This window comes from Lactiplantibacillus daowaiensis, from assembly GCF_005405085.1.
Lineage (GTDB): Bacteria > Bacillota > Bacilli > Lactobacillales > Lactobacillaceae > Lactiplantibacillus > Lactiplantibacillus daowaiensis.
Genome location: NZ_BJDJ01000008.1, coordinates 57,672 through 115,342, shown reverse-complemented (window position 1 = coordinate 115,342; position 57,671 = coordinate 57,672). Strand labels below are relative to the sequence as shown.

Sequence of the window (57,671 nt, the reverse complement as noted above, 5' to 3'; positions counted from 1 at the left end):
GACTTGGAAGAGTCCTACTTTCCAAAAGCGGTTGTCCCATTTTTATCGGCTGAAAGTGTCCAACATTCAATCTTCGCCTTTTTACGGGAAGCCTATGATATTTACGGTAGTACAACGGAAAACTACGTGCATCAAGTCCGATTGGATGCGGAACGCGCAAAGCTAGTGGGTGAACCAGAAGGCGATAAAACCATGTGTTTGGATGGGATCAACTACTTGGCCAATGGGTCGGTATTCAACTTTTCACGGACATTCTTTGTTTATCCAGATTTAGAGTTGTATTACCATACCGAAAACATTGACTTGCAACATTAGTACGGGGATCGTATCGGGGGAACGATACGACGAACAGCAGTAAAAAACATTAGGAGTGAGGGTATCATGAATTCATTTATTGAATGGCTCAATAAGCATTTAGTACCAGTTGCGGCTAAAATCGGGGCAGTACGTTGGTTAGTCGCTTTACGTGACGCGTTTATTGCAATTATGCCAGCCATGATGGCTGGGTCAATCGCCACCGTTTTAAATGCCTTGGTGCGCGATATTCCAACGAAATTTGGTTGGATGGGTTTTGTTAATTCAATGCAATGGTTAATTGGCATCAATGCCATGGTTTGGACTGGGACATTAGCAATTTTAGGCTTAATTTTCTCATTCACCTTTGGTTACCAATTAGCCGTTCAATATAAAGTTGAACCAGTTACTGGTGGGATCGTCACTTTAGGGACGTTCATCATGAGCTTGCCACAAACCTTTACTGGGACTTTAACCAAGAGTTTGAGTGCTGGGGCTACCAAGATCTTAACGGATTCTGGGATGGCGGTTGCTGGCAAGAAAGTTACCGCTTGGGGCTATTTCAACTTTAATACCTACTTTGGTTCATACGGTTTCTTTACGGTTATGATCTTAGGGGCTATCGCAAGTACTTGCTATATTTATTTAATGAAGAAACATATTACGATTAAGATGCCCGATTCAGTGCCACCGGCTGTTGCCAACGCCTTTACTGGGGTTATTCCAGCCGCCGCTGCGTTCTATGTCGTTGGGATCATCAACTGGCTCTTCAGTAACTTTGGTCAAACCACCGTTATCGAATGGATCGCTAAGATTATCCAAGAACCACTTTTGAACATGAGTCAAGGTTACGGGGCCGTCTTGTTAATGACCTTATTAGTCCAAGTTTTCTGGTTCTTTGGGATTCACGGTTCCAACGTGTTAGCCCCAATCTTGGATGGGATTTGGTTGACTGCTCAATTAGCTAACGTTAATGCTTATCAAGCACATAAAGCCTTACCATACCTTTGGACTCGGAACTGTTTCGACTTATACGCTTGGATCGGTGGGGCCGGCTCAACCTTGCTCTTATTGATCGCGATCTTGATGTTCAGTAAGCGTGACGACCAACGTTCCGTCGCTAAATTAGCGATTGGACCAGGCTTCTTTAACATTAACGAACCCGTTATGTTCGGGTTACCAATTGTCTTAGACCCAATCTACTTTATTCCATTTGTTTTAGCACCAGTTGTAACCGTATCCATCGCCTATGGCGCTATCACAGCCGGTTTAGTTTCACCAATTACTAACAACATCGTTTGGTCAATGCCACCGATTATGAATGCCTTAGTTGCAACGATGGACTGGCGTTCAGTTGTCTTACAAGTTCTCAATGGTCTGATTGCCTTTGCCATTTATATTCCATTTGTCAAAGCTGCCAACAAGATCAAACCAGATTCGATTGGAGCATAGTTAACTCATGAAAACCTTAAAGCAGTGTTTACTCATCGGGATGAATCTCGCCTTATTAGCTGTCGTGTTAAGTCCCCTGGCTGGTACAACTGGCCAGTGGGTAACCCTCGGCTGCGGGTTAGTCATTTGCGCCGCCCTCTTCGGCCTGTATCGTCGGGTCGTTCACCTTGAAAGGAGCCAAGAACATGCGGATTAAACTCACCTTAAATGCACCTGTCGAGTATATTTACCAACAGTTGATTGGCTCTGCCGCCGCGGACATTCAACAACAGACCGGTAAACCGGCACCTAAGCAAAGTTTGCAAGGTTACCAGTATACCAAGAAGTGGGCCAATGGGATGCAGGGACACTTAAAGATTACTCACGCCGAACCCGGGATTCGGTATGCATATGAACTTGAAACCCCGCGTGACCATTACGGTGTTGACTATCAGTTCACCCGTAACGATACCAATCAAACCATCCCAGAATACGGCGAAACGTTTTTAGGTAAGGACAGTCGCACCCGTGCGAATAATCGGATTGGTGCCGCCTTACTTGGTTGGTTCCGCAAACGCCGCTTTAAGAAAATGATGAGTCAAATGGCCGCAACTTATTACGAGTAGGCCATTAAATTGAAGTCGCTTGGAATGGTTAATCATTCCAAGCGACTTTTTTTGCACAGTTGTGCGTAATAAAAAAATTTTTTTCGACCCTTTTTTAAGCTTTTTTTCATAATCTGGTCTATACCATAATTTGTTGGTACAAATACTGTTTGAGGGTACTGGTTGGTTATAAAACACGATAAGTATATTCATATCGCACTATTGAAAGGGTTTACAAACGTTGATATGAAGCCTATTATCAGCTTATCAAAACCAAGGAGGAGTTTGTGATGCATAAATTTATGGATTGGCTACAAAATACGTTAATGCCCCCGATGGCCAAAGTCGGCAACAATAAATATCTCGTTTCAGTTCGGAACGGATTGGTCTTGACTTTACCAGCCATCATTAGTGGGAGTGTCTTCTTAATCATCGGTAATATTCCGATCAAAGCTTGGACGAACTTCATTGCACCGTATATGAATATGATTGGGGTCGCGGTCAATGGGTCGTTTGGGATCATTTCACTGTTAGCTGTTATCGGGATTGGCTACGAGTTATCTAAAGCCTTAGAGATCGATCCCTTATCTGGGGCCGGGTTAGCCACCATGGCATTTGTGATTAGTTCTTTCAATAATAAATTCAAATTAGATACGGACAATTTTGCGTCATCTGGATTGTTTACTGCTATTATTACCGCGTTTATTGCCGTATCGATTTTCAACTTCTTCGTCAAAAAGAACATCGTCATCAAGTTACCGGCTGGGGTACCTGACGCGGTCTCAAACTCATTCGTCGCCTTATTCCCTGGCTTTGTCATCTTACTTTTATTCTGGTTTGTCCGGATGCCATTGCATATCGATATCAACCAAGTTGTGCAAACGATCTTCCATCCACTCTTGTTTGCGATGAACACCTTACCTGGGATCCTAGTTTACACGTTACTCGTTAGCCTCTTATGGGTCTGCGGGATTCACGGCGATATGACCTTGGAAGGAATTGCTGATCCAATCTTCTTACAATTCTTAGCCGATAACGGGACGGCCTTAGCACATCACCAACCATTGCCATACGTTACCGCAGCCGGCTTCTCAAGCCTTTACGTTAACGTTGGTGGGACTGGGGCAACCATTACGTTGGTCGCATTGATGTTGTTCTCTAAGAGTAAGACGTATCGTGATTTAGGGAAGGTCGCCTTTCCAAGTGCCCTCTTTGAAATCAACGAACCGGTCATCTTTGGTTTTCCAATCGTCATGAACGCCATTACGATGATTCCATTCATCGTGGTTCCATTGGTCTTAGCCACCTTGTCATACTTGTTCATCACCATTGGTTGGATCTCAGCACCAGTCGCGATGGTACCATGGACCATGCCACCAATTATCGGCCCATTGATGGCCACTGGTTGGGATTGGCGGGCAGCCGTTTGGTCAGCAATTGAATTAGTTTTAGCTGGCGCGGCTTACTACCCATTCTTCAAAGTTGCTGAAAAACAAATGTTGGCTTCTGAACAAGCTGAACCAACTGAAAATTAGCGTTAAAAAAACTATCCTGATTTTATTTTCAGGATGGTTTTTAGTCTTATTCGGCATCTAATTCATCGGGGACTAAAACGACCCGCGCTTTAGTGCCATTAGTTTCAACTAATTGATGGGCCCGACTGGCCTGGCTAAATGGCAAGACTTGAATCTCATCATCTAGCAAGCGGCCTTGGGCAAACCATTGATTCAACAACTTCCCAGCCGCTTGTAGTTGGCTGAGACTGGCATGACTAATGACAAAGCCTTCTAGGTGTTGTTGTTGCGTATAAAATTCCCGGACATTAAACGTAAATTGATTGTTAGCGGGTGCCGTAATCAACGCGATCGTCCCGCCTTGCGCTAACAGCGCCAGATTAGTCGTTAGTGCCACTTTGCCTGAGGTATCAACAATCGTTTGGACTTTCGTGTTAATTGCAGCAGCAAAGTCACGATGATAATCCAAGACTTGATCCGCGCCAAGCTTGGTTAGCCGCTCAAAGTCACGTGGATTTGCCGTGGCGATGACTGTCGCACCTTGGGCTTTAGCGACTTGAACTAATTTCGTACCGACATGCCCCGCGGCCCCTTCAATCAGTACTGTCATCCCAGCTTTCACGACACTAATGGCGGTTAACAAGATCGTCGCCGTTGCCGCTGAATGTACGGCCGCAATCAAAGGTAAATCGTCAACACCAGCCGGGGCCAAAAAGACCCGCTCAACTGGCAGTGCCGCATAGTCACTCGTCACACCCGGACGACCATCATAACCCATACTGTTGGTCCAGACGCGGTCGCCAACTTGAATGGTCGTGACCGCCGAACCAGTTTCAACGACAGTCCCAACCGCATCACGTCCAATCACAAATGGAAACGTCATCGCCGTCTTAAAGCCCCCACTGCGCACAAAAGTGTCGACGTGGTTCACCGCTACAGCGGCAACTTTGATCAACACTTCCGTAGCGTCAATTTTAGGCACGGGTTGTTGGCCCACTTGAATCATTTCAGGCCCACCCGTATGGGTAATAAAAGCTGCTTGCATATATGGTGATGATGGTTTATTCATAGATACTTTCATGACGATTAATAATCACTCCTGACAAAGTTAATAAAGCCGAAAGTCCAACTGCTAACCAAATGACAAGATTCCAGCCAAGCTGACTGCCTAACCAGCCAAATAAGACCGGTCCCACGGCAGCCAACAAGTAGCCCGCCGATTGTGCCATCCCGGAAAGATCCGCCGTTTCAAAGCCGTTAGTGGTCTTACGGGTGAAGAAAACCACGGCTAAGTTAAAGGCGGCGCCAGATCCTAGCCCTAAGATCACACATAAGCCGGTCGCAACCCCAAAAGATAACCCGGGTAATAAAATACCGGCAATCCCACCGATAAAGCCGATACCAACTGTGGCAACCATTAAAGGTACCCCATAGCGCTTATCCGCTGTCGTCGGCACTAAGTAGGCCATTGGTAACCCACCTAATTGCATGATCGTCACTAAGTTACCAGCCGCCACTACGGAAAAGCCGTGGGCGATAAAAATCGTTGGTAACCAAGTCAGCATTGAATAATAAACAAGGGCTTGTAAGCCGAAAAAGGCCGTGACGAGCCACGCAACTGGTGTCCGCCAGACACTCGGATGGGCCGTTGGCTGCCGATGTGTCACTGGTTGACTAGGTTCACGATGATTATACTTCAAATTGGGCAGCCAAACGATTAAATTTACCAAACCGATAGCTGATAATACGGCCATGACGATTGGTAGCGACCAATGCGCCGCTAAGACCCCCGAGATACCTGTCCCAAGCGAACCGATCAACAACATTGAAACAGTATATTCACTAGTGGCTAAGCCAATCTTGGTTGGAAAATTATCTTTAATGATTGCTGGAATCAAGACATTACCGCCGTCCGCACCAATCCCGACCAATAAAGTCCCCAGTAACAGTAGCAAAATCGATGGCACGACCCGTAAATAACTACCTAGTGCTAAAATCACCAACATGACATAAATCGTGACTTCATTGCCAAAGCGCCGCCCCCAATGTGCAATCAGTGGTGACATGGCCGCAAACGTCAGTAACGGGATCGTCGTCAATAAGCCCGCCATCGAACTAGGTAATCCTAAACTCCGTTTTAAACTACTGATCAAACCAGGCATCATCGTGATTGGGAGTCGCATGTTCGTGGCGACCAACATCATCCCAAGGGTCAAATACCGGCTATGTTTATGTGCATTCGTCATGTGTGTGCTAGCTTCTTTCTTTTAGTTTGTTAATTCGATATCCATCGAACTAGCAATGCAAAAATTACAGGGTTGCTAAGAACCCTGGTAAGTAACGGTCAAAAGTATCTTGTTGTAACGATAAATATTTGGTTTGCGCGACTTGGCGTGTGTTGGTCAAACCAACCAGGCGTAATGCTTTAAAATGATACGAGACCGTGGACTTGCTAATTTGCAATTGCGCCCCCACTTCACTGCAAGTCATCTCACGTTGTTCATGATAAAGCACCCGGATGATCCGGAGCCGGTTTGGCTCAGCTAATGCCTTAAAGATGGCGACCCGTTGTTGGTCAGCCGCGGCTTGGGTTAATTCGATGTTCATGAAACTAAGGTTAAGCGTTCATTGCTCAAAATGCAACCATGCGACCACAAAAAAATCGTGCGGGTCAAATCGACCCGCACGATCAAGCCGGTTATTCCGCGATAGAACCGGATTTCTTCCAGATACCGGGAACCAACCATAAAATCAAAACTAAGTTAATTAACAACATCACGGCGGTAAAAATAAAGACCGAATTATAGTCAAAGGCCCCCGCAATCACACCACCAAGTAACGCTCCCAACATATTCCCAATCGCTTGAAACGACTGATTATAACTGAAAACGGTCGACGTTAAGTGGACGGGTGTGTTTTTCGTAATTAGTGTCTGAATCTCTGGGAACAACGCCCCATCGGAGATCCCGATTGCAAAGCGTAACAACCCTAACGTAATCACGCTTGACACGATGCCTTGTGGGAAGTACATAATCACCGCAAAGATATAGCCAAACAATAGCACTTTACCAGAACCATGCTCATCACCATAACGACCCAAACGCGGTGCCGCTAGAATGTTTGACACCCCGGGCAAAGCCGCGATGATCCCCGCAACGACCGTAATGGGACCCGTATGGTGCATGAGCTCCTGAACATATAAACTAATAATGGGGGAAATGGATGCATTCCCTAATTGTACAATCATGGTAGAACATAGCATCATAATAATCAGAGTTGGGTTCTTAAACGCTGCCAATGGATTGCGACTCGCACCAGGCTCGCGATGATGCTCGACTGGTTTGAAATGTTCTTGCACGAAGAACAAGCTTAATAAAAAGGCCCCGACTAACAAGCCTGCCGTAATAAAGAACGTATTACGAATCGAGAATAATTGGGCCAAAACACCGCCAATCACTGGTCCAAACAAGTTCCCACTAACCGCACCCGTGATCAAGGTACTTAGTGCTCGACCACTATACTTGCGCGGCGTTTGTGAGGCGACCAGTGCTTGGGCATTTGAAATAAAGCCCGCAAATACGCCTTGTAACGCGCGTAAGGCCACTAGTTGCCAGACACTCGTCACAAAACCCATTAATCCCATGGCCACAGCCATCCCTAATGAAGCCCGCAACAACATGATCTTACGGCCCTTTTTATCGGCAATGATCCCCCACAGTGGCGCCGAAATCGCAGAAACGGCATAATCAGCCGCATACGCTAACCCACTATAGAAGGTCACTTGTTGTTTATTAAAATCGCCTAATTGACTAACGAATAATGAGAGGAACGGCATGATCTCACTGAACGCCATCCCAGCAACAAACGTACAAAACCACAAAACGATTAAATTCCGATGCCATGGTCCACGCTCGCGTTCTGCGTCATCCATGAAAGTCATCTCCAAATCTAAAATCAACTAACCTTATGTAAGCAGTTGTCATGTCAACTAGCTTAACACACTTTTTCGGTTAATTTGCAGTAATTTCCCGGGAAATAACCCGGATTTAATTATTTATCAGCACTTGTAAGCGGGCTTGGGTTGTTATGGAAATCGCTTACATTCCCATCATACCGAGAGTCTTCTCAATTAGCAACGACCTAGCGGCAAAAAAATAACCGCGTCACCAAGGACGCGGTTATTTCAAATACAAGGTTATTGAATTTCGATTTTATTGTCGGTTGCTTGCTTGGACTTAGGTAACGTAATCGTCAACACACCATCTGTTTGGACGGCCTTAATTTGGTCAGTGGCAACATTTGGTAACGTATATTGACGTTGCAAGCTGCCATAACGCCGTTCATTCATGACGATATTTTGATCTTGATCACCATGGTCAACAAAGCTGTCTTTTTGCACCTTAATTGATAAAACGTTATCGCGATAAGCTAACTTAACGTCCTTTTTATCAACGCCAGGCACATCGACTTTAACTTGATATTGGTCATCAGTTTCGCTAATATCCGTCTTCAATACATTTTCAGTCTCAGCCAACGGCGCCCAGAAGTTTTCTGCCAACCGTGCAAATGGATCAAACATCCCAAAGTCGTTGCGGTTCATCATTTCATTAGCCATAATCACAATCCCCTTTCAAAATTAACATGGCACCAGGTCAGTTAGTTAACCATTCGTTTGACCTTTCCTGACCTTCAATGAATACTCTAACACCATTTTGACAGGATGCAAATATTTAGCACTCAGTGCATTAGAGTGCTAAATCACGGCTTGATCTGGTTAATCCGTTGCATGAGCGTCGTGAAGCGGGCTAATTCGGTCGGGGTATAATCTGCTGCAATCGCCGCGACCTGATCCGCAATCGCCGCATCCAACTGGGTATGTAAGTCGGCAATCATTTGCCCTTTTGACGTCAGGCGCACTAAAACTTCCTTATTATTTTGTAAACTACGAAACTTTTCCGCTAAACCTAACTTCGCTAGCTTTGTCAGGCCCCTAGAAACGGTCGCTTGTGACAAACCAGTTGGTGCCGGCAACGCTTTGGCATGCGTGGCTGCGGCTTTAGCAAGCTGGGTGATGAGTTTAATATCGGCTGTTGATAGGACCCGTAGTGCCGCTTGTAGTTCCGGATCCGTCGTTTGTTGTTGGGCCCATTGCTTCTCAGCATCATTGACCCCATCTTGTGCGATAAACGCGTTTAGGACCGCCATTAATTGCGTCGTGTTTGATTCTGTCATGGTTATCATCCTTTTTAATTCACGTGAATAAATACTTGTGTTATAAAACATTTAAGCCTATAATACCATTTTGTATTCACGTGAATCAATATTTTAAATTTAATCGAGGTAATCCAATGACAACCATTGCAATTATTTTAGGCAGTACGCGCCAAACCGCGCACGGACGAGCACTATTCAACTATTTAAAACGGCTCACCGCCGACCAATCAACCACGGCGGTCGACTTCACCTTTCTTGACCTTTCAAGCTATCACTTACCCCTTTTTGATGAGGCCTTACCACCCATGGCTAATCCTGATCGACAATTACCTGCAACGCAACAACGTTGGTTGACAGACTTAGCATCAGCTGATGGCTATATTTTATTAACCCCAGAATATAACCACGCCATGCCCGGCAGCTTAAAAAATGCGCTCGACTACGTGGCTGGTGAGATGCAACGTAAACCCATCAAATTAATCTCCTATGCCGATAACGGTCGCGGTGGTCAATTCGGGGCCGCCGCCTTAGTCCCAATCCTGCAGCGGCTTGGTCTAATCGTCTTGCCAAAACCAACCCCCGTCGGCTTTATTGATCAAAACTTACAACCAAACGGTGACTTCCTACCAACGGCCCCCTTGCAAGCGCGCTATACCAAAGGCTTGACACAGACGCTAACTGAAATCACTTACTACACTAACGTTTTGACCAACCACCCCTTTAAAGCTTAAAAAAGTCTTATCGGCTAGTTAATTAGTAGACGAATCCAGTGAAACCCGCTAAACTAGGGGCATGAGGAGGGGCTTTTATGAAAATCAATATTCATCGCTCGAATCGCAATCGCGTTTTTGCTGGGGTCATCGGCGGGATTGCTGACCATTACGGCTGGAACGCGGATTTAGCGCGGGTCATCTACGTGCTGATCTCGCTAACCCCATTTCCAGGCCTGATTGGTTACTTGGTTTTATGGCTATTAATGAAAGATCCAATTGACGCATAAACATTCATCGTCCAAGCTAGTGGCCCTAGTTTGGGCTTTTTTAGACAAGATAGGCCAACTGATAGTCATCAACAAAGTGGCCATTGAGCCAAAAAGCATCCCGTAAAACGCCTTCGACTTGAAAGCCCTGTTGCGCATAAAATTGCCGGGCCGCCTGATTAGTCCCTAAAACACGCAAGCTGATGCGATGGATTCCCGCACGTTTGGCCGTCTGCTTTAATGCTGACATCAAACTTTGGCCAACACCTTGATGTTGCGCCGTCAACGCGACGCCAATGCCAATCTCCCAAGTGTAACGCCAGGCCGGCAATGCCGGTTGGGGATTCCATGAGATCATGCCCACCACTTGCCCTGCGATTTCGGCAACTAATTGGCTCCCAGCTGGGTAACGAGTCGCATATTCAGTTAAGGTCAAATCTGTTGCTGGGACTGGGGTATTTTCACTAGTCCAAATCGTTTGGTCGATCCGATATAAGATTGGTAAATCAGCTGGCTGTGACCAACGACAAGCTACTGCTGCCATTTTAAATTCCTCCGCAATCATTTTAGCGACTTTAAGGCTTAAATCTGATATCATAATGCAACTAATGTAATTTTTCGTTACAATAATGTCAAATAATTTAATAGCTATACATAATAGTATTCATTTATAATATTTATTAACTAATACATATAAACTGGAAAGGATGTGGCGAAATTGGCCTGCTTAACTCGCAATAAACGTCGAGATTTTACGGAACCGCACAGATAAATAAATTAATTTTTAGGAGTGGATTTAATGATAGATAATGACGCCCAGCGATTGGCCTCCCTCGAGGACGCTAATCAAGATAAGGACAGTATGCCCCCCGATGACACCCACTTGTGGCAGCTTGATGAACCGACTTTAGCCCACCAGTATCACACCGACCCGGAAAACGGGTTAACGGCAGCTGAAGCCGAGCAACGTCTACAACATGACGGGCGCAATGAACTGGAAACCAAACGGCAATCCCGCTTTTTGCAGTTCATCAAGCAGTTTAACAACAGTATCATTTATATTTTAGCCGCCGCCGCAGTGCTGACCTTCTTCATGCACCGGTATTCAGATTCAATCGTTATCGGCCTCGTGATCATTGCCAATGCCATTATTGGTTACGTGCAAGAACGCCAAGCTGGTAACGCTTTGGAACGTATCCGCGAAATGCTGATTTCAAAAAACTTCGTCATCCGTGATGGGCAAAAGCTTGAAGTTGATGCCCGGGATTTAGTTGTCGGCGATTTGGTCAACTTAGAGGCTGGTGATGCAGTCCCAGCCGACATGCGCTTAATTGATGCCGATAACTTGAGTGTCCAAGAATCCACACTGACTGGTGAAACGAACGCGGTTGAAAAAATCGAGGTGCCAATCGATGCCCAAGACTTGCCATTGGCTGACCGGCAAAACATGGTTTACGCCTCAACAGCGGTGACTAGTGGTTCTGGTTATGGGATCGTAACGGCTACGGCTGAAGATACCGAAATCGGCCATATCCAACAATCCGTTGGTGAAGTCAAAGAAAAGCCAACCCCACTAATGCGTAACTTAAACTCATTAGGGTTTGGCTTATCGATTGCGATCGTCGTCGCAGCTGTCTTACTGTTTATCTTAGGGATGTTCATGAACACCTACAGCTTGCCAACCTTATTGATTGCCGTCATTACGATGGTAGTCGGTTCAATGCCCGAAGGTTTGCCAGCCAGTACTTCAGTCGTCTTAGCTATGGGGACCCGGCAAATGACTAAGAAAAACGTCATTGTCAAGTCGCTACCAGCCGTTGAAACGTTAGGGGCCGTTGATATCGTTAACACCGATAAGACCGGGACCTTAACCAAAAACGAAATGACAGTCACCAAAATCATGACTCACGATCACGCCTTTGACGTGACCGGGGTCGGTTATGATGATAATGGCGGTATCAACTTTGATGGCCAATTAAAGTTGAATGGGCAAGCTTTTGATTGGCAACACGATGACCACTTGGCTTGGTTGATCAAAATCGCCGGTCAAACAACGGATGCCGAATTGCATCTTGAAAACGGCAAGTGGGAGTTGACTGGGGAACCGACCGATGGGGCCTTAACGACCTTATATCGGAAAATGACTGGTCATGATCCCGAAGTCAATGAAATCGACTCCTTACCATTCGACTCGGCCTTTCGTTTTTCAGCTCGTTTAGCCGACTTAGATGGCCAACGGTTATTGATGGTCAAAGGGTCGCCCGCAACGATTCTGCGGTTAACGGATCAAGCAGCCGACGAAAAGCAATGGGATGCCAAGATGGATACGTTAACGGCTGATGGGTTACGGGTCGTCGCCCTCGCCTATCAAGTTGTGGCTGATGACGTCACAACTATTGATGCCAAAACCATTGGTGGTTTAACGTTAGCTGGGATGGTCGGTATCATTGACCCACCACGAGAAGAAGCCGCGGCCGCCATTCAAGAATTGCGTCAAGCTGGGGTCCAAGTCAAAATGATTACTGGGGACCATCCTGATACAGCGATGGCAATCGCCAATAAGCTCCAGCTCGCCCCAACGGTCAAAGCGATTACCGGACCTGAGATCGATGCGTTAGATGACGACCAATTAAAGGCGCAAATCGACGACTATAACGTCTTTGCGCGCGCAACACCCGCTAACAAATTGCGAATTGTCCGCGCCCAACAAGCCAATGACCACGTTGTGTCAATGACTGGGGATGGGGTCAATGATGCCCCTGCCTTAAAGCAAGCCGATATTGGGGTTGCCATGGGGATTAAAGGGACCGAAGTAGCCAAAGAATCCGCTAATATGGTGTTAGCCGACGATGACTTTACTGACTTAGTCGCAGCCGTTCGTGAAGGCCGCCACGTCTTTGACAATATTCGTAAGACGATTCGGTTCTTGTTACCAACGAGTTTTGCGGAAGGGTTAGTTGTTATCATTAGTATTTTAATGGGCCACGACTTACCACTTTACCCAACGCAGTTGCTCTGGATCAACATGGTTTCAGCCTTAACGATCCAGTTCGCCTTTATCTTTGAGCCGCCCGAAGCTGGCATCATGTCACGCGGGCCGCGAAACGTTAAAGCCGGGCTGTTGTCCAAACTCGATTCGTTTGAAATCGTCTACGTCTCACTCCTGATTTCAGGACTTGGGATCTTTGCCTACGATTACTTGACGGCGATTGGGTTGCCAAACGTTGTCGGTAGTACGATGTCCTTGAATATCATTATCTTTGGGAAGATTTTCTACTTGTTTAATTTACGAAATGACCATCCGGTGATTTCAAAGTACTTCTTCCAAAACAAGATGGCGTTTTATATCATTGGGTTACTGATCATCTTGCAATTGGGGATTATTTATCTCCCATTCATGCAATCAGTCTTCCATACGACTAACGTTAACTTCTGGTATGGTTGGGGGATTCCAATCATTGCCGGGGTCGTCGTCTTATTCGTCACCGAAATTGGTAAATTCATTCGTTTCCGCTTCTTAGCGGGTCGCGAAGTTACCGAATAATCTAGTTAAAAAAACGAACGCGATGCTAGCCTTCAGTGGTTAGCACCGCGTTTTTTAGTGTCGCTGGGTCAAAAATTCACCGAGATGTTTAAAGTAATCTAGCGGATTATCTATCATCTGACCATGGCCAGCGCCAGGCGTGACATGATACTGCGCATTGGGAATCGTCGCCGCCATTCGTTTCACCGCCGCTAATGGCATCGTATCATTTTCACCGACCGTTAAATAGGTGGGCACATTGATATATTGGATCTTATCCCGTAAATCCCAGTCCTTTAATGCGCCGACCATCACGAACTCATTATCACCTTGAAAATAATTATAAATATCGGTCGCTAAAGTCGATACCAAGTGATGCGGCTGCGGGGCCGTTGCGCGATGTAAGTGATGGTTCCCCAGTTCTGCGATCAACTTTTGATACCGCGGTTCACCAAATGCGTGCCGCCGTTCAACGTCTTGCATGTAAATCACTGCGCGTTTAGAGAATTGTTGCTCGCGTAGGGCGTTGATATTAGCGGTGTATTCAGCGATGTTATCAATCATGCTGGATAAGATCAGCCCTTTTAAATGTTGACCATACTTTAAGGCATATTCTTGCGCTAACACGCCACCCCACGACTGCCCAAGCAAGTAAAATTGGTCCAGCCCGAGTGCTTGCCGGACAGCTTCGACTTCATCAACATAGTAGGCCACGTTAAAATATTGATCTCGATTAGCTGGCTGCGACCAATCTGGTGATTCCGAAAAGTAAGACCCTAATTGGTCATAAAAACTCACTTGTACGTGGTAATGTTCGAGTCGCTGACTAAAGTTTTCAAACACCTCATGCGTGCCACCCGGGCCGCCATGTAAGCAAAGTAGCGGGATTGGACCGGCCCCATCAGTTCGGGTCCAAAGATGATACCCGTTTTTTAGCGTCACGATTTTGGTACCAGTTGTTGTCATAATATGTATGCCCCCTGCGCTTTGATTGGGGCTAGTATAGCGCTTGGGGAGTGGTGGGACAACTAGAATTGTTAGTCCTAGTTTTAAAAGCATCGTCACTTATCAAATCATTGGTTCAAAATATATTACTTTTTCACCCATCTAAATCCAGCCATTGTACGACCACCAAAACTCCCCTATAATAAGAATTATTATACGTTCAGGAGGTGGCAACATGCCTAAAACTGCTGCCAAACATTTACCTAAAACCATTAGAATCGTCTGGATTTGGACCAGCTTATTAGTCGCCTTAGGTGGCGTTATTCTAGCTGGTGGGAGCTGGCTACTAGGCGCCTGGTTTGCGCCAACTTTTTGGCACGTGATTGCGGTTATTTTACTTGTACTGACGCTGATCATTACCATTATTGACTTGGCCTTTGTGAACTATCGCTGGCAATTCAACACGTACCTCGTTAACCCACGCCAATTCGAACTACATGACGGCTACTTTTTCCGCAAACAAACCGTGATCCCAATCGCCCAGATTCAAAATATCAAGCTCGAACAAGGGCCGCTGTTACGGACCAAAAACTTACAAGCCATTACGTTAGTGACTGCGGCTTCTAGTCATAAGATTGCCGGGATTCCGACCGCAGAATCAGAACAATTCAAAACGCTCGTGATGACGTTAGCACAGGAGGCACGCGATGACGCCTAACGCAACGCCGCAACGGTTAAATCCATTTGCGTTAATCAGTGAATTTTATCATTTGATTCGCGAGTGGGTGATTCCGCTTATCGTATTATTAATTTCATTAATTCCAGTCTTTATGAAGCATCATCTAACCGCTTTAATCCCGGTGTTAATCATTGCCGTCATTGTTATTTTTTTGGTGCCCGCAAGCTTACGGTATTGGTACTTTAAGTTTGCACTGGAACCGGCTAGTTTGGTTATTTATTCCGGAATTTTCAATCATCAAATTAATCATATTCCGTACCAACGTATTCAATCGGTCAACCAAACCCAATGGGCCTTTTTAAAGCCATTTCACTTGGTGACGATTAGCGTTGAAACAGCCGGACATAGTGATACTGACCGACCGGAAGCCGTCTTATCAGCCGTTAAAGCGTCGATTTATGACCAATTAGTCGCGGCACAACAACAGGCTATGAGTCAGCCGACTGACACCACCCCGACGCCGCCGAATTACACGATCAATCGCCGCGATTTACGTGAATTTGCCATGACGTCACCGGCCTTTTTATCAGTCTTAGTGGTCTTGTTAGCTGGCTTTGGCAAACTCAGTGAACGCACCAAGCAACAACTGATCAATTGGGCCTTTAGTAGCGCTAAACAACTAAACGTTTTCGTTATCTTAGGTAGTGCGATCGCCATACTAGCCGTCTTTTATCTTGGGTCGATCATCACGTTGATTCTGACCTATTACGGCTTTAACTTGACCCGCCAAGGTGACCATCTGATTATTCGCCGGGGTTGGTTTAAAGAACGCCAAACTGAAATCGCCATCGACCGCATTCAAGCCATTCGCTTAAAGCAACCACTCGTTCGCCACTGGTTACACCTAGTGACCGTGCAACTCATCGTAATCAGTAATGATCACCAGGATGATGATGCCGCTAACGTCATTATTATGCCCGTTATTAAGCAAGCGGCCGTCAACGATTTTCTGGCCACATTCTTCCCACAATTACCATCACTACAGTTTACCCGCAATCATGATCGTCGTAATTTTTGGTTGAACTGGCGTAACTATCTCCTGGGTAGTGCCCTTGTGATCTTGCCGCTAACGCTCTTTTGGCGCCCATGGGGAAGTTTGAGTTTAGCGATACTCTTCATCACACTTCCCATGGCTAGCTTTCACAGTCACGCAACCACGGCGCAAGTGCTAACACCCCGTTACTTGCTTGTCAGCAACTCTGATTGGTTCACTCGTAGTGATTATCTGTTCCAAAGACATCACGTTCAAACACTACAGTTACGCACTTCGCTGTGGCTACAAAAGCGCCACTATGGCCACTTAACGTTACAATTCCGGGCGGGCCAACACGGCAAGAAAAAAGCATTCAACTATTTGCCAGCTGCCCAACTACAAGCCATACGCACGTGGTACGACCGTTAAATGTTTCACGTGAAACATCAAAAGACGCCGTTGTCAGTTTTGACAACGGCGTCTTTTGTGGCTCTTAATGCAAAATTGAGACAAAGATTTGTAATAGCACCATAAAAGCAGCTAACGCATCTAACACCCAACTGCCCCAAATGTAGTAGTTTTCCAGGGGCTTATAAGCTTGATGATTGACCGTTAAATTCTTTTCATAGAGCCGATTGAAGAAGATAAATGCCCATGCCATCAGCCATAAGGCTAAACAAAACAAGGGATAGACAAAAATATTACTGCGAATACCCCACTGTGACAGCCCTGATACCGAAGTCGGTACGAAGATTTTAGCAGGTAAGACTGGATACGCAATCACTGCTAAGAATAATGGGATTAAAGCTAACCCAGTTTGTTTCCATAAATTATAATGGCGTAATTTCAATTTAAAGTTAGACAACTTTCCATTCTCCTTTGATTAACCAGTGCAATGCGGCTGGTAATTGTTGATTCCATAGTGACCATTCATGGTGGCCTGGTTGCATCTGCCACGTGAAGTCCGAACCGAATTTAGCCGCGAGTTGCGGTCGAAAGCTTTCATCCATTCCCCGTAAAATATCGGCATCGCCCGTGGTCATTAAGACCCGTAAGTCCGGCTGGGGGGCTTGATAGTGTTGCAATAAGTAAGCTAAACTCGTTGGCCCATCCGTTAAATGCTGGGGGTCAAATGCCAAATCAAAATCGGGCATAATTGAGTCCTGTTCAGTACGAAATCGCGCTAAGTCAGTCACGGGTGATAATGCCGCGACGGCCGCAAAAGTCGTCGGCATCGTCAGTGCCCAACGCAACGCGCCGTAACCGCCCATCGAATTTCCCATGACAAAGTTCTGCGCACGATCCGTTACCAACGGAAAAGTGAACCGCATGCGCGTCATTAATTCCGTGGTCAAAAAGGTCCAATAGTTAGGTCCAGCCACCATATCGGTATAAAAGCCCCGTTCCGTTTGTGGCATGACGACCGCTACCCGATACTGCGTCGCCAATAATTCAATCGCAGTCCGCCGCAACCAAGTCGTCGCATCGCCACCTAACCCATGTAATAGCCACACCGTCGGCAACAAGTGTGACCCACTGACATAAGGCGCCGCGACTTGCCCCGCCGCGTTCATTGGCTCTGGTAAGACGACCGCCACGTTGACCTGGCGTTGTAACACATTTGAATAAAAATTATTTTGATGAATTGACATCTTCAGCCCCCCACTGCTTAACGAATATCACTAGCAATTACTGGTTGGGATTCACTCGTTAAGTGTAACCCAAAGTAATTTGGTAACAAGTAACTCAACGTATATTCTAACGGTTGCCCCGCCTGAAAGACCCAGCGTTCAATTTGGACCACCATGGCATCACGACCGACATGTAAGTAATCAGCGACCCGTTGATCCGGCACCGTCGTCACCGTATATTCTTGCTCAAACGGTTGGCGGGCTAAGTCTAATTTAGCCTGCTTGCGAATCAGGGCATAAATCGAATGTAGTTCCCGCGGGTGTTTGACACTCGCCGCAGGCACTAACGACTTTAAGTACCATGATCGTGAAAATTCAAACGGCACCGCTTGAATCTCACGCAACCGCTCGAAATACCAGGTGGCTGCAGTTGGCGCAAACTTACTGGCGGCCACGATTGGCGTCTGGTCATTCACGACCAAAATCGCGACCGCTTCATCGTCGAGATCATAAGCATGGGTATCAGTGATCTTGACCGCCGTGCCACGATTGAACTTGGATACGAAACTCCCCTTACCTTGAATGCGGTGGATATACCCTTGATCGGCCAACGTGTTCAACACCCGTACCACCGTCGTGGAACTGACTTGATACTTTTGGCGCAGTTCCTTTTCACTATAAAACGGATCATTCTTTTTAAAATGATTCGAGTTTAATTCCATAATCAGTGCATTTAAAATCGTTTTGTAGATGGGCTCCTTGCGACTCATCTGCGCCACCCCCTTTGAATAGCTGCTTACTTTCAGTTAACACATTAAATGTATATACTTAACCCTGAATTATGTTACGTCGTGGTTTTTCAGCACTTGTAAGCGTTAACTTTATTAATATCATATGCTATACTCGGTGGTGAATTCAAGTTAATGCATTAACTTAATGAGTCAGGAGGGTTGCTAATGGGGGATTTAGCGTCACTTTAAATTTTTTAAGGAGATGAGTTTTAATGGATCAATCAAGTTCATGGAAAGACAGAACTGTCGAAGTCATGGGTAAAATTGCCGCTAACCGTTACTTGCGGGCAATTCGTGATGGGATGGCCGTCATTATTCCCGTTGCGATCGTGGGATCATTCTTTACAATCGTAACGCAATTACCAATTACTGCTTGGACTAATTTTATTAAGCCTTATGCTGCTGGTTTAGCTATTCCGATTAATTTTTCAATGGGGTTCATGGCGATTTACGCGGCTTTCGCGATCGCCGGACGTTTAGCAGAAGGTTACAATTTTGACCGAATCTCAACTGGGGTCGTCTCGGTCATGGTGTTCTTGCTTTTAGCCGTTAAACCAATCGCTGCCACCACCCCGGCGGCCATGAAAGCGTTAGGTTTAAAAGCGGCGGCTACTGTGGTCCCACTAACTAACTTTGGGGCCGCTGGGCTCTTTACAGCGATGTTAGCTGGGATTGCGACTGCTGAAGTCACCCGCTTCTGTCGGACCCACAACATGGTCATTAAGATGCCTGATGGGGTACCACCAGCTGTTGCGGCATCATTTTCAGCATTAATCCCTGCAACTTTCTTAATCGTGGTTGCTTGGGTCATTCACGTTGGCTTTGGCTTTGACGTTAACGCCTTCTTACAATGGATCTTTAGCCCATTAGCTTACTTTGGGAAAGATAATTTAGCGTCAGTTATCGTGCCAATCTTATTAACGGATATTGCTTGGCTATTTGGGATTCATGGGGCCGCTTTAGCAACCCCAATCTTCTGGCCTCTCTGGTATCCAAACCTGAACGCTAATATTGCTGCCCTTTCTAAGAGTGGCGTGACTGCTGCTAACGCACCTCACTTCATGACTGAACAATTCTTCCAATGGTTCGTTTATGTCGGTGGTGCTGGGGCAACCTTGTCACTATGTATCTTGTTAGCATTCTTCTCGAAATCAAGTTATGGGAAGACCATCGGGAAAGTGACCATTATTCCTGGGATCTTTAACATCAATGAACCCGTTATCTTCGGTGTGCCAATTGTGATGAACCCATACTTTGCGATTCCATTCGTTGTCGCACCATTAGTCATGGGGATCATTACTTGGTTTGCGATGGTCACCCATATGGTCAGTCGGACCGTTGCCTTAGTCCCTTGGACCTTACCTGGACCAATTGGGGCCTTAATGACCACGGCTTGGGACTGGCGTGCGGCCGTCTTATGTACCATTAACATTGTCGTTGCCGTCTTTATTTACTACCCATTCTTCAAGATTTGGGACCGTAATCAATTAAAGAACGAACAAAAAGCTGCTGCCGAAGATGCTGCAAAAGCAGCCGCTGCTGAAGCTGCACCAGCTGAATAAGCGATTAGAGGGTTAGAAGAATATGTTAGGAATTTCAGTTTATCCAACCAAAGCACCAACGGCCGAGAGTATTGCTTATCTCAAAAAAGCCGCTAACTATGGTTTCAAACGGGTCTTTGCCAGTTTGTTAGATGTTACGCCTGAAAACAAGGACGAGATTTTAGCGCAATTCAAAAAAGTCTTCACGGTCGCTAACGACCTGGGGATGTATGTGACGATTGATGCCAATCCTCGTTTGTTTGACACTTTAGGTGTTGATTACCATCATTTAGCGCTATTTAAAGACTTAGGCGCCAGTGCCATTCGACTAGATGCCAATTTCGACGGCTTGACCGAATCCATGATGAGTTATGAGGATTCTGGTTTAGATATCGAGTTGAACCTCTCCGTCGACACTGGTAATATCGGTAATATCATGTCGTACCTACCGAATAAGCAACGTTTAAGCGGGTGTCATAATTTCTACCCACAACGCTTTACCGGTTTGGATTTAGACTTCTTCACAAAATGTACTGAAAAGTATCGCCAAATGGGGTTAAAAACGGCGGCTTTTGTCACGTCACAAGTGGCCACAACGGGACCACATCCGTTTAACGATGGCTTACCAACTTTGGAAATCCACCGCGACTTGCCGATTGCCGTTCAAGCCAAGCACTTATTTGCGACTGGTTTGATCGATGACGTTTTGATCAGTAATCAATTCGCCAGTGATGCTGAGTTGCAACAACTTAGTCAACTCAACCAAGCGCAATTAAGCTTAGCGGTCGACTTTGATGCTGCTGCGACCCCATTGGAACGTGAGATCTTACTTGACCATCAACACTTCAACCGTGGTGATGTCAACAGTTACAGTGTGCGGTCAACTTTTGTGAAACTTCAATATAAAGATCAAAGTATTCCGGTCAATCATGCCGTCGCGACCTTGCAACCCGGCGACGTGGTTATCGGTAACGATTCCTTTGGTCAATATAAAGGTGAAGTCAATATCGTCAAACAAACGATGCCTAATATCGATCAACATAAAAATGTTGTCGGCCATTTAGTTGCTGATGAACAATTCCTAATCCCGTATATTCGTCCTTGGATGAAATTCCGGTTTGAGGATGCGCACCCAACCAAGTGACAGTCAGCTGGGGGAGCTGCGGCAATTCATTGCCGTAGCTCCTCTTTTAGGTTCAGTCTAAGGAGGAAGCAATTTGAAATCAGATATCAATCAATTAACGACTGAAAGCCGCAACCCCGCCAGTGCCCATTTAGATGAAATGTCGACGGCCGCGATTGTCACTTTAATGAATCAAGAAGATGCCAAAGTCAGTCAAAGCATTCAATCTCAAATTCCAGCGATTACCAATGCCATTGATCTCATCGTCCCAGCACTCAAAGCTGGCGGTCGGTTAATCTACATGGGGGCCGGCACCAGCGGCCGACTAGGCGTTTTAGACGCTGCTGAATGTGTGCCCACGTTTGGGACCGACCCAGCCATGGTCCGTGGGATTATCGCGGGTGGTGATCAAGCGATGACCGTTGCCGTAGAAGGTGCGGAAGATTCCTTGACCCTTGGTGAACAGGACTTGACCGCTTTACATTTAACCAAAAATGATGCGGTCGTGGGACTCGCAGCTAGTGGCCGTACCCCATATGTCATTGGGGCCTTAAAATATGCCAACCAAGTCGGCGCGGCAACGATTAGCTTAGCTTGCAACCAACATGCCGCGATTAGTGACATTGCAAAAGTCGCCATTGAAGTCACCCCCGGTCCTGAAGTCTTATCCGGGTCAACTAGACTCAAAGCCGGGACCGCTGAAAAGATGGTCTTAAACATGTTATCAACGATTTCGATGGTTAAAATCGGTAAGGTTTATCATAATTTAATGGTCGACGTCAAACCAACCAACGAAAAGCTGGTCATTCGGGCTAAACACATTGTCGAACTCGCCACCGGTGTTGATGCTGATACGGCTGCGCAATTATTTGAAGCGGCCCATCAAGACGTCAAGACGGCCATTGTAATGGCCTTAGCTGATGTCGATGCAGCGACGGCACAAACCCGGCTGGTCAAGGCGTCAGGTGTCGTGCGCGATGCCTTATAACACAAAGGGGATGTCACAGATGGATTATGTCATTGGGGTTGATTGTGGCGGAACAAATACGACGGCGATTGCTTATCGGCTCACCGGCGAGCCACTCAAAACAACCGTCACCGGTCCGGCCAATTTAATGGTTGATGACTTACGCGCCTTAAACAATATTCGCAATGCACTTCAAAAACTATTAGCAAGTATCGATGGCACTTGCCAAGCCATCACGATCGGCATTGCCGGTTTGCGCGCCTATCAATTCGTTGACCGTTTTCGCCAACAACTGAATTTACCCGTTGAAAACATTCAACTGATGAACGATGCCCAGCTCGCTTTAATCGCCAAGTTACATGGTCAAGCTGGGTTAGTTACGATTGCGGGTACTGGGTCAATCGTGATTGGTACCGACGGGCAGCAACAATTCAGTGCGGGTGGCTGGGGCCATTTATTAGGTGATGAAGGTAGTGGCTATCACTTGAGTCGGATGGCGGTGCAACAAGTAACGGAAGAAGCCGATGATCGTCAACCGACGGCCTTTGGGCAAGCATTATTGGCCCATTTAGGGTTAAAGTCCGTCTTTGAACTGATCGACCACTTCTACCAATGGGATAAAGGTCACGTGGCTAAGTTAGCCCCCTTCGTCTTAGCCCAAGCTGCCGCTGGTGACCCAACCGCAACCAAGATCGTCCAAGTAGCGACCACTGGCTTAGCAACTAAAATCGTTCAAGCGCGGCACAAAGGCAAATGGGCTGACGATGATCCAGTTAAGGTGGCAGTTGCCGGTTCAGTCTTGGAAAAGAACACTTATTACCGTGAGCAATTGCAACAAGCTCTCACAGCGACTGGCTTACCATTCACCTATCTACCAATCACACCAACGATTAGTAACGCCATGGCCGCTGTCTATGCCTATCAAAATTAAGGTTTTATCTCAGCATCAAAAAAGGACCAGCTAAATTTTAGCTAGCCCTTTTTATGTTGACTAATCAGTCCACTTCGTTAAAATCTAGTGGTGTCAATTTTAGTAATCGGCGTAATAACCCTTGCATGCCCTGATCAAAATCAGCCGTTTCAAGCTTAATGGGGTCACACAAGGCGGCAACTTTAGTCCAATCAAGCCGTTGTTCTTGACTTAAACTGGCCTGTAATTGCGTGATTTGGGCCGTTTTAATTTGCTGTAACAACGTCACATCGCCACCCAAAGTCCCTAATAACCCGTTTACAGCTAATTGTTGACTCAACATATTCTGCCAAGATGCTGGCGTTAAAAGCGTCGTGAGTGTCACCCGTTCAGCCAACGGAACGGCTGGGGCTTCTTTAGTTAGAAAAGCTTGCCAAGTCGCAAACTGTTGATTGACCACGGCATAATATTGCCATGGCAATTGACAGTTCGATAATTGCAAAGTTTGCTTGGTCAAAGCCGTTACATCCCATGTTTTAGCATTATCAGTCGTTGCCAGTTGTAACCAATTACCGAAAAATTGCTGCATCGTTTTTTGAACCACGACCCGCTGGCTTTTCGCCTGGGTCAGATGGTATCGAACTAATAAGAAGTCTTTAAGCTTAGCATCATCAATGGCACGATCTTCGTGGACCGCGTGATGCTGCTTGAATCGCCGCACGACTTTCTTACGACTCGATTTGGCATAATGTCCTTGTTTTACCATGCGAATTCCTCCGTTAATGTTTGTTTTATTTTAACGCATTTATGCTCAAATCAAAAAGCCGTATCACTAGGATACGACTTTTATTTAATCATCGCTGACCGTGCGATGATGATATTTACGGAAATAGATCAAGGTCATAATTGCTAAGAAAACCACCCCGACTAAAATCGAGTAGCGGGTTTCTGGATTAATGAACATGAAGACTAACGTTAACGCTAAGAAAGCTAACGTTAAATAATTTGAAAATGGCGATAATGGCATTTTAAATGGATGATTCAACATCTTATCCGCATTTTGACGGCGGAATTCGATTTGACTCACTAAAATCACAAACCATGGCACCATCCCTGGCAACACACTCGAACTATAGACCATCACGAAGATCTCACTGGCATCTTTAAAGAAGATCGGTAAGACCACATTCAAGATGATCCCAATTAAAATCCCAACTGAGATGGAGATTACCGCGTAAAACGGTACCCCATGGCGATTGAGTAGCGTCATCTTCTTGGGCAATTGATGATTTTCAGCCAACGTGTAAGTCATCCGACTCGCACTATAGATCCCCGAATTAGTCCCTGACAAGGACGCTGTAATGACGACAAAGTTAATAATGGAAGCCGCCGCAGTGATCCCAATCTTTGCGAACGTTTGAACGAATGGTGAGCCGATTTGACTCAACTTGTCCCAAGGATAAATGCTGACGATCACAAAAATGGCACCGACATAAAAGATCAGAATCCGAGCTACCGTTGAGCGGATGGCCTTGACCAACGTGCTTTGTGGGTTTTCAGCTTCACCGGCCGTCACCCCGATCAATTCGATTCCTTGATAGGAGGCTAGCACGATGGATAAGGCAAAGACAAACCCTTTGACCCCGCCAGTAAAGAAGCCGTGGCGCCACAAGTTGCTAATCCCAATCGCATGACCACCATTCCCAAACCCAAATAAAATCAGGCCCAAGCCAGCAATGATCATTAAGATGATCGTCACCACTTTGATAAGGGAGAACCAAGTTTCCAGCGTCCCGAACATCTTGACTGAAATCAAGTTAGCGGCACATAAAAAGGCAATCGCAATTAACCCGGGGACCCAATCGGGTAAATTCGGCCACCAATACCGACAATAACCGCCTAACGCGATCATTTCACTCATGCCGACCACGACAAATTGGAACACATTGCTCCAAGCCGTTAAGTACCCAAAGACCGGGTGGATATATTCGGAAGCAAACTTCGCAAACGAACCCGTATTAGGATCAACGTACAACATTTCGCCTAATGCCCGCATAATTAGATACAAGAAAGCGCCCGATATCAGATAGGCAATCAACACCGACGGCCCGGTCCATTTGATCGTCGAACTCGATCCCATAAAGAGACCGACCCCGATCGTGCCGCCCAGTGCAATCATCTGCATCTGGCCCGTACTTAGTTTTCTTTGCATATACTTCTCTCTTTTCGTTAATAAAGAACCTACTGTTTTAAACAGCATATAGCTTCCATGGTAACTAAAAAAATGCTGATACGCAACTGGGGTTTAACTAGTCAAAGTCAGTTTAACCCTTGTCGCACTTAGCTTTACGTTTCTTAGTAAAATTTAATTTACCGCTACAATCAAGATATTCGCTATAATAGGGGTATCTTAATCAGAAGGCGGTGCTTGTATGGCAAATTATATCCAAGAAATCCGGGCATTAGTCGGCCACAAACCACTGATTCTAAACACAGCGGCCGGGATTTTAGTCAATGACCAGCAACAAGTTTTATTGAACTTACGGACTGATACGCACAATTGGAGCTTGCCAGGCGGTTATCTCGAATACGGTGAAACCTATGCCGAAGCTTGTGTGCGCGAGTATCTAGAAGATAGTGGCGTTCAAGTTAAGATCATCGCTCCCATCGGCATGTTCGATCGTGGTGAGACGACGTATCCTAATGGCGACGTGACGCAGACGATTTCACAGCTCTTTTTGGTCCAAGCCATTGGCGGCCACGTGCTCACCAAAGCCACCGATGAAACCGTCAAACTCGATTACTTTGATTTTGACAACTTGCCGCCATTAATGAATCAACAAACGGCCGATATGTTAACAGCTGCCCAAAAATTCTTACAAAAATAACCGCAACCAACCTGATTGCGGTTAACTCGCGTAGTGCTTGTTGGCTACGCTTTTTTTATGGTTTGCGTAGCCCCTTAGTCCCAAGTTTAACTTGACCATCTAGCCCATAAAACTGGCCTTTTTTCGACTGCCATAACGCCGGTTTGACGAACCGATAAAGTTTACTGTTCCAACTCGTCCAGTTGCTGTTTAATAAGCCACCAGTATCGCCGGAGTTATTATTCAAACACCAATACGTAAAGTTGAGTTTGTGCGTCATAATGAGCTTGCGTTCCGCTTTCATCCACGTCAAGTTACGACCCGTTAAATAGCCACCCCATTCGCCGATATAAAGCGGTGCTTTTTTATTAGCATGCAAATAGTACCAGTTAGGACGCCAATAATTTTTCATTAATGACTTGTATGTCAAGCTGCCTTGCAACCACGAGCTGCTTGGCGCCACACTCGGCCCGTAATCGTGCACTGAATAGACTAGTTGCGACTGCTTGACCTTCACCGGATATTTCGTGGCCCCGCGTAAATTCGCACCCCATAACGTGTAATGATACTGGGCCGTCTTTTTATAGCCAGTCGACCATTGCTTCGGCGTGCTTTGCACCCCTTCGACAAAGACCAACGCATGTGGGTTGGCTTTTAACACCTTTTTACCAGCCTGGGTGGCCACATACCGCCAATTATTGCTGGCTTTGGATCCATCCCATTTGGCATAAGCTGTATCCGTCACTAAGCCATGCGGTTCATTTTTTAAATCATAGCCAATGATCGTATCGTTGGTCTTATAGCGCTTGGCTAACCACGTTAGCGCCGCATAGTAGTCTTTCGTCGTATATTGGCCCGCTTTCCACAACGGTGCATTTTGCCCTTGTGGATCACTCTTAGCACTATGGATATCAATGATGACTTTTAAGCCATCTTTTTGACAATCTGCTAAAAAACGCTGCCAAATCTGCAAACTAGTTTTCCCTTTCAAAGCCGCATTCGTACTGAGGTTAATATTTGCGGTCGGATACTTTTTTTGCGACCACGCCTTAACCAGCTGGACTGAAAATGGCACCCGAATCGTATTAAACCCATGATTAGCAACGGCTTTGACCGTCTTATCTAGGTTAGCCGTCCATAAGCCATCAAAGGTATTGGTCCCCGTGTTATAACCAAACCAATTTAACCCCGTAATCTGGACGGTTTTCCCCCGGGCATCCACAATGCGATTCCCCTTGGTATGTAACCAGTCCGCCTTGGGCCGACTGGCGGCTTGGGCCCCGAGACCGCCCACCATTAAACTGGCAATCAAGGCTACCCAACCTACTCGCCACTTCATGTTGTCACTCCTTTTTTAATCTTGCCATTTTTGCATAAAAATTTGTAACCAATCTAACTCATCCGCTGCCCGTACCCGTTGCGGATGTTCTGGCTGATCGATCACCGCTACACTAGCGATCGATTTCAGTGGCGTTTCTTGCACGTCCATCGTCTCAAAGTTATAAAAAGCTAGCATCCCCGTTGACTGTGGATCTTTTTCTTGTAAGAAATCACTGAATAGCTGAAAGGGATAGATCGGATGATTGACCATCCCCAACTTCGGTAAGGCATAGTGTAAGGTCACGATTTCATGATAGATCGTGGCGTGAATCAACGTTTGTAACAGTGCCGCCGACACTTCGGCTTGACCGGTCGCTAAATGGACACACCGTTGATAACCGGCCAAGGCATGATAGACCTCATCGCCCAGTGTCCGCCGCAACTTCTCAACCGTAAACGGCGCAATACTTGGTTCTAGCGTCAAACCCAGTTGTTGATTCGGTAAGCCAGAGACTAAGAGCGCTGCCAATTCAGCCTGATTAAACGTCGCTTCTGTATGCGTCGCCGTGCGGGCCACGTATGGTAATTGTGCCGCTTGTTCTGGATAGGCCAACGCCAATTGTAAAGCGACTTGAGCTTGTGGATCGCCGTACGAGATCCAACTCACGACAAAACTTAGCGGTCGATGAGCGGCAACTTTGCCAACGCGATACATCGCCGCCGTCTGGGTGGTATCCGCCATCAAGTTATCATTAACGCCCGTCATCGTCTTGGCACTAATCCCGACGACATAAAAGCTGTCGATATTTGATAAGATCACCGCTTGTTCTTGCGGATTGGTCCACTGATCAACGACTTGTGCTGGCCCCGTTGGCACACAAGTCACCAACTGATCATCAGTGACCGCGTCCCAATTAGGGGTGATCAAATACCGTTTGGTGACGTACCGACGATCATCATCTGCCAACCAAGGATTCAATGCCGTCACTTGATAAGCGATTGGCCGGCCATTACTTTTCACGACCAAATCGCCCAAGGGGGTCATTAATGACGTAGTCGGCACTGCCGCCAGCGTCTGCATCGGGGTTGCCGCTAACCGCTGACGCACTTGTAGGGCAGGTAACCCGGCTTGGGTCGCTTGATTTTCAAATAACGTGATCGTCACGCGCTGACCGGCAGCATCAATTTTACGCACGACCCCGTATAATAAATGACCTTGGTCTAACAACGCCGCATACGCTTGGTTATCCGTTCGTGCCAAATAACCTAGTTTCGCATGTGCTGGCGTCCAAATCGAGACGGCCTTAGCATCATGAGCATTATTGGGTTCGCGTTGACATAACAACCAGGTGCCCACAGTCAAGCGCGCTAAAACAGCATCCCGTTGGGGAATATAGTGCGTCCCGGCTAACATTACCGTCGCTAAACGGACATCGGCTGGTTGTGCGCCCACGACCCCGTCTGCACTCACAATAGTTTGCAGCGCTGTAATCGGCAATAACTTGACCGTCGCATCAGCGGTCGCAACAACTTGCGCCAACACTTGTTGGTCATGATCAACTAGTGCTAAGATTCGGTATTCTTGCTGGTCAGTGGTACTTACGACCATCCCAACTTGAACGTTTTCCATCACCATCGCCCCCTATTCACCCTCATTATAACTTACTTGGCGCGCGAGATGAAAGCCTTATCAAGCTAGGCGACCGGTGTGTTCGTATGATTTAAGCGGCGTTCATAATACCGTAAGACCCGCGTCAACAACCAACAGATCACAAAGTAAATGACCATCGCCACACCGATGGGAGCGACACCACGATACGTGTCAGCTTGGACAATACCCAATTGATAAATTAATTCCGTGACCCCGATGATCGAGACCATCGACGTATCTTTAATTAAGTTAATAAACTGATTACCTAGTGATGGCCAGATAATTTTCACTGTTTGGGGTAAAACAACGTATTGTAAGGTTGCCTTTTTTGACATCCCCAAGCTTTCAGCGGCTTCGGTTTGCCCAGGGTCAACAGCTTGAATCCCACCACGAATAATTTCACTCAAGTAAGCAGCGCTATTTAAGACGATGGCGATCATCCCCGCAACTAGCGCGGACACATCCACGATCATCCCGATGCCAAAGTAAACAAACATGATTTGGACCATCAACGGGGTGCCCCGTACAAACTCAACATACGCAGTTGCTAACCACCGAACGGGCTTAATCACACTAAACCGTAGTAACGCTAACAACATCCCTAAAATACTCCCACCAATAATACCGACAATTGCAATCAATAAGGTGTATTGCACCCCTTTGACGAAATAATCGCGGTAATGCCACATCGACGTATCAGCGGTATTGACCTTTAAATATTTACCAGCCGTCTTTAAATATTTTTTCTGAATCCAACCATGTTTTTTCACTTTAGCTAAGGAACGATTGATCGCCAGTTTTAGACTCGTCGAACCTTTTTTTAAGGCAATGGCATTCCCGGCTTGCGCCGTACTCGTCTTAAAATGCCCATTGATGGCAATCAAGCTCGGATCATTTTTGGCATAAGCCGTCGCTGAAGCCGTCCCTTTGACCACTGCTGCCACTTTGTGGGTCTTTAATGCTAAGATCAAATTCGCCGCACTGCTCATCCCAGTTAACTTTGAGGCTGGCATTTGTTGTTTGATCAAGTTGTATTGCAGGGTCCCAGTTTCAGCCGCGACTTTTTGACCAGCTAACGACTTTTTCGTCTTATACTTGGCTTGATCGGTTCGATTGATCAAGATGGCTTCGCCTTCGGTATAGTAAATATTAGTGAAGTCCACACTCTTCCGGCGGGCTGGTGTCGGGCTCATCCCCGATAAAATCATATCGACTTTGCCCGTCGTTAAGGCCGGAAGTAAAGAATCAAAGGACAGTTTCTTAACGACCAATTTAACCCCTAGATCTTTGGCGATTTGCTTACCGAGTTCAATATCCATCCCAACAATTTTCGACTTGCCATGTTGATTGATTTGAAACTCATACGGGGGATAGTTTGGGGAAGTCCCCATCACTAACGTCCCTTTGGCTTTAACCCGTGCCAATGACTGATCACTGGTCGCGGCTTGTGCCGATGTCACTGCCCCAAAGAGCACGACAAACATTAACCCTAATAACCAACTAAACTTTCCCAACCTATTTTTCTTCATACCCGGTTGCCTCCGTCACAAAATTAACCCAAGTATAAGCGTAAATGATTATTAATACAATATTTTTCGATAAAAAGCATTTTTATGCATAAATTGCATATCATTTTGCATAATTGTCGGCGAGTTGACCAAAAAAGCCGCCTGGAATTTATCCAGACGACTATGGGTTCCTTAATAACTGTTATTTCCAATAAGCATAACGATAGAGCGCATCACGTAAGAGCGTAAAGTGCACACCACCGACTTTACTGCTGATCAAGTGCGCCGCAGCTGTTTGATACAACGGCGTGACCCCTTGTTTTTCAGCGACTAATTTTGCCGCTTGTTGCATCGTTTGATAACGAGCCGTGGTCGTTTGCGTGCCAGCGGTAATCTGGGCGATGAGTTTTTCATACTGGGCATTTTTAAACTTCCCAAAATCAACTGAGTTCGTCACTGATGCTTTATTCAAGAAATCGATTGGATCTTGGAAATCACTCGACCATGATAAGGTCGCAAAATCAAAGTCACCTTTACTCAATGTCGAGATTTCATTGGTCAATGGCACTGACTTGACCGTCACCGTGACCCCTTTTAAGTTTTTCTCAATGGCAGCTTGAATAAACTCAGCGACTGACTTATTAACATCGTTATCATTCGTCAATAATTGCAACGTCAGTTTCTTTTTACCTAAACTTGCTTGGGCTTTTTTCCAATAGGCTTTGGCTTTAGCTGGACTATACGTGTATAGATTACCCGTATCAGTGTTAAAGTCCTTACCAGTCGTTGGATTTTTCGTGTTCCCCGTTGGCACTAACGATGTCGCGGCAGTCGAGCCATCTTTTAAGACGTTCTTCACTAATGATTGCCGATTCAACGCATAACTGACTGCCCGGCGTAGATCTGCATTCTTCGTGACCGTCCGTTTTTGATTCCATGGCATGAAGTACAACTGATTCAACTTCGTGATCGTTAGGTTCTGCTTCAGCGCACCTTGTTGGGCACTGGCCACTTGCGTCCCGGTAATTTGAGTGACTTGAACGGCATTACTTTCAAATAAGTTTTGCGCCGTCGTATTCGTCTTAACGGTTTGGACTTTCACGTTTTTGATGTGGACTGATTTGGCTGCATAGTAATACTTGTTCTTAGTGTACGTCCAAGTATCACTAGTCCCATCCCAGTCTTTTAAGACATACGGCCCATTAGACAACGTTTTAGCGGCTGACGTCCCGTATTTATTGCCATACTTTTCGGTGAAGCTTTGATTCAATGGGTAAATTTCGGTAGCTAACCGGTAGTTAAAATAGGGCACTTTTTGCGTCAATGTCAGTTGTAGTTTATATTTACCTAGCGCTTTAGCACCTAAAGTCGTGACGGCTTTTTTGCCACTCGTGATGGCTGACGCATTTTTAAGTTCGGCAACGTGACCAATTTCTTGTGACTTGGTCTTGGGATTAACTTGCCGACGTAACGAATAGACAAAGTCAGCGGCCGTAACGGCTTTGCCGTTCGACCACTTGGCATTATGCCGTAATGTAAATGTGTACGTTTTGCCGCCATTCGTTGGCTTGACAATCTTAGTCGCAATCGCCGGGACGATTTTCCCCTTTTGGTTAGTCGTATAAAGGCCTTCCATAAATTGTGCAATGGCTGCCTGACTCGCAATATCGTCGGCTTTATTAGGGTCAGCCGTGGCAATCGCTTGGGTCGCGGTGACTTTTAAAGTTTTGTTGCTCGTTGTTTTCGTCTGATTTGAACTTGAATTACTGCAGCTGGCTAGTACTAGTCCTAAAGCGACTAGCCCCAGTCCAGTGACCCACTTTTTAGTTGTTTGCATGTGTTTACCCCTAACTTTTAACGTGTCGCTTGAATAAAATGACTAAATAATTGCGCCATAACTGGATTAACAGCTTGCATTTCTTCTGGATGCCATTGTACCCCTAGTTGTAGTCCACCAGCCGTCGCTTCAATGGCTTCAACAACGTGATCTGGGGCACTAGCAACGACTTGAAACCCCGGTGCAATCTGCTTGAGTGTTTGATGATGAAATGAATTAACGGCTAACTTGGTCTGCCCTAAGAACTGTGCTAACGTTGATTCCGCCTTAACTGTCACATGGTGCATCCCGTAAGTTGGCAATTGTAGCTGCATGTGCTTTAAGGTCCCCTGACCAGCTGGCATATAGCTCGTATCTTGATAAAGCGTCCCGCCATAACACGCATTCAAAAGTTGCACGCCCCGACAAATCCCTAAAATCGGTTTATGTTTGGCATGCGTGGCTTTAACGAGCGCAATTTCATACGCATCTCGTTCAGGATCGATTTGACTAAGCTTGGCCAACGGTTCTTCACCATAAGTCAGCGGATCAATATCCTCACCACCACAAAGCAATAGCCCATCGATCAAACTCACATATTGCGCAATTGTTGCGGTATCTGCGGTTACGGGCAACATCAATGGGATACCGCCATTAGCTGTAATTGACCGTAAATAGCTGCGGTTCACATAATCCCGTTGTCGCCCAGGAAAGATCTGACTATTAACTGTAATCACGCCTGGTGCAATACCAATAATGGGTTTACTCATCCTCATCAACCTCTTTCGCCTTTTTTTGCCATTAAAAATCCCTGCAAGTCAATTGACTTGCAGGGACGATTTAATTCGTGGTACCACCCTGATTTGTGACGACCGTCACCTCAGCGCCACGTGTTCACACGTGGCCAAGTGCCGTATCGGGCACCACTCGCACTAATCGAAACTAGTGATGCTCCAAGCCCATCTGTAAACCCGACCTAGCTGTCCTTGCACTATCGACAGTCGCTGTTCTAAGTCATTAGCTCTACGCTGCTCTTCATCGCATATTAAAAATAAATGGCTGTTTAATTAATTACACATTAAGTTTCTTGATTACAATTGTCAACTGAAAAGTTGCAATTCATCAAAAAGACTGGCAGCCGACGCAAAAGGACCTCCTGATAAACGATCGTCGTTCATCAGGAAGTCCTTTGCTAGCCGGTATTTATTTACCGGCAGTCCGATAATTATTAGCCGCAAAATACTGTAAGCCTGGTAAAGCTTGATTATTCAGTAGCTGACTAACGGTGACAAACCGATATCCTTTGGCCTTTAAGCGTTTGATAATCGTTGGCACCGCCGCCACCGATTGTGCATGGATATCATGCATCAAAATGATGCTGCCCGGATGGGTCGTTCGTAAAACTTCGCTAATATCTTTTTGGGTATTGAGATAAGCCCAATCACGTGAATCGACTGACCAGCGAATAATCGGATGCTGAATCTGACGCCCTTCTGCCGCGGTAATGTTGCCATATGGCGGCCGCACATATTGCGGTAACTTGCCGGTCGCCGCATAAATCGCGCGATCAGTGCGAATGACTTGTTGCACACTAGCCACCGTGCCAATGCGATTAAAATCCGGATGATTCCAAGAATGATTACCGACTTCATTGCCCGCCTTAACAACGGCACGGGTCACTTTTGGATAGCGACTAACACTTTGACCCACTTCAAAGAACGTCGCGTGCACATGATTGCGCGCAAGGGTCTTCAATAATCGTGGGGTCAACGTTGGGTCCGGGCCGTCATCAAACGTTAAGGCCACCACTTTCTTGGCCTTTAAAATCACTGGTCGATTCTTCTTCGGTAAATAACGATTTAAGATCTTGCCACTTAACTGATTGTAAGGGATTACAATTTGGCGTACGTTAAAGGCATTCGGTAATAAATTCATGCGTAGCCCCTTGGCCGTTAGTGTCGCTTTTTTCGTCATATGTGTGGGTAATTTCACTGCAAACACGGCAGGTACCCGACTGGCCTTGGCATGGGTCTTCGTTAACAAGGTTTGCCGGGCAGCAGCCCGAATCGCCGCTAACCGATGTGGATTTTGATTGGTCAACTGACCAAACGTCACTGTCTGATTGTGACTCGCCGCTTGTCCTGATAATCCCGTGCCCCCAACGCCAACCAGCAGTCCGACCATGAGTCCTAAATAATAACAACTTAACCTGCTCTTTTTCATGATAACTCCCCCTTTTTAACACCTGATTCCTACCTCTATTTTACCCTGTGATACAACAAAACACACTTAATATTCACCCAAATCACCCCATAATTTCCCGGGAAATAATCCGGCTAATTACCAAAATAAAAAACGCCGTTGCCGACGTTTTAAGCCACTGTTTTCAATGGTAGCGCTTGTCCCGATAGCCAAACCAAGCCACCAAGTCCGAGTAAAACAAGTAACGTTGTGCCACCCGGGAAATTTAGCCCTTGTAATTGATAATAACCCACAATACCAATCAGCCACCAAGTAAAGTTGGCCCAAATCGGCAAACTGGCATGGCGAATAAAATAAGTAACAAAAATAATGGCATACAACGGGGTGAAAATTGAGCCAATCAAGTAGAGAAAGTTCTCATAGTAGCGCATCGATAGCGTCAAGGCGATCACCAAACCGACAACGGTAACGACCATGGCCAAGCGATTGATCCGGCGACTCCCGGTAATATTAGCCAGACTAGTTGCCGCCGAATAAGCATCTAAAAAAGTGGTGGTGACGGTTGAAAAGACAATGATCAATAAAGCCACTAACCCAAATCCAGATTGCGTCAAAACCGTGGTAATATCAGTTTGACCCGTGCGCAAAACGACTAATAAGCCCGTCGTGAACATGGCGATACTCCCTAAGCAATAGCCGCCCGCACTCACGACTGCGATTGGCCCGGGCCGATCCACCCGTTGCGTATAATCACCGATCAACGGTAACCATGACAATGCCATCGTGACGTTTAATTCCACGGCTTGTCCAAATGACAACGCATTGCTAGTGGCGACTGGGTTAGCTGTCGCTGGCGTTTTAAAAACCAAGACTAGCATGACGCCAACACCGATAACTAATAACCCGACGATGATATTATTTAATTGAAACAATACCTTAGTATCCAAGCGCAGCCAAATCAAAATCAAGCCGGTGACGATCAGTGCCATCACAACGGGACTTTTAAATTGGAATAGCTTTTGACTGACCCCGTTCATCGCCAATTGGGCGTTGACAATCATCACGGCGGTCCAACCAATCAGTTGCAGGGCATTCAATCCCGATGCCACCGTAACGCCTAATTTACCGAAGGCTAATTGAGCTGTGCCCATTGCCGATCGATGGAGCTTGGCCCCTAAGTAGCCGGCTGGTACTAAAAACAGGCCGCCTCCGATCAAATGACCCAGTAAGATAGCCATCAAGCCTTTAGTTAAACCTAAGGGTGCCATGAGCGTGCCAGTGACAATTTCAGCGATCGAAATGGCGGCCCCTAACCACAACAAGAATTGACTCCGAAATAGTTTAGTTGTCATCCGGCGCCCCCGCTAGCCGCATGGCTTGCACGGTGTGCCGATAATCGGCACTTCGCACCAACATTGAAATCACAGCGGCCCCGGCCGCCCCGGTTTGTGCAATTGCTGGTAATTGACCAACGGTAATGCCACCGATGGCCACGATTGGCACCTGGGCTGCTTGGACCAATTGCGCTAAGCCAGTCAACCCCACTACGGGGTCCGCATCGGCCTTAGACGTGGTTGGAAATATCGGGCCGCTACCAATATAAGCTAATCCGTTTAGTTGATTAGCTTGTTCAATTTCCGATAATGTTGAACAAGATAGCCCGACAAACATTGTTGACCCCACGCGCTGTAACACGTGCTCGATTTGCGCATCCTTTTGACCCACATGAATCCCATCTGCGTGTAATGCTAATGCCAGTTCGATATCATCGTCCACAATAAATGGCACCCCACTGGCTGCACATAATGCTTTTAAACGCTGACCTAAGGCTAACCGTTCTGATTGTGTTAATTTGCTTTGACCTTTGTCGCGAAATTGATAAGCGGTAATGCCGGCCGCTAAGGCTTGCGTGACGACTTGTTCTAGCGACTGTGCGCCGATATCTTGCGTCCCACATACAAAATAAGCTTTCAACTGGGCTTGATTGAATTTAATTGTCATAACGCGTCACCTCAGCACTAGGTGTCACCCAATGATTGAGCGGACCATGACCGTGACCGACTTGAATCGTCTGTTGAATTGCGGCAGCAACGTAGGCCTTGCCCGTTTGAATCGCAGTTGCCATTGCGGCGCCTTTGGCCAGTTCAGCGGTAATGCAAGCTGATAGCGTATCGCCGGTACCATGGGTGCGCACGGTATCGACCCGCGGCGCACTGAGCCAAAATGATGAGCCATCAGCCAATAAGACAAAGTCATTGGCCGTTTGCGGATCAGCTTCATGCCCGCCTTTGATAATGACATTTTTAGCTCCTAATTCTTGGAGGGCATGGCCCGCCGCCATCATCGCTTGATCATCTTCAATAGTCAAGCCTGTTAACGCCGCTGCTTCAGGTAAGTTTGGCGTGATAACGGTCGCTAATGGCACTAATTCATCGCGCACGGTCTGAATCGCATCGGCTGCTAGTAAGGCGGCCCCACCTTTAGCGATCATGACGGGGTCGACCGTCAAGGGCCCAAAGTCGACTCGTTTTAAATTCTCAACGACACAGTGAACATGCGACGCATCGGCTAACATCCCCGTTTTACAAGCCCGAATATTTAAATCCGTGACTAACGACGTAAACTGCTCGTCGATTAACTTAGTTGGCAGTGCCATAAAATCTTGCACCCCTAGCGTATTTTGCGCCGTGACTGCTACGACCACGGCAGTTCCAAACACGTGGCGTGCTTGCATGGTTTTTAAATCTGCCATGACCCCAGCACCGCCACCACTGTCGGTCCCCGCGATGGTCACAACTTGTGGAAACTCATTTACCATTTTGACATCGATCCTTTATTCATCATATTTGGCGATTTGCGCCAATTCTTTTTCCGTAACTAAATGTAATTTGTCGATCAACCCGACTGCAAAGGTCCCTGGACGCTCGGCCGTTAATTGATCCGCCACCAGTTCACCCGTGCCCGCTAAAACGACGGCCGCTACCCCTGCTGCCGTGTAACTGTCAGTTGATTCAATAGCTGCAAAAGCAGCCACCAGGCTGGATAATAAATCCCCTGATCCAACATGTAATTGGAACAATTCGGTCCCATTATGGACTTGGGTGACTCGTATACCATCGGTAATCACATCGGTCGGTCCTGATAAAACGACCACACAATGGTACTTTTGGGCACAGGCTTTAGCGATTGCAATCAAGTCACCGCCACCAGTCCCGGCATCGATACCTTTAGCCTGCCAGTCGACGCCGGCTAATGCGGCAATTTCACCTGCATTACCACGAATGACGGTCACTTGAAAGTCGGCTAATAAGTCTTGGGCGACTTGTAGGCGATACGGTACCGCCCCGACCGCGACTGGGTCAAAGACAATCGGTGTCGCCTGTTGATTGGCAATGCGACCAACCGTTTGCATTTGTGCGATTTGACGGGTGGTTAACGTCCCCAGGTTTAAACAAACCGCGCCAGCAATTGTGACTAACGACTCAGCTTCAGCGACTTCAGCAGACATGATTGGCGATGCCCCCAACGCATTTAACCCGTTGGCCACATCTTGAACTGTCACAAAGTTAGCCACATTAAAAACGATTGGATTTTGTTGCCGTAATGTCGTTAATAATTCTAAATTCATCTAAGAAGACCTCCTTTTAAAAAAGGTCATGCCACACAAAAAAGCAGCCCCGATTCAATCATCCATTGAACCCGGGGCTGCTTAAAAAAGTAGCAATGACACTTTCCCTACGCAAGTTTGAACTTACAGGTTCGAAGGGATCGGTGCGCACTTGCACCATCTCAGCCCGACTATGGACACCCCTAGTGTTGTATTGGTATTAACAAATTCAGTTTAGCGGTTGTAAGCGCTGCCGTCAACCTTATTTTCGTGTGTAGGTCAAGTTAGCATGCGCCGTAGCTAAAACGTGGCCCTCACTCGCCCGCATAAAATCAGAAAAGTAATATCCGGCTGTCAGCGGTAGCATCGTCTCCAGCGCATAGACTTCTAAGCGATAAATATGTTCACCACCACGTGGTCGCGGCCCAGTATAATGTTGGGTCAAATCATAATCAAACCCGATTGGCCGCTTAATTTGCGCTAAAATATTGCCGATACTGTTGGTCCCTTGCACGCAAAATTCCTGTCGACTTGCATCTTCAGGGATTGTCACTGTCGGACCGGTCACCGGAATATTCGCACCTAACCAATGCAGCCAAGAATAGCCGACAATCGGAATCGTATCATGATCGATCACATCAAAGGCAACGGTTTTAGTCCCAGTGGGTAAATCCGTTACGGTAAATGGAAATGAGGTCAAATTGAGCCCATCGATCAATTGATCTGCAGGTTGGTTGATGCCATATGCATCCGGTAAAGCTGGCCCCGTGAATGGAAATGCTAGTTGCATCTGAATCAAGTCCTTTGCTAAAAATGTTTCACGTGAAACATTGTATCAAAAAAGCGGGCTAACTCATTAAAGTTAACCCGCTAAATGGCTATTTTAAGCAAATGTTGCTAATTGTTTGGCCGTTAACGTCTCGTTCATCCGACCACTCCGGAAGCCACCTAAGTCTAAGGTGACATAGCGGAACCCTAAAGCTTGTAACTTGCGATTGACCCGGTCATTGAAGACCAAGAAATCACCGATTCGGGCTTCAGGTAATTCGATCCGGGCGATATCATCATGATACCGAACCCGTACGGTTGGGAACCCTAAGCCCCGTAAATAGTGTTCCGCTGCCATGACTTGCGCAATATTTTCATGCGTCAAAGTCGTATTGTATGGGAACCGGGATGAAACCGAGCAAGAAGCGACTTTATTCCAGTTGTTTAAATCTAATTCTTGGGCCAATGCACGGACGTCGACTTTATAAAAGCCAGCTTCTTGCAATAGACTACGGGCACCAGCTTCTGTCCGGGCTTTCAGACCAGGACGATAATCTTGTTCATCATTTTTGATCATCCCGTCTAATACAGCCTTGCTACCATTTTCAGCGGCCATTTCAGTTAACCGGGTATAGAACATCTTTTTCGCATAGTACCAACTGTCAGGGGTATTGTGTTCAATATGAGTGTCACTCAAGTAGTCCAACATCGTCGTTTGGACGTTCGCCCCTAATGTTTGGGCCAAACTAACGGCCTTTTCAAATTCTTCATTCGTAAATAATTCTGAATTAGCGACCACCGCGGTTACTTTGTCAGCCCCTAAAACATCCAAAGCCATTTTCAAAACGACCGTACTGTCGATACCACCTGAAAAGGCGACCGTAACGCGGTCTAAATCTTGTAATAAGGTGGTTAAAGTTGCTTTTTTCGTTGCTAAAGTTGTCATTATAATTGCCTTCTTCATTTTATTAAATTAATTGATCCCAAAAAAGCCGTGCATAAACCAGGCGGCACATGCAGCCCCTACAAATGGGGCAATCCCTGGCACGATAATGCCATATTGCCAATCGCTGTCTGCTTTATTGGCAATTGGTAAAAGCGCATGCGCAATTCGTGGTCCCATATCACGCGCTAAATTCATCGCAAATCCGGTCGGACCCCCGAGTCCCATCCCAATTGCCCAAACTAATAGTCCGACGCCAATCGGCACGACACCCGGCGTTTTTACCGTTGAGATGGCTAAAATACCCGCAATAAAAATAAATGTGTCAAAGAATTCCACAAAAAAGTTGCGTGGTAAATTCCGAACGGCCGGTGACGTGCAGAATAAGTTCCGAATCGTAATTGGTGAAATCTCGTTAGTCGAAGCCTTAAAATGGTCCGCATACATTACCCAAACGATGACTGACCCTAATATCCCGCCAAGCACTTCCGCGAGTGAATAAGGAACTAAGCTCGTCCAAGCTAAGTTGCCCAAAATGCATTGCGCCAAAACCATTGCCGGATTGAGGCAAACATTACCAAAAATAAATAAGGCGATGCTAATCCCAAAGCCCCAAGTCGTAATCGCAAAGATATGGCCGGAGCCCCGATATTTAGTCCCTTTGAGTACCGTACTACAATGCACCCCGACCCCAAAGATAATCATCAAAGCCGTGCCCATTAGTTCTGCTAATAATGCGTGTAACAATACGCTATTCCTCCGATTTTAACTGTTGTACAGCAACCAGTGCTGCTTGATAGACGGTATTGAACGGTACGTGCTGCGTTTGTGCCAGCTGCGCGCAGTCCGCATACTCTGGCATTCTTTTCGTCAAATCGCCATACGTGGCAACTTTTATTTGCACCGGACCATACGCTGTTGTGACGGTTTCAAAATGGCGTTGCATAATCGTCCGTTGCCAAGTTTGATATCGCACACCAATCGTGCTCGTTTCACTTAAGATGATTTTCGTCAAAGCTAACCGCGCTTGCGGATCACCTAAAACCGATAATTTAGTTGCGGGTCGATCTTTCTTCATTTGAATCGGGGTGAAGTAAACATCATAGGCGCCCGCAGCTAACAGTTGCGCCATCACATACCCCAGTCCTTCGCCCGTTTGATCATCTAAATTTGCATCTAATTGTAAGACGGCGTCTTTAGTGTGTGTGACTAATTGATGACTGAGTTTTTTTTTTCGAATAAAACGGCCCGTAGTGCATTGAACCCACCAGTATCTCGTTTGCCAAACCCATAACCCACTTTAATTGGGGTAATTTCAGCGGGTAGTGGGCCAAAATCATGGACTAGTGTTTTCACCAACCCCATCCCAGTTGGGGTAATTAATTCGGTGTGCACATCTAGTCGTTGGTGAATGGGAATCTGAGTGCCGACCCGCATTTGCATCACCGCTGGCACGGGTACGGGCATTTGTCCGTGGGCCACATTAATAAAACCACTACCATCACTTAACGGTGACGCTTGCACCGTATCGATATTAAGTAGTTCTAGCCCGACACAACACCCGACGATATCGACAATCGAATCTAACGCCCCAACTTCATGAAAGTGGACCTCCGTGACTGGCAGATGATGGACCGTCGCTTCGGCTTGAGCAATGGCCGTAAAAATAGCTTGCGACCGTGATTTTACCGTCGCCGAAAGGGCACTACTTTCAATCAAAGCTAAGATATCACGCAAATGCCGCGCAGCATGGTCATGATGATGATCACCATGATCGTGATGGTGGTGATGTTCAACAAAGCCATGATCTTTGCCCGTTGCTAAAACAACGTCAAAACTAGTCCCATAAATACTACTTTTGGCTAAACGTGCTTGCGTCAACTGGTAACCTGAAACGGGTAATTTGGCTAATTCTTGTTTTAAGGCGTTAAAATCTAACCCTAAATCCAATAAGGCGCCTAAAAACATATCCCCGCTAATTCCTGAAAACGCATCTAAATATAAGGTTCGCATTTCTGATTTTTGCTCCCGTTCAGTTATCTGAATAACATTATAATTGATTGATCAGGCTGGCCGAATAAGCTGCCCCAAAGCCGTTATCAATATTGACAACGGTGATACCAGACGCGCAACTATTGAGCATCGTCAATAGTGCCGTCATACCTTGGAAGTTTGTCCCATAACCGACACTCGTAGGTACCGCAATCAGTGGCTTATCAATTAGCCCACCAACGACACTGGCTAAAGCCCCTTCCATCCCAGCAATCACAATAACGACTTTCGCACCACGAATTAGGGCTAACTTGGCAAAAAGCCGATGAATCCCGGCAACGCCGACGTCATAGACCCGTTCAACGTGATTGCCAAAAGCTTGCGCCGTTAGGGCGGCTTCTTCCGCCACCGGTAAGTCAGACGTGCCCGCCGTTACCACTGCAATATAATCTGATTGCTTCGGCGTCGGTAAGGCCCCCACCGTCATGCATTGGGCGGTTTGATGGTAGACCGCTTGCGGTAGTGCTGGCTGTAACGCTGCGAACTTCTCCGCTGACAACCGCGTCGTCAAAATCGGCGTCGATTGGGTCGGCATTGCTTGAATAATACCGGCGATTTGAGTCGCGGTCTTGCCGGCCCCATAGATCACCTCAGGAAAGCCATTGCGCTTTTGCCGACTTAAATCAACATTGGCAAAACCCAAATCAGCGGTTTGGCTAACTTCTAATTGTGTACTGGCGGCTTGCGGCGTCAATTGACCAGCTGCCACCGCGTTTAAAACATCTAAGGTCGTCATCTTACTTGACGATAACGCCTAAGCCATCAGGGACAACGGTGACTTTAGCGGCCTTCCCTTCACGGGCATATGCCTTGGCCATCGCTTCATCTAAAGTCTTTGCAAGTTCCATGTGCATCCCGGTAATCAAGTCAGGATCAACCAGATCTGACACAAAAATCACGTGATGATGAACTAAGATCCGTGCAAAGATTTGTGCTGTCCATTGATCAGGAATCGTTTTTAGCCGCGGCGTGTTGACTGCTTGGTCAAGAAAGTCTTTTGGATCGTCAACATCAGCTAAGTTATGGAAGAACCCATCGCCACCATGACCATCGCGAGCCCCGGCTACCATAACGATCGTGCCGCCTTCTTTATTGGTCGCTTCAGCGGCCGTCATGCCTTTAACGGCTTGATAAATATTTTGGTCTAACGGATAGCCCCCATTAGTTGAGATGGCAATATCACAAGGTACTGCTGGCACACTAGATAAGTCTTTGACGAATTGGCACCCGACTTTATGGGCAGCTTCCATATCACCAGCAAATGACCCGATAATCTTTTTGTCTTCATCTAAAACAACGTTGACGATAAACGCAAGCTTGGCGGTCCGGGCTGCATAGACCATATCTTTATGGATTGGATTATGCATCAAGTTCCCAGTCCGGGCTTTAGGTGAGTTGATAAATTCACCAGAATGATTTGCCATGATTGTCTTATATGACGCAATCCCGGGTAACACCGACTTGCGACCACCAGAAAAACCGGCAAAGAAATGGGATTCAATAAAGCCTTCTGAAACTAATAAATCTGCTTCAGCGGCTACTTTATTAATGATGCAGTCACCACCAGATGGCAATTGGCCGATTTTAACCATCGTGTCATCATCAGTTGACACATGCATGACGATCTCTTCATTGGCAACGATGTCAGCGCCATATTTGTTAACTAACTCTTCGTGCGTTGATGGCCGATGAAAACCAGTCGCGACTAAGATCCGAATCCGGGCATCGGGCGCCACACTGCGCAATCGCCGCAATAAGATGGGCGTAATAATATGTGACGGCACTGGTCGAGTGTGATCAGAACTAATAATGACAATGTTGTGTTTTCCTTTAGCTAAGCTTTCTAAGCTATCTGAGCCAATCGGTTGGTCTAATGACCGTTCGACCGTTTCGCTTTCGGATAATTTGTTATGATATGTTGCCGCTTGTGAGACTAATTTACCAGCAAAGTTTGCTGCTGGAATCTCCGCAGTCAACGTGGTTTTGTCATAGGGTAACTTGATGGCAACCATGATATGTGGGCATCCTCTTTCGTTAATTGATTTTTTAGCACGTAGCACTGGTTATACGCGTTTGTCGGTCACTTGTCTTCAACATTTAAAGTTTTCAAAATGTGTTAACAAATGTATACTTTAAATGCGATTGTCACAATTTTAAAAACCGGTATGATGGGCAAAGTGATTAGCTGCAACTGGCAATGGCCACGCCCTAATCTCATAAATGAAAGAACTGAATCTAAAATGGTACTAACTGATATTGAATATCTACTGAGCTATTTGGAGGCGCACCACGTCCCCACCATTCAAAAAAAGCGCCACACTTATTTGACGTATCACGGCTTGGCTGAACATTATACGTACGTGTTAAAAGACGGCATCATCAAAAACAGCATCATCTTACAAGATGGGCGTGAATTTAACTTATCGTACATTGCCAAACCTGATGTGATTTCATTACTCCGTGATGAAGTCTCACGCTCGACTGATCAACCATTTAACGTGCGCATCGAGTCAGAATACGCGACCTTTTATCAAGTCAATCGAGTGGCATTTTGGAAGTATGTCAACAGCACGCCTGAATTACAGAACTACGTCAAAAATTACTACCGCAAGAAGCTCTCGGAAAACATTTTTCGCCTCCAGCGAATGGTGATGAATGGCAAAAAAGGCGCGATTTGTGCTTTTATTTATAGTTTGGTTGACTTATTTGGACGCAAAATCAAAGACGGTATTTTAATTGATTTTATCGTCACGAACGACGATATCGCCGGTTTTTGTGGTATCAGTTCCCGCAGCAGCGTGAACCGGATGCTTAAAGAACTCCGCGAAGATGGCGTCTTATCCGTCCAAAATCACAAATTCGTGATTCAAGATATCAGTTACCTCTTAGATCAAATCGCTAATTAGAAGAGGTGCTCATCCGTGCATATTCCGGATAATTATTTAAGTCCTGCAACTTGTGGGACGCTCGCTGTAGCGATGGTGCCCATCTGGACTGTTGCGGTTTTAAAAGTTAAAGTACAACTCAAACGCCAGCGCGAAACGTTACCCATGTTGGGCATTGCGGCTTCACTGGCGTTTTTAATTATGATGTTTAATCTCCCTATTCCGGGTGGCACGACTGCCCATGCCGTTGGGGGGACCTTATTAGCCGTCTTAATAGGCCCGTGGGCGGCCTGTTTGGCGTTAACCGTTACATTAGCCCTCCAAGCCTTACTCTTTGGTGACGGCGGAATTTTAGCGTTTGGTGCAAATGCCTTGAATATGGCCGTGATCATGCCATTTGTCGGTTATGCCTGTTATCGGCTCGGTCAAAAGTGGCGGCATCCCAAAATCGGGCTTGCGGTCGGTGCTTACCTGGGCATTAATACCGCAGCCCTAGTTGCTGGTATCGAGTTAGGCTTGCAGCCTTTGCTCGCGCATACGGCTAGTGGTGCCCCGCTATATTGTCCTTACGGGTTAAACATTGCCGTACCGGCGATGTTAGCGGCTCACTTACTCGTCGCCGGTTGGGTCGAAATGGGCTTCACATTATTGGTCTATCAATTCGTTCAAAAAGTCGCCCCGACCAGCCTTTACCAAACGGCCCCGCGCACGTCACAACGCCGCTGGCTTGGCTTGCTACTTGGCTTAGCCATCTTAACCCCGCTCGGACTACTCGCCAGCAATACTGCTTGGGGTGAATGGGGGCCTAGCGAGCTCAAACACTTGTTAGCGCAACAACACCTAACTGCTCAAGTACCGCAAGGGATGGCCCACGGGTTACATTTCCAAGCCCTATTTAGCGACTACGCCATTGCCGGGCTCCCGGTTAGTGTGGGTTATATTTTGTCAGCATTAACTGCGATTATGATTTTTGGTTTATTGATTCGAGGCTTACAACATGATACCCAACTTAAAAACTAAGCCCCTGCCGACTTGGCTAACAGTCCCCAACCACCCGGTCAAGTCCAAGCGCCGAGCTAGCATGCAGTTTCTCAGCCGCAACCAGCACCATTTGCGGCATTTATTGCAGCGCCTTGCCCAACCGGCACCAGTTCAACCATCAAGCTGGCCTTTGAGCCCGCAAATTAACTTATTACGCTTAGGGTTAGTCTTACTGCTGATTGCCAGTGTTCATAGCTTCGTTTGGCTATGGGGATTAGCCTTATTATTAGGCCTGCAATTGCTCTTGTTACCGCCACGGCAGTTGCGCTACTTTATCCGTCGTTGGCTACTGAGTTGTTGCATCGCCGTCATCATTGTCTTACCTAGCTATTGGTTAGCCGGACCAGCAACTGTCGTTTTCTTTGGCGTCAAAACAAGTCTGATGTTGGCCAACGCGCAATACTTTCGCCTGACAACCACGTTTCAAGATGTATTGGCTGGACTCAAAGCTTGGCATTGCCCCAATGTATTGATCATGACTTTAGCGATCGCCATGATTTATTTACGCATGTTAGGACAACATTTATTACTTACAACCGAAGCCTTAGACTTACGGTTGGTCGCACCAACTCGTCACCCTTATCGATTGATTGGCGCCTTATTTGGCAATCTCTACTTGAAAAGCTATGCGTATGCACTGGAACTTTATGCGGCCATGGAAGCGCGGGGCTTTAACGGCCACTATGCCAAACCCGTTGGCACAGCGAGTCATTGGCGCGATTACTTATCGTTAAGTCCGGTTTTAATTTTAATGGGCTTATTGTTATTTGGAGGACATTAACTTGGCATTACTCACTTTAAACACCGTTAGTTATGACTATCCCACCACACATGGGTTAGTCGATTTGACCCTCACCGTTGACGCTGGCGAGTTCATTTGCTTAATGGGACCTAATGGGTCTGGCAAGTCGACCTTACTGCGGCTGTTAAGTGGCTTAACCACGGCTAGTCACGGGACCTATCAACTTGCCGGCCACGCAATTAACGCCGCCTACTTGGCAGATGCGGTCAAACGTCAACAGCTGCATCAACAAGTCGGGATGGTCTTTCAAAATACTGACGTCCAATTGTTCAACCCTACGGTCGCCGAAGAAGTCGCCTTTGGGCCCCAACAGCTAGGGCTACCTGCAGCGGCCGTCACACAACGGGTCACTGATTGTTTAGCCTTAACTCACAGTACTGAACTACGTGATCGCGTGCCCTATCAATTATCCGGTGGCGAAAAAAAGCGCGTGGCTTTAGCCAGCGTGCTCGCGTTAAATCCTGATATTTTATTATTAGATGAACCCCTAAATGGCTTAACGATTGCCGCGCAACAAGACATGTTAGTCTTGCTGCAACAATTACAACGTGCCGGCAAAACGATTATTATGGCAAGTCACAACTTTCAACAGGTTCAAAGCGTTGGTCAGCGTTTCTTGATTTTTAATGCGGACCATCAGATTGAAGCTGACGTAACGCAAGCTGAATTAGCCACTGATACAACCTTACAAGCGCAATTAATGACATTATAAAATCAGATAACAAATCGGGTCTCCAAGTCTGGAGACCCGATTTATGTTTCTTCAATAAAATTTCCTGTTAATCTAGCACTTGATCCAATGTTTCACGTGAAACATTGCCGGCAAAAAGCCCGTCACGGGTTAGGCGTGACGGGCTAAAAGGTTGAGCAGGAATTATACTTCATTCAAGAGATTAGCGTTTATGCTAAGACCGGCGCAGCTTCATCGGTTTCAATGAAGGTTAAGAAGTTACCAAAACATTGTTTTAAGAAGGCTACGCTCCCTTGATCGGTCAATTGACCGTGGTCATCAAATTGAGTGCCGGCTTTTGGCAACATAAATTCATTACCAGGTAAAACTTTCGCGTCAACGCCGGGTGCATCTAAGATTTGACGCAAGTTCATTTGGGCCCGAACGGTGCCTTGAATCCCCAGTGACGTACCAACGATCATCACGGGTTTGTCAGTGAAAGGATGTTCTTTGCAAGATAACCATTCCAGCGCACTCTTCAACGCCGCTGGGATCGCATGATCATATTCAGGCACTGCAATCACGACACCATCAGCGTCATCGATTTTGGCACAGAGAGCCTTGACATTAGCGGGTTCATCATCGACCAAATCCTCGCTAAAGAGTGGCAAGGATTTGATTTCTTCAATGCTAAAGTTGATTTGGGCATCAAACAACTCTTGCATCGCTTGTAACAACTTGCGGTTATACGACTTAGTCGCATTCGTGCCCATCAAGGCAACGATATTTAAGTCAGTTTCACCACTCGCTTTTTGCGTATCCGCATTCGCACTAGCTGCGGCTCCCGCGACATATCCAGAAGAAATGCCCCAAGTGTTCATCATACTTGGCATCGAGTCATGCCCATTAGCCCCGCCAGCCACTTCACCGGCCGCATAATAATTTGCGACTGGCACAGCATCTTTCGTGACTAATTCTAAGTCCGGTGTCGTGACGGTATAGCCGCCCAACGTCGTGGCAAAACGCCCGCGTTGTTCAACTAAGTAGTAGGTTTCCCCCTCAAAGCCATGTAAGAATTGTGCGTCTCGCTTAAAGTCAGGATCAGTCCCAGCCTTAGCGTAGCCTTGATAGTCAGCAACGGTTTGTTGTAACCCGGCCGCATCAATTCCGGCGGCTTTAGCGACTTCCGTTAACGTCCCCTTGGTAAAGATTGGCGTCGTATCAGGATTGTCAAAGAAGTTTTGGATTTCTTTAGGCGTAAAGTCATGTAAGACTAACAAATCATAAACTTGTTTCCAAGTCCGTTCATCCATCAACATAAAGGCCACTTTATCCGGTTGCGCTAAGATGGCATCTCGGAAGTCACTATAAACTGCCGATTCGTTTACAATGCGTTGGCCTTTCGTATTGACGTATAAGGCCCCCATATCGGTCGCCTTTTTTGACGCATACGTCGTTAACTTCGCCACGCCGGGTTCAACTTCAACCCCGTGTGGATAAACTTTATACCACCCTAAATCATGTGTCTGCAGATTTAATTTGGCATTAAAGTCATAGGCATCGCCAGTCGACGTCATTGGCCCATAGTAATCCAAGCCCTTGCTTTCAGTCCCTCGCATCTTTTGGTTGGCACCATGGCCACCAGTTGCCAATACGACTGAGCGGGCTTTGATTTTAACTGGAGTAGCATGTTGGTAAGCGACCAACCCATTGACATCCCCATGACGATTAAAAGTCAAGGCTTCAACCCGTGTATCTAACAACGTCTTGCCACCGTGTTCATTGAACGCTTTCGCCACTTTTTGAATAAATTCATAGCTGCTGGCAGTTGGCAATTCGATTTGCCGGTTGATGGAATGTTCTGGCGTTTGTGTCTGCGCTTTTTGATAATGCAAATCCGCAAAATCACTAATAAAATCAATCGCTGGCCCAATATTATTGACCATCAAATCGGTCATTGCTGGATAGTTGGTATGTTTACTTTCACGGGTCACATCTTCAGCTAAGGTCGCTGGGGTATCGTGGTTATCACCGAAAATACCGGCCGCCACTTTTGACCCCGTTCCGGTGACGTTTGACCCGTTTAAAATCGTCGCACCACCAAGATAACCATTCTTTTCAACTAAGATTACCGATTGACCCTTAGTTAAGGCCCGACTACCGGCGACTAACCCAGCTTCACCGCCACCAATGACAACTACGTCAGCACTTAGATGCGTCGTGCCAGTTGCTTTAGTGGCTTTTGGTTTAGGCGTCAACTTAACATCTTCATCGGCAACGGCTTTTTTAGCTGAATCCAATAACGCTTGCGTCATGACGGTCGCACCACTGATTGTATCCACGTTAAAGGATTGTTCAGTAATCACACTCTTTTTGAGTTTGTCGATTACTTGGTTAAAAATCCCGGACGTTTCTGAATGTTTCAAAATTTTCAAATCTTCAATTTTATTGTCATCGACATCGACTTCGTAACTAATGATGCCGTTATGGCCCATTGCTTGGCCTTTAATTTGTTTTGCATTACTCATATTGGTACACTCCTTCGCTCAAATGCTGTAACCCAGCAGTCGTATGGATTTGCTGCTGGTGATCGATAAAGATTGCTTCGACTTGTGGTAATTGATTAATATAGTTAACACCAGCGGTGACGCCCTTAAAAAAGGCCACCGTTGATAATATTTCAGCGTATTCAGAATTAGTCGTCAGGATTGACACTTGTTCAATCGGGCGGGCCACTGGATAACCCGTCTGCGGGTCTAAAATATGATGATAAACGCGATTACCAATCCGGAAATAACGTTCAAAGATGCCTGAGGTGACCACTGTTTTAGCCGTGGTCACTACTTGTAAGGCAGGATAGCCGCGTGGGGCTTTGGGGGCTTGAATCCCAACGGTCCACTGACCGGTTGGCGTGGTCGGGTTGCAACCTAACAGCTTCACGTTGCCACCTAGATTGACGATTGCCTGGTCAATACCGGCTGCTTGTAATTGCCCGATCATTTGATCGGCGAAGTACCCCTTGGCAATTGCACCTAAATCTAACATCATCCCAGGATGGGTTAGATACACACTATGTTGCGCGGCATCTAGGACCACTGCATTAGGGTCAGTCAGTGCTAGGGCCTGATCGATGGCCGCTTGTTCAGGTACCGTTTGCCCACCAAACCCGATCCGCCATAACTTAACGACTGGGCCCATCAACACATTAAAACTCGTGGCCTGTTGTTGCGAAGCCGTTACCGCCCGTTGGATCAAGTCAAAGCAAATCGGACTAACCGCCACCGGGTGCTGTCCGGCGTGACGGTTAATAGCCATTAATTCTGAATCCGGTCGATTCATTGAAAAGACCCGGTCCATAGTAGCGAGATAATTATAAAGCGCTTCCACAATTGGCTGGTTGGGGGCAAACAACGTGATCGTAATAACCGTCCCCATCATGGAAAACTGTGATACATATTTCTTATGAGCACCGGTCATCGCTTGCCCCTCCTAACCTGTTCTAATTTAATTTCAGTGCTTGTAGCATTGGTCGTAACCGATCTAATGCGATTTGACCAGGTGCTGAGCCAGCACCGACCGTCGCAAATGACAGGCATGATCCAAAGACCTCCCCAGCAACCCGGGAAACTTTACCTAAATCACCCATCGACATGGTAATGACGGGTTGGTCTAAAGTTTGATGAACTTGGTTAGTCGCTGTTAACAACGTCAACACGTCTTCAACAGATTGTGGCATAACTGCGATCTTAGGCACATCGGCCCCAAATTCGGCCATACTCGTTAAGCGCGCGACGATTTCAGCGGCACTTGGTGTTGCTTGAAAATCATGATTACTCATGACGATCACCACTTTTTGTTCATGTGCAGCTTTTACCGTTTGTTTGACGGCAGCTTCATCATGATAGCGTTCAACATCTAAAGCATCGGTGAAGTGTCCGGCAATGACGGCGCGACAAATCTCAAAATAAGCCGCTTCATCAGGTAAGAGCAACGCCCCACCTTCACCTTGGGTCCGAAACGTGGTGAGTAATGCAATATCACCTAACGTTTGACGAATTTGTTGCCCAGCAGTAATTAATTTTTCCCGATCAGTGACATCGGCAAAATAATCGATCCGCCATTCAACTAAGTCTGGCTTTTCAGCAACGATTGGTTTCAATTGTCGTAGTAACGCAGTCGTCGTCCGACCAGTAATCGGGACCGCCAGTTTAGGCCGGTCGCTGCCTAATAATATATTGCGAACTTTTACAGGTTGCGTCATGTTAATGGACCCCTCTCATCTCATTAGTGCTTGTCATCAAATAAAATCTGGCGAATATAGTCAACGGGCATCTCTTTACCCGTCCAAAGCTTAAAGGCTGCGGCGCCTTGTTCTAGCATCATCCCTAAGCCGTTAAAGACATGTTCGACACCAGCTTGTTCAGCAACTTTCATTAATTTCGTGGTTCGTGGCGCGTAAACCGTGTCGAAAACCACTAAGTCTTTACGGAACCAACTTGGGTCAGTCACTAACGTTTCATCTTCAAGTGGCTTCATCCCAACTCCGGTGGCATCCGTATAAATAAAGGAATCTGCGATTTCAGCTTTCAAATCATCGCGATTTTCTAATTCATGTAAGGTTGCTTTGCAGTTGGTCTTTTCATTTAATAAGGCCACATTCCGCTTGGCATTTTCCCAAGAATCATCATGTTGATTAAAGATCGACATTTCAGTGACGCCATCTAAAGCAGCTTGAACTGCGATGGCTGTTCCGGCACCACCCGCACCCGCTAATATCATCTTATGGCCACGAATGTTGATGCCTTCATCATCTAACGACTTCATAAACCCAATCCCATCAGTCGTGTAACCGGTTAAAATTCCGTCATCATTAACAATCGTATTAACGGCACCAATCATCTCAGCGGCTGGATCTAACTTGTCCAATAATGGAATGACTTTTTGTTTGTTCGGCATTGAAATGTTGGACCCACGCATGTCCAAGGTCCGAATCGATTGAATCGCTGCTGGCAACGTATCATTCGTCACTTCAAAAGCCAAGTACGCGTAATTCAACCCCAGTTTTGCAAAGGCGTTGTTATGCATGGTTGGTGACATCGAATGTCTGATTGGGTAAGCCATCAAGCCAATTAAAATTGTATGTCCATCGATTCGTTCCGTCATTTCAAATCACTCCTAAATAAATATTGTTGTTTTTTATAAATTGTTACTTAATTCACTTGCTATGTTAGCAGTTTCAATTATTATATTAAATAGGGATACGTTGTTTAATCAATAAAATTATTCTATTAGTCAGCAAGGAGTTGAGCCCATGAATTTACGGCACCTGATTTTCTTCAAAGAACTAGCCCGCACCCAGCATATGTCCCAAGCCGCAGAAAACCTTGGTATCTCACAACCTTCACTTAGTTATGCCATTAAAAAGCTCGAAGATGAGCTTGGCGTGCCGTTATTTGAACCCGATGGCCGCAATATCAAATTGACTCAACTCGGCGAAGTCTATTTAAAGTACGTTACCGCTAGTTTAAATGATTTATCACAAGGCAATGACCTCATTAGTCAGTTAATGGATCCCAATCAAGGACACGTTAATTTTGGCTTTACCTATACTATGGGGCAGCAATTAGTGCCCGAACTCGTCACCCATTTTAAAGCTGAGCCCAATAATCATGCGATTACGTTTACGATGGGCCAGAGCAACTCAGGCCATCTATTGCAAGATTTAGATCATGAAAAATACGATGTGGTCATCACCTCATACGTCGATAAAATCGGCGATCTCGAAACTGAGAATCGCTTCCAGTTCATTCCAATCGTCCAACAAGAGATCATGGGCGCCGTGCCCGCTGACAGTGAACTTGCGCGCGTGGAAAAATTGACGGTGAAAGCTTTAGCTGATTACCCGATGATCATTTTCGCGAAAAATAGTGGCTTGCGGCCATTGATCGACCAGATTTTACAGACCGCCAAGACAGAACCCAACATCTTGTACGAAGTTGAAGAAGACCATACGATGGCCGGCTTTGTGCAGTATGGTCTAGGTGTGGCTTTGATGCCGTACTTACCATTGTTAGATCAAGAGAAGATTCGCTTACGGCATTTAGCGGACAATGAATTAAATCATCAAATGTACATGGTTGTGAAGCAAAATCGCTTTATGACCCCTTCTGTTCACCGATTCGTGGAGTTCGTCCGGAGTTATTGTTGGCAGCAGTATACTAATGTTGGGAAAATGATTTAAAGAGGCATCGATAAGTTAATTGATATGCTAAAATCGTCATGGACTTATTTTTTAGTTCATGACGATTTTATTTTCTTTGGAGGAGAAAATTATGCTTAAAAAATATTCATTTGGTTTATTAGTGATTGCGACCACAGCCTTAGGTATCGCAGCCAGCCACCCTACAACAGTCCATGCTACGAGTCACAGTACCATTCCCACATCCTTGCGTGGTACTTGGTATCAAGCTAACACGACTTACAACCAGCACGGCAAGGCAGTCCTAAAAAAGGGCTATCAGGTCATCAAATTATCTAAACACACCGTCACGACTTGGGCTAGCAACGACCGTGGTCGTCGTACCAGTAAAAAGCTCGTCATTTTAGCCAGCAAGTATCATAATGACTATCGCCATTTATATGTGACCAAAGGCCCACTATTCAACAAACAACGCTACGTTTACAACTTGCCAGATATGAATTTACAAGCTGTTCAACCAGCAGGTCGCAAAAATACGATTGGGTTTACTGACGGTTGGGGATTTTGGACCACCCATAAAACTTACAAGCATCATAACTATCACTTATTAGGCGCCTATCAACGTCAAGGTTACGTTGAATATTGGGCCAATAAACGGGTACATCATATCTTTTCATATACCACCATGTCACAACACAAGTTAAATCAATTAGGTTTTAAGAAATAGCTCCTTATAACGAGCGGACATTAAACAACCGGTTTTGAAGCCATTGTTTAATGCCCGCTCGTTGTTAATAATTGCAATTTTTTGCTAACTGGTTAATTTTGACCGATCAGTAAAATATAATCAGCTTTAGTCGCGTTGCGGTAATCCACACATGTATTTAATCTGTTTGAGGCCATTTTATTTAAAATCACGGACCAGTAGCTTGATTCGGAACACTTTTTTACTACTAACGTTCCAATTTCAATTTAGCTCAAAGTCGTTCAAAAACCCATCGAAATTATTTTCATAGTTGACAAACGTTTTCCATGCGCTGTACACTAGACCCAACTTAAATATCGTCCTTTTAAACCAATGAAGTGGAGATCAAGATTATCGTGCCCGCCCAGAGAGTCATCGTTGCTGAGAGTATGACCGAACGCAGATAATTAAATGGACCACCGAGGGCTTTTCCGAAATTTTTAGAGTACGAAAAGACGTGCGACATACGTCAGTTGTCAAGAGAATGTTGGTTCTCTATAAAGTTGGCGTGCATATTTAATCTTTTAACGGTTGAAGTGGACGCAATTCAAGGTGGCACCGCGGGTAAAACCGTCCTTACACAGCATTGGCTGGCAAAGGACGGTTTTTTTGATTTCTAAAACGGGGTGAACCACATGCAACAACGATGGCAAAGCTTAATGATGATCCAAACCAAGTCACAACACTATTTGGAGGAATTTTATCATGAGCTTATTGACACACAAAAAATCATTACTCGTCTTCGGCGGGGTTATTATTATCGGTGGGATTTTTTTCACACTCAAAGCTAACGCAACCCCTGCCAAAACAACGGTTACGCAAAGTATCAACTTATCTGAAAGCACTAACTTAACTAGTCTCGATACGTCAAAAATCACTGACGGCGTGTCCAGTGCCCAGTTGAGCCAAGTCGACGAAGGCTTGTATCGCCTGAATCAAAACAGTCAACCAGTTAATGCTTTAGCGACCAAAACAACTATTACAAACCATGGCAAAACATACACGATCGACTTGCATCACGACGGTCGCTGGAGCAATGGTCAAGCAGTTACCGCTAAAGATTTCGTTTATTCATGGAAACGGACCCTGAATCCAAAAACTAAATCAGAATTCACGTACCTATTCACCAACATTAAAAATGCCGATACCATTGCGGCTGGCAAAAAAGCCCCTAGTACGCTTGGTGTTAAAGCCACTGGCAAGTATCAATTAACCATTACGTTGAGTAAACCAGCCGCCTACTTTAAAAAACTCCTGGCCAGCACCACCTTCTATCCATTGAACCAAACTGCCGTCAAAAAATACGGTCGTCAATACGGGACCACTTCTAGTAAGACGGTCTATAATGGGCCTTTCGTGGCCACTGGCTGGAACGGCACCAATGATAGCTGGACGTTAAAGAAAAATTCTGACTATCGGGCTAAAAAAGTCGTTAAATTAAAGACCATTCATTACCAAGTCATCAAGTCTGGGACGACCGCTTATAATTTATATCAAGCCAATAAGCTTGATATGGTCACTTTAACCGGTGAACAAAATATCCAAAATCAAAACAATGCATCCCTAAAGACTTTAGCTGGCGGCCGGGTGGGTTTTATTCAATATAATCAAAAAGATAAAGTAGCCGCCAATCGAGACCTACGAACCGCCATCTCACTAGCTATCAATCGTGACCAATTAGTCAACAAGGTACTTGAAAACGGCTCCGTCACCGCCAAAAGTTTTGGTGTTAGCAATATGCTTAAAAATCCCAAGACTGGCAAAGACTTTGTGACCGATGCTTATACTAAAAACACGGTAGCTTACAATTTAGCAGCCGCTAAGCAACTTTATGCGACCGCTAAGCAGCAACTCCATCGATCCAAGTTAACTTTGACGATTACTTGTGCTGATGATGATACGAGTCATCAAGCTGCTGAATTTATTCAAGGCCAATTAACCAGCCATTTGAAAGGTTTAACGGTCAATGTTCGCGCGATGCCATTCACTTCAATGCTGTCAAAAGTTTCTCAAGGTGACTTCCAGTTAAACCTCACAAGCTGGGGCATGGATTTTGCGGACCCTACTCAAGCATTGACAATTTTGACTAGTCATAGTAATTCCAACATGGGACATTACCATAGTCAGGCATTTGATCAAGCCATGGCTAAAGCTGAAGGCACTGATGCGATGAGTGCCACCGCTCGTTACCAAGATTTATTAACAGCCGCCAAAACGGCGATGCGTGATCAAGCCGTGACGCCACTTTATGAAAGTCGCAGCCACATCCTCGTTAAAAGCAATTTAAAAGGTGTTGTTTACAATAAATTTAGCGGTGATATGGATTTCCGTACCGCCTATGTGAAGTAACTAAAAAATCAGACCCATCACTTCAAAGTGACGAGTCTGATTTTTTAGTTAAAATGCAACGTTCCTTTATCTTGACCCAAACCAGGATCAACATAAACATCGTTTAATTTCAATTCAAACACAACCAATGATGAGCCAATCATATCCCAAACCATTTGATAATTCGGTACCGTCTTCAAATATAATGGCAATAAATCATCAACCATCGTTAATTTCGAACGCTTTAACTGCACATGTTGTGCCCGCATATAGGGGTTGCCCGGAGTGCCATCATTAGGGATGGTAATAAACGCAATATCTGGATTCTGGTCATAGACCGCTAAAGTTGGGCTATTCTCAACTGATGAAAAGTACAATGTATCTGGCTGTTCCTCACGCCAAACGATATTGACGATTTTAACGTCGGCTTCGCTATTTACAGCTGTACTCAAGGCAATTTTGTTGGTGGTGGCTTTAACTTGTTTAAATCCTGCAAGATCCATATTTGATTCCATCCCTTCATTAATTAACTCATAAAACAATTATACCGCAAATCAACCGTTTATCAAACAAACGTTCCCCCAGGAATTCAAAGATAATGTTTCACGTGAAACATTATCTTTCTACCAGCCAATCCGTAATCAAGCTTTCATAATTTGTAATTAATTGCTCTTCTTCCACAAACTTGCCAAATAAGTGGATCGACTGCATTTTTGGGGCTAACAAGGGGCCGTTACGTCTAGTTGCCGTGTTCGTTGTCGATCCTGTTTTCCGTATCTAGTTAACCAATCGATGACATTATTGGGGGTTTGCAAGGCCATCAACGCGGTGCTTGGTGTTTGTGCTGATTAACTCAAGAAATGGTCAGTCTTTTGAATCCCCCGACTATCTAAATCCCCTAAAATAGGCGAATTGTAATTGCCGTTGTGCCAACTGTTGGATTAGTTGGGCATAAGCTGGATTGAAGTCATTGCCCGCCTGATTAATCAATGACCAAGCAAACACCCCATTACTTTCAATGACGCTTGTGCGTTTAGTCTCCTCGCTTTCCAATCATTATTATTAACTTTAAGTAGACGAAAAGACA

General features: G+C 46.0%; 56 protein-coding genes and 1 riboswitch (1 of these 57 only partly in view). Of the genes, 21 read left to right on the top strand and 35 right to left on the bottom strand.

What is annotated here, in order from left to right:
- The 4 genes from FFM75_RS06810 to FFM75_RS06790 form a co-directional block, all read left to right on the top strand.
- On the top strand, positions 1-315 hold the 3' end of the coding sequence (locus FFM75_RS06810; RefSeq protein WP_137628440.1) for a GntR family transcriptional regulator. The gene continues 396 nt to the left of window position 1, outside the view; 315 of the gene's 711 nt are visible here — the last part of the coding sequence; its start codon lies beyond the left edge, outside the window; its stop codon occupies positions 313-315.
- A gap of 66 nt (positions 316-381) precedes the next feature.
- Complete coding sequence (locus tag FFM75_RS06805) at positions 382-1,746, top strand: PTS sugar transporter subunit IIC (protein WP_137628439.1); 1,365 nt, start codon at positions 382-384, stop codon at positions 1,744-1,746.
- Between the two features lie 185 nt (positions 1,747-1,931).
- Positions 1,932-2,351 (top strand): DUF3284 domain-containing protein, encoded by a 420-nt coding sequence (locus FFM75_RS06795; protein ID WP_137628437.1) that lies wholly within the window; start codon positions 1,932-1,934, stop codon positions 2,349-2,351.
- Between the two features lie 269 nt (positions 2,352-2,620).
- Positions 2,621-3,865, top strand: a complete 1,245-nt coding sequence (locus FFM75_RS06790) for a PTS sugar transporter subunit IIC (RefSeq protein WP_137628436.1) — start codon at positions 2,621-2,623, stop codon at positions 3,863-3,865.
- 46 nt (positions 3,866-3,911) lie between these two features.
- On the opposite strand, the gene FFM75_RS06785 is transcribed toward FFM75_RS06790, so the two are convergent.
- The 6 genes from FFM75_RS06785 to FFM75_RS06760 form a co-directional block, all read right to left on the bottom strand.
- Positions 3,912-4,889, bottom strand: a complete 978-nt coding sequence (locus FFM75_RS06785) for an NADPH:quinone reductase (protein ID WP_137628445.1) — start codon at positions 4,887-4,889, stop codon at positions 3,912-3,914.
- Positions 4,890-4,905: 16 nt separating this feature from the next.
- On the bottom strand, positions 4,906-6,090 hold the full coding sequence (locus FFM75_RS06780) for a CynX/NimT family MFS transporter (protein WP_137628435.1): 1,185 nt from the start codon (positions 6,088-6,090) through the stop codon (positions 4,906-4,908).
- Between the two features lie 64 nt (positions 6,091-6,154).
- A complete protein-coding gene (locus FFM75_RS06775) occupies positions 6,155-6,451 on the bottom strand; it encodes an ArsR/SmtB family transcription factor (RefSeq protein ID WP_137628434.1) in 297 nt (98 codons plus the stop codon).
- Positions 6,452-6,542: 91 nt separating this feature from the next.
- A complete protein-coding gene (locus tag FFM75_RS06770) occupies positions 6,543-7,775 on the bottom strand; it encodes an MFS transporter (RefSeq protein WP_137628433.1) in 1,233 nt (410 codons plus the stop codon).
- Positions 7,776-8,039: 264 nt separating this feature from the next.
- The gene (locus tag FFM75_RS06765; RefSeq protein ID WP_137628432.1) at positions 8,040-8,459 is read right to left on the bottom strand and encodes an Hsp20/alpha crystallin family protein; all 420 of its coding nucleotides are present in this window, start codon (positions 8,457-8,459) and stop codon (positions 8,040-8,042) included.
- A gap of 143 nt (positions 8,460-8,602) precedes the next feature.
- On the bottom strand, positions 8,603-9,076 hold the full coding sequence (locus tag FFM75_RS06760) for a MarR family winged helix-turn-helix transcriptional regulator (RefSeq protein WP_137628431.1): 474 nt from the start codon (positions 9,074-9,076) through the stop codon (positions 8,603-8,605).
- Between the two features lie 116 nt (positions 9,077-9,192).
- Here FFM75_RS06760 and FFM75_RS06755 point away from each other — a divergent pair, with 116 nt between their 5' ends.
- Both FFM75_RS06755 and FFM75_RS06750 read left to right on the top strand, forming a co-directional pair.
- Entirely contained in the window at positions 9,193-9,789 is a 597-nt protein-coding gene (locus FFM75_RS06755) for an NADPH-dependent FMN reductase (protein ID WP_137628430.1), read from the top strand.
- Positions 9,790-9,866: 77 nt separating this feature from the next.
- Positions 9,867-10,058 carry a PspC domain-containing protein gene (locus FFM75_RS06750; protein ID WP_137628429.1) on the top strand — a complete coding sequence of 64 codons (192 nt, stop codon included), beginning with the start codon at positions 9,867-9,869 and terminating at the stop codon, positions 10,056-10,058.
- Positions 10,059-10,098: 40 nt separating this feature from the next.
- Here FFM75_RS06750 and FFM75_RS06745 read toward each other — a convergent pair whose 3' ends face one another.
- Positions 10,099-10,581: a GNAT family N-acetyltransferase gene (locus tag FFM75_RS06745; RefSeq protein WP_171001447.1), complete on the bottom strand. Its 483-nt coding sequence runs from the start codon at positions 10,579-10,581 to the stop codon at positions 10,099-10,101.
- Between the two features lie 255 nt (positions 10,582-10,836).
- On the opposite strand from FFM75_RS06745, the gene FFM75_RS06740 reads away from it, so the two are divergent.
- Complete coding sequence (locus tag FFM75_RS06740) at positions 10,837-13,581, top strand: HAD-IC family P-type ATPase (RefSeq protein ID WP_137628427.1); 2,745 nt, start codon at positions 10,837-10,839, stop codon at positions 13,579-13,581.
- 54 nt (positions 13,582-13,635) lie between these two features.
- Here FFM75_RS06740 and FFM75_RS06735 read toward each other — a convergent pair whose 3' ends face one another.
- A complete protein-coding gene (locus FFM75_RS06735; protein WP_137628426.1) occupies positions 13,636-14,526 on the bottom strand; it encodes a proline iminopeptidase-family hydrolase in 891 nt (296 codons plus the stop codon).
- A gap of 214 nt (positions 14,527-14,740) precedes the next feature.
- Here FFM75_RS06735 and FFM75_RS06730 point away from each other — a divergent pair, with 214 nt between their 5' ends.
- Complete coding sequence (locus FFM75_RS06730; RefSeq protein ID WP_137628425.1) at positions 14,741-15,223, top strand: PH domain-containing protein; 483 nt, start codon at positions 14,741-14,743, stop codon at positions 15,221-15,223.
- Positions 15,213-16,646, top strand: coding sequence for a PH domain-containing protein (locus FFM75_RS06725; RefSeq protein ID WP_137628424.1), 1,434 nt, complete (start codon positions 15,213-15,215; stop codon positions 16,644-16,646). The genes FFM75_RS06730 and FFM75_RS06725 overlap by 11 nt, the downstream gene beginning before the upstream one ends.
- 64 nt (positions 16,647-16,710) lie before the next feature.
- On the opposite strand, the gene FFM75_RS06720 is transcribed toward FFM75_RS06725, so the two are convergent.
- The 3 genes from FFM75_RS06720 to FFM75_RS06710 are packed head-to-tail and all read right to left on the bottom strand — an operon-like array spanning position 16,711 to position 18,618.
- Positions 16,711-17,082, bottom strand: a complete 372-nt coding sequence (locus tag FFM75_RS06720) for a hypothetical protein (RefSeq protein WP_137628423.1) — start codon at positions 17,080-17,082, stop codon at positions 16,711-16,713.
- On the bottom strand, positions 17,075-17,869 hold the full coding sequence (locus tag FFM75_RS06715) for an alpha/beta hydrolase (protein ID WP_137628422.1): 795 nt from the start codon (positions 17,867-17,869) through the stop codon (positions 17,075-17,077). Before FFM75_RS06715 ends, FFM75_RS06720 begins: the two co-directional genes overlap by 8 nt.
- A 17-nt stretch (positions 17,870-17,886) precedes the next feature.
- Positions 17,887-18,618, bottom strand: a complete 732-nt coding sequence (locus FFM75_RS06710; protein ID WP_137628421.1) for a GntR family transcriptional regulator — start codon at positions 18,616-18,618, stop codon at positions 17,887-17,889.
- A gap of 233 nt (positions 18,619-18,851) precedes the next feature.
- On the opposite strand from FFM75_RS06710, the gene FFM75_RS06705 reads away from it, so the two are divergent.
- The 4 genes from FFM75_RS06705 (at position 18,852) to FFM75_RS06690 (ending at position 23,201) form a co-directional block, all read left to right on the top strand.
- A complete protein-coding gene (locus FFM75_RS06705) occupies positions 18,852-20,201 on the top strand; it encodes a PTS sugar transporter subunit IIC (protein WP_137628420.1) in 1,350 nt (449 codons plus the stop codon).
- 22 nt (positions 20,202-20,223) lie between these two features.
- Positions 20,224-21,324 carry a DUF871 domain-containing protein gene (locus FFM75_RS06700; RefSeq protein WP_137628419.1) on the top strand — a complete coding sequence of 367 codons (1,101 nt, stop codon included), beginning with the start codon at positions 20,224-20,226 and terminating at the stop codon, positions 21,322-21,324.
- Positions 21,325-21,397: 73 nt separating this feature from the next.
- Positions 21,398-22,291: an N-acetylmuramic acid 6-phosphate etherase gene (gene murQ / locus FFM75_RS06695; protein WP_137628418.1), complete on the top strand. Its 894-nt coding sequence runs from the start codon at positions 21,398-21,400 to the stop codon at positions 22,289-22,291.
- Positions 22,281-23,201 (top strand): BadF/BadG/BcrA/BcrD ATPase family protein, encoded by a 921-nt coding sequence (locus FFM75_RS06690; protein WP_171001446.1) that lies wholly within the window; start codon positions 22,281-22,283, stop codon positions 23,199-23,201. The genes murQ and FFM75_RS06690 overlap by 11 nt, the downstream gene beginning before the upstream one ends.
- 64 nt (positions 23,202-23,265) lie before the next feature.
- Here FFM75_RS06690 and FFM75_RS06685 read toward each other — a convergent pair whose 3' ends face one another.
- Positions 23,266-23,946, bottom strand: coding sequence for a hypothetical protein (locus tag FFM75_RS06685; protein ID WP_137628416.1), 681 nt, complete (start codon positions 23,944-23,946; stop codon positions 23,266-23,268).
- 84 nt (positions 23,947-24,030) lie between these two features.
- Positions 24,031-25,392: an amino acid permease gene (locus tag FFM75_RS06680; RefSeq protein WP_137628415.1), complete on the bottom strand. Its 1,362-nt coding sequence runs from the start codon at positions 25,390-25,392 to the stop codon at positions 24,031-24,033.
- Positions 25,393-25,612: 220 nt separating this feature from the next.
- Here FFM75_RS06680 and FFM75_RS06675 point away from each other — a divergent pair, with 220 nt between their 5' ends.
- On the top strand, positions 25,613-26,068 hold the full coding sequence (locus tag FFM75_RS06675; protein WP_137628414.1) for an NUDIX hydrolase: 456 nt from the start codon (positions 25,613-25,615) through the stop codon (positions 26,066-26,068).
- Between the two features lie 55 nt (positions 26,069-26,123).
- On the opposite strand, the gene FFM75_RS06670 is transcribed toward FFM75_RS06675, so the two are convergent.
- From FFM75_RS06670 to larA, 17 genes are all read right to left on the bottom strand, one after another.
- Complete coding sequence (locus tag FFM75_RS06670; RefSeq protein WP_137628413.1) at positions 26,124-27,386, bottom strand: glycoside hydrolase family 5 protein; 1,263 nt, start codon at positions 27,384-27,386, stop codon at positions 26,124-26,126.
- Positions 27,387-27,401: 15 nt separating this feature from the next.
- Positions 27,402-28,997 (bottom strand): HIRAN domain-containing protein, encoded by a 1,596-nt coding sequence (locus FFM75_RS06665; RefSeq protein ID WP_171001445.1) that lies wholly within the window; start codon positions 28,995-28,997, stop codon positions 27,402-27,404.
- A gap of 65 nt (positions 28,998-29,062) precedes the next feature.
- Positions 29,063-30,547 carry an ABC transporter substrate-binding protein/permease gene (locus FFM75_RS06660; protein ID WP_137628411.1) on the bottom strand — a complete coding sequence of 495 codons (1,485 nt, stop codon included), beginning with the start codon at positions 30,545-30,547 and terminating at the stop codon, positions 29,063-29,065.
- 181 nt (positions 30,548-30,728) lie between these two features.
- Positions 30,729-32,363 carry a peptide ABC transporter substrate-binding protein gene (locus tag FFM75_RS06655; RefSeq protein ID WP_137628410.1) on the bottom strand — a complete coding sequence of 545 codons (1,635 nt, stop codon included), beginning with the start codon at positions 32,361-32,363 and terminating at the stop codon, positions 30,729-30,731.
- 17 nt (positions 32,364-32,380) lie between these two features.
- Positions 32,381-33,112: a gamma-glutamyl-gamma-aminobutyrate hydrolase family protein gene (locus FFM75_RS06650; RefSeq protein ID WP_137628409.1), complete on the bottom strand. Its 732-nt coding sequence runs from the start codon at positions 33,110-33,112 to the stop codon at positions 32,381-32,383.
- 433 nt (positions 33,113-33,545) lie between these two features.
- Positions 33,546-34,565 carry a polysaccharide deacetylase family protein gene (locus FFM75_RS06645; protein ID WP_137628408.1) on the bottom strand — a complete coding sequence of 340 codons (1,020 nt, stop codon included), beginning with the start codon at positions 34,563-34,565 and terminating at the stop codon, positions 33,546-33,548.
- A gap of 149 nt (positions 34,566-34,714) precedes the next feature.
- The gene (gene cytX / locus FFM75_RS06640; protein WP_137628407.1) at positions 34,715-35,896 is read right to left on the bottom strand and encodes a putative hydroxymethylpyrimidine transporter CytX; all 1,182 of its coding nucleotides are present in this window, start codon (positions 35,894-35,896) and stop codon (positions 34,715-34,717) included.
- A complete protein-coding gene (gene thiE, locus FFM75_RS06635) occupies positions 35,886-36,545 on the bottom strand; it encodes a thiamine phosphate synthase (protein ID WP_137628406.1) in 660 nt (219 codons plus the stop codon). Before thiE ends, cytX begins: the two co-directional genes overlap by 11 nt.
- Positions 36,535-37,362, bottom strand: a complete 828-nt coding sequence (gene thiD / locus FFM75_RS06630; RefSeq protein ID WP_137628405.1) for a bifunctional hydroxymethylpyrimidine kinase/phosphomethylpyrimidine kinase — start codon at positions 37,360-37,362, stop codon at positions 36,535-36,537. The genes thiE and thiD overlap by 11 nt, the downstream gene beginning before the upstream one ends.
- Before the next feature lie 15 nt (positions 37,363-37,377).
- Positions 37,378-38,172, bottom strand: a complete 795-nt coding sequence (gene thiM / locus FFM75_RS06625) for a hydroxyethylthiazole kinase (RefSeq protein WP_137628404.1) — start codon at positions 38,170-38,172, stop codon at positions 37,378-37,380.
- Between the two features lie 86 nt (positions 38,173-38,258).
- A riboswitch (TPP riboswitch) is annotated at positions 38,259-38,366 on the bottom strand.
- Between the two features lie 47 nt (positions 38,367-38,413).
- Positions 38,414-38,941: a YbhB/YbcL family Raf kinase inhibitor-like protein gene (locus tag FFM75_RS06620; protein WP_137628403.1), complete on the bottom strand. Its 528-nt coding sequence runs from the start codon at positions 38,939-38,941 to the stop codon at positions 38,414-38,416.
- Positions 38,942-39,034: 93 nt separating this feature from the next.
- Positions 39,035-39,865 carry an ATP-dependent sacrificial sulfur transferase LarE gene (gene larE, locus FFM75_RS06615; protein WP_137628402.1) on the bottom strand — a complete coding sequence of 277 codons (831 nt, stop codon included), beginning with the start codon at positions 39,863-39,865 and terminating at the stop codon, positions 39,035-39,037.
- A gap of 27 nt (positions 39,866-39,892) precedes the next feature.
- Positions 39,893-40,609: a D/L-lactic acid transporter LarD gene (gene larD, locus FFM75_RS06610; RefSeq protein WP_137628401.1), complete on the bottom strand. Its 717-nt coding sequence runs from the start codon at positions 40,607-40,609 to the stop codon at positions 39,893-39,895.
- Between the two features lie 4 nt (positions 40,610-40,613).
- Positions 40,614-41,102, bottom strand: coding sequence for a nickel pincer cofactor biosynthesis protein LarC2 (larC2, locus tag FFM75_RS14135; RefSeq protein WP_137628400.1), 489 nt, complete (start codon positions 41,100-41,102; stop codon positions 40,614-40,616).
- A complete protein-coding gene (gene larC / locus FFM75_RS14130; RefSeq protein WP_137628399.1) occupies positions 41,072-41,875 on the bottom strand; it encodes a nickel pincer cofactor biosynthesis protein LarC in 804 nt (267 codons plus the stop codon). Before larC ends, larC2 begins: the two co-directional genes overlap by 31 nt.
- A 37-nt stretch (positions 41,876-41,912) precedes the next feature.
- Positions 41,913-42,650: a nickel pincer cofactor biosynthesis protein LarB gene (gene larB / locus FFM75_RS06595; protein WP_137628398.1), complete on the bottom strand. Its 738-nt coding sequence runs from the start codon at positions 42,648-42,650 to the stop codon at positions 41,913-41,915.
- Position 42,651: 1 nt separating this feature from the next.
- Entirely contained in the window at positions 42,652-43,926 is a 1,275-nt protein-coding gene (larA, locus tag FFM75_RS06590) for a nickel-dependent lactate racemase (protein ID WP_137628397.1), read from the bottom strand.
- A gap of 228 nt (positions 43,927-44,154) precedes the next feature.
- Between larA and FFM75_RS06585 the strand changes: the two genes are divergently transcribed.
- Genes FFM75_RS06585 through FFM75_RS06570 form a run of 4 tightly spaced genes read left to right on the top strand, consistent with a single transcriptional unit; the run spans position 44,155 to position 47,354 of the window.
- Positions 44,155-44,820, top strand: a complete 666-nt coding sequence (locus FFM75_RS06585; protein ID WP_137628396.1) for a Crp/Fnr family transcriptional regulator — start codon at positions 44,155-44,157, stop codon at positions 44,818-44,820.
- Positions 44,821-44,835: 15 nt separating this feature from the next.
- Entirely contained in the window at positions 44,836-45,819 is a 984-nt protein-coding gene (gene cbiM / locus FFM75_RS06580; protein ID WP_137628395.1) for a cobalt transporter CbiM, read from the top strand.
- Positions 45,797-46,621 carry an energy-coupling factor transporter transmembrane component T gene (locus FFM75_RS06575; RefSeq protein ID WP_223876628.1) on the top strand — a complete coding sequence of 275 codons (825 nt, stop codon included), beginning with the start codon at positions 45,797-45,799 and terminating at the stop codon, positions 46,619-46,621. Before cbiM ends, FFM75_RS06575 begins: the two co-directional genes overlap by 23 nt.
- 1 nt (position 46,622) lies before the next feature.
- On the top strand, positions 46,623-47,354 hold the full coding sequence (locus FFM75_RS06570) for an energy-coupling factor ABC transporter ATP-binding protein (protein WP_137628394.1): 732 nt from the start codon (positions 46,623-46,625) through the stop codon (positions 47,352-47,354).
- Positions 47,355-47,542: 188 nt separating this feature from the next.
- Here FFM75_RS06570 and FFM75_RS06565 read toward each other — a convergent pair whose 3' ends face one another.
- From FFM75_RS06565 to FFM75_RS06550, 4 genes are read right to left on the bottom strand one after another with little or no spacing between them, the layout of a single operon-like run.
- Complete coding sequence (locus FFM75_RS06565) at positions 47,543-49,840, bottom strand: NAD(P)H-dependent oxidoreductase (RefSeq protein ID WP_137628393.1); 2,298 nt, start codon at positions 49,838-49,840, stop codon at positions 47,543-47,545.
- The gene (locus FFM75_RS06560; protein WP_137628392.1) at positions 49,833-50,789 is read right to left on the bottom strand and encodes an FAD:protein FMN transferase; all 957 of its coding nucleotides are present in this window, start codon (positions 50,787-50,789) and stop codon (positions 49,833-49,835) included. The genes FFM75_RS06565 and FFM75_RS06560 overlap by 8 nt, the downstream gene beginning before the upstream one ends.
- A 22-nt stretch (positions 50,790-50,811) precedes the next feature.
- Positions 50,812-51,573: a type I 3-dehydroquinate dehydratase gene (aroD, locus tag FFM75_RS06555; RefSeq protein ID WP_137628391.1), complete on the bottom strand. Its 762-nt coding sequence runs from the start codon at positions 51,571-51,573 to the stop codon at positions 50,812-50,814.
- Between the two features lie 23 nt (positions 51,574-51,596).
- Entirely contained in the window at positions 51,597-52,475 is an 879-nt protein-coding gene (locus FFM75_RS06550; RefSeq protein ID WP_137628390.1) for a shikimate dehydrogenase, read from the bottom strand.
- A 148-nt stretch (positions 52,476-52,623) separates the two neighbouring features.
- On the opposite strand from FFM75_RS06550, the gene FFM75_RS06545 reads away from it, so the two are divergent.
- From FFM75_RS06545 to FFM75_RS06535, 3 genes are all read left to right on the top strand, one after another.
- The gene (locus tag FFM75_RS06545) at positions 52,624-53,553 is read left to right on the top strand and encodes a LysR family transcriptional regulator (protein WP_137628389.1); all 930 of its coding nucleotides are present in this window, start codon (positions 52,624-52,626) and stop codon (positions 53,551-53,553) included.
- A 91-nt stretch (positions 53,554-53,644) separates the two neighbouring features.
- Positions 53,645-54,238, top strand: coding sequence for a hypothetical protein (locus tag FFM75_RS06540; protein ID WP_137628388.1), 594 nt, complete (start codon positions 53,645-53,647; stop codon positions 54,236-54,238).
- Between the two features lie 723 nt (positions 54,239-54,961).
- A complete protein-coding gene (locus FFM75_RS06535; RefSeq protein ID WP_137628387.1) occupies positions 54,962-56,605 on the top strand; it encodes a peptide ABC transporter substrate-binding protein in 1,644 nt (547 codons plus the stop codon).
- Positions 56,606-56,649: 44 nt separating this feature from the next.
- Here FFM75_RS06535 and FFM75_RS06530 read toward each other — a convergent pair whose 3' ends face one another.
- Entirely contained in the window at positions 56,650-57,087 is a 438-nt protein-coding gene (locus FFM75_RS06530) for a pyridoxamine 5'-phosphate oxidase (RefSeq protein ID WP_137628386.1), read from the bottom strand.
- Positions 57,088-57,671 lie beyond the last annotated feature (584 nt).

Excerpts from the sequence above, each read along its gene's own strand:
- aroD (WP_137628391.1), bottom strand. The coding sequence starts at position 51,573 with ATGACGCAACCTGTAAAAGTTCGCAATATATTATTAGGCAGCGACCGG.
- FFM75_RS06535 (WP_137628387.1), top strand. The coding sequence starts at position 54,962 with ATGAGCTTATTGACACACAAAAAATCATTACTCGTCTTCGGCGGGGTT.
- FFM75_RS06715 (WP_137628422.1), bottom strand. The coding sequence starts at position 17,869 with ATGTCAATTCATCAAAATAATTTTTATTCAAATGTGTTACAACGCCAG.
- FFM75_RS06770 (WP_137628433.1), bottom strand. The coding sequence starts at position 7,775 with ATGGATGACGCAGAACGCGAGCGTGGACCATGGCATCGGAATTTAATC.
- FFM75_RS06780 (WP_137628435.1), bottom strand. The coding sequence starts at position 6,090 with ATGACGAATGCACATAAACATAGCCGGTATTTGACCCTTGGGATGATG.
- FFM75_RS06585 (WP_137628396.1), top strand. The coding sequence starts at position 44,155 with ATGGTACTAACTGATATTGAATATCTACTGAGCTATTTGGAGGCGCAC.
- FFM75_RS06575 (WP_223876628.1), top strand. The coding sequence starts at position 45,797 with ATGATACCCAACTTAAAAACTAAGCCCCTGCCGACTTGGCTAACAGTC.
- FFM75_RS06645 (WP_137628408.1), bottom strand. The coding sequence starts at position 34,565 with ATGAAAAAGAGCAGGTTAAGTTGTTATTATTTAGGACTCATGGTCGGA.
- FFM75_RS06710 (WP_137628421.1), bottom strand. The coding sequence starts at position 18,618 with ATGAGTCGCAAGGAGCCCATCTACAAAACGATTTTAAATGCACTGATT.
- cytX (WP_137628407.1), bottom strand. The coding sequence starts at position 35,896 with ATGACAACTAAACTATTTCGGAGTCAATTCTTGTTGTGGTTAGGGGCC.
- FFM75_RS06660 (WP_137628411.1), bottom strand. The coding sequence starts at position 30,547 with ATGAAGAAAAATAGGTTGGGAAAGTTTAGTTGGTTATTAGGGTTAATG.
- FFM75_RS06675 (WP_137628414.1), top strand. The coding sequence starts at position 25,613 with ATGGCAAATTATATCCAAGAAATCCGGGCATTAGTCGGCCACAAACCA.
- thiM (WP_137628404.1), bottom strand. The coding sequence starts at position 38,172 with ATGAATTTAGAATTATTAACGACATTACGGCAACAAAATCCAATCGTT.
- larB (WP_137628398.1), bottom strand. The coding sequence starts at position 42,650 with ATGACGACCTTAGATGTTTTAAACGCGGTGGCAGCTGGTCAATTGACG.
- FFM75_RS06805 (WP_137628439.1), top strand. The coding sequence starts at position 382 with ATGAATTCATTTATTGAATGGCTCAATAAGCATTTAGTACCAGTTGCG.
- larE (WP_137628402.1), bottom strand. The coding sequence starts at position 39,865 with ATGACAACTTTAGCAACGAAAAAAGCAACTTTAACCACCTTATTACAA.
- FFM75_RS06655 (WP_137628410.1), bottom strand. The coding sequence starts at position 32,363 with ATGCAAACAACTAAAAAGTGGGTCACTGGACTGGGGCTAGTCGCTTTA.
- FFM75_RS06735 (WP_137628426.1), bottom strand. The coding sequence starts at position 14,526 with ATGACAACAACTGGTACCAAAATCGTGACGCTAAAAAACGGGTATCAT.
- thiD (WP_137628405.1), bottom strand. The coding sequence starts at position 37,362 with ATGGTAAATGAGTTTCCACAAGTTGTGACCATCGCGGGGACCGACAGT.
- FFM75_RS06785 (WP_137628445.1), bottom strand. The coding sequence starts at position 4,889 with ATGCAAGCAGCTTTTATTACCCATACGGGTGGGCCTGAAATGATTCAA.
- larA (WP_137628397.1), bottom strand. The coding sequence starts at position 43,926 with ATGGTTGCCATCAAGTTACCCTATGACAAAACCACGTTGACTGCGGAG.
- FFM75_RS06740 (WP_137628427.1), top strand. The coding sequence starts at position 10,837 with ATGATAGATAATGACGCCCAGCGATTGGCCTCCCTCGAGGACGCTAAT.
- FFM75_RS06565 (WP_137628393.1), bottom strand. The coding sequence starts at position 49,840 with ATGAGTAATGCAAAACAAATTAAAGGCCAAGCAATGGGCCATAACGGC.
- FFM75_RS06765 (WP_137628432.1), bottom strand. The coding sequence starts at position 8,459 with ATGGCTAATGAAATGATGAACCGCAACGACTTTGGGATGTTTGATCCA.
- FFM75_RS06745 (WP_171001447.1), bottom strand. The coding sequence starts at position 10,581 with ATGGCAGCAGTAGCTTGTCGTTGGTCACAGCCAGCTGATTTACCAATC.
- FFM75_RS06665 (WP_171001445.1), bottom strand. The coding sequence starts at position 28,997 with ATGGAAAACGTTCAAGTTGGGATGGTCGTAAGTACCACTGACCAGCAA.
- FFM75_RS06650 (WP_137628409.1), bottom strand. The coding sequence starts at position 33,112 with ATGAGTAAACCCATTATTGGTATTGCACCAGGCGTGATTACAGTTAAT.
- FFM75_RS06690 (WP_171001446.1), top strand. The coding sequence starts at position 22,281 with ATGCCTTATAACACAAAGGGGATGTCACAGATGGATTATGTCATTGGG.
- FFM75_RS06620 (WP_137628403.1), bottom strand. The coding sequence starts at position 38,941 with ATGCAACTAGCATTTCCATTCACGGGGCCAGCTTTACCGGATGCATAT.
- FFM75_RS06670 (WP_137628413.1), bottom strand. The coding sequence starts at position 27,386 with ATGAAGTGGCGAGTAGGTTGGGTAGCCTTGATTGCCAGTTTAATGGTG.
- FFM75_RS06700 (WP_137628419.1), top strand. The coding sequence starts at position 20,224 with ATGTTAGGAATTTCAGTTTATCCAACCAAAGCACCAACGGCCGAGAGT.
- FFM75_RS06775 (WP_137628434.1), bottom strand. The coding sequence starts at position 6,451 with ATGAACATCGAATTAACCCAAGCCGCGGCTGACCAACAACGGGTCGCC.
- thiE (WP_137628406.1), bottom strand. The coding sequence starts at position 36,545 with ATGACAATTAAATTCAATCAAGCCCAGTTGAAAGCTTATTTTGTATGT.
- FFM75_RS06705 (WP_137628420.1), top strand. The coding sequence starts at position 18,852 with ATGGATCAATCAAGTTCATGGAAAGACAGAACTGTCGAAGTCATGGGT.
- FFM75_RS06530 (WP_137628386.1), bottom strand. The coding sequence starts at position 57,087 with ATGGATCTTGCAGGATTTAAACAAGTTAAAGCCACCACCAACAAAATT.
- FFM75_RS06680 (WP_137628415.1), bottom strand. The coding sequence starts at position 25,392 with ATGCAAAGAAAACTAAGTACGGGCCAGATGCAGATGATTGCACTGGGC.
- FFM75_RS06545 (WP_137628389.1), top strand. The coding sequence starts at position 52,624 with ATGAATTTACGGCACCTGATTTTCTTCAAAGAACTAGCCCGCACCCAG.
- FFM75_RS06730 (WP_137628425.1), top strand. The coding sequence starts at position 14,741 with ATGCCTAAAACTGCTGCCAAACATTTACCTAAAACCATTAGAATCGTC.
- FFM75_RS06560 (WP_137628392.1), bottom strand. The coding sequence starts at position 50,789 with ATGACCGGTGCTCATAAGAAATATGTATCACAGTTTTCCATGATGGGG.
- FFM75_RS06750 (WP_137628429.1), top strand. The coding sequence starts at position 9,867 with ATGAAAATCAATATTCATCGCTCGAATCGCAATCGCGTTTTTGCTGGG.
- FFM75_RS06795 (WP_137628437.1), top strand. The coding sequence starts at position 1,932 with ATGCGGATTAAACTCACCTTAAATGCACCTGTCGAGTATATTTACCAA.
- FFM75_RS06540 (WP_137628388.1), top strand. The coding sequence starts at position 53,645 with ATGCTTAAAAAATATTCATTTGGTTTATTAGTGATTGCGACCACAGCC.
- FFM75_RS06755 (WP_137628430.1), top strand. The coding sequence starts at position 9,193 with ATGACAACCATTGCAATTATTTTAGGCAGTACGCGCCAAACCGCGCAC.
- FFM75_RS06790 (WP_137628436.1), top strand. The coding sequence starts at position 2,621 with ATGCATAAATTTATGGATTGGCTACAAAATACGTTAATGCCCCCGATG.
- FFM75_RS06550 (WP_137628390.1), bottom strand. The coding sequence starts at position 52,475 with ATGACGGAACGAATCGATGGACATACAATTTTAATTGGCTTGATGGCT.
- FFM75_RS06760 (WP_137628431.1), bottom strand. The coding sequence starts at position 9,076 with ATGACAGAATCAAACACGACGCAATTAATGGCGGTCCTAAACGCGTTT.
- FFM75_RS06725 (WP_137628424.1), top strand. The coding sequence starts at position 15,213 with ATGACGCCTAACGCAACGCCGCAACGGTTAAATCCATTTGCGTTAATC.
- FFM75_RS06685 (WP_137628416.1), bottom strand. The coding sequence starts at position 23,946 with ATGGTAAAACAAGGACATTATGCCAAATCGAGTCGTAAGAAAGTCGTG.
- larC (WP_137628399.1), bottom strand. The coding sequence starts at position 41,875 with ATGCGAACCTTATATTTAGATGCGTTTTCAGGAATTAGCGGGGATATG.